General features: G+C 61.2%; 56 protein-coding genes (1 of these 56 only partly in view). 19 read left to right on the forward strand and 37 right to left on the reverse strand.

Translation table 11 applies throughout. From position 1 onward, the window contains the following. Positions 1–331: 331 nt before the first annotated feature. From HBR93_RS23490 to HBR93_RS23515, 6 genes are all read right to left on the reverse strand, one after another. A complete protein-coding gene (locus tag HBR93_RS23490) occupies positions 332–985 on the reverse strand; it encodes an HAD family hydrolase (protein ID WP_057440676.1) in 654 nt (217 codons plus the stop codon). 31 nt (positions 986–1016) lie between these two features. Beyond that, the gene (locus HBR93_RS23495; protein WP_057445233.1) at positions 1017–2006 is read right to left on the reverse strand and encodes an ABC transporter ATP-binding protein; all 990 of its coding nucleotides are present in this window, start codon (positions 2004–2006) and stop codon (positions 1017–1019) included. After that, positions 2003–2803: an ABC transporter permease gene (locus HBR93_RS23500; protein WP_057440678.1), complete on the reverse strand. Its 801-nt coding sequence runs from the start codon at positions 2801–2803 to the stop codon at positions 2003–2005. Before HBR93_RS23500 ends, HBR93_RS23495 begins: the two co-directional genes overlap by 4 nt. Then, complete coding sequence (locus tag HBR93_RS23505; protein ID WP_057959030.1) at positions 2790–3635, reverse strand: ABC transporter permease subunit; 846 nt, start codon at positions 3633–3635, stop codon at positions 2790–2792. The genes HBR93_RS23500 and HBR93_RS23505 overlap by 14 nt, the downstream gene beginning before the upstream one ends. Next, positions 3632–4438 (reverse strand): alkaline phosphatase family protein, encoded by an 807-nt coding sequence (locus HBR93_RS23510; RefSeq protein ID WP_169961198.1) that lies wholly within the window; start codon positions 4436–4438, stop codon positions 3632–3634. The genes HBR93_RS23505 and HBR93_RS23510 overlap by 4 nt, the downstream gene beginning before the upstream one ends. Before the next feature lie 158 nt (positions 4439–4596). Further along, positions 4597–5664 (reverse strand): ABC transporter substrate-binding protein, encoded by a 1068-nt coding sequence (locus HBR93_RS23515; protein WP_057440683.1) that lies wholly within the window; start codon positions 5662–5664, stop codon positions 4597–4599. 349 nt (positions 5665–6013) lie between these two features. On the opposite strand from HBR93_RS23515, the gene HBR93_RS23520 reads away from it, so the two are divergent. Next, complete coding sequence (locus tag HBR93_RS23520; RefSeq protein ID WP_057959032.1) at positions 6014–6727, forward strand: UTRA domain-containing protein; 714 nt, start codon at positions 6014–6016, stop codon at positions 6725–6727. Here the strand turns inward: HBR93_RS23520 and HBR93_RS23525 are convergent. The 7 genes from HBR93_RS23525 to minC form a co-directional block, all read right to left on the reverse strand. After that, complete coding sequence (locus tag HBR93_RS23525; RefSeq protein ID WP_169961199.1) at positions 6703–8880, reverse strand: mechanosensitive ion channel domain-containing protein; 2178 nt, start codon at positions 8878–8880, stop codon at positions 6703–6705. The two genes, HBR93_RS23520 and HBR93_RS23525, sit on opposite strands and share 25 nt — an antisense overlap. A 72-nt stretch (positions 8881–8952) precedes the next feature. Further along, the gene (locus HBR93_RS23530) at positions 8953–9129 is read right to left on the reverse strand and encodes a hypothetical protein (RefSeq protein WP_162947716.1); all 177 of its coding nucleotides are present in this window, start codon (positions 9127–9129) and stop codon (positions 8953–8955) included. Between the two features lie 293 nt (positions 9130–9422). Beyond that, the gene (locus tag HBR93_RS23535; protein WP_029300406.1) at positions 9423–10712 is read right to left on the reverse strand and encodes a M18 family aminopeptidase; all 1290 of its coding nucleotides are present in this window, start codon (positions 10710–10712) and stop codon (positions 9423–9425) included. A 135-nt stretch (positions 10713–10847) separates the two neighbouring features. Beyond that, complete coding sequence (locus HBR93_RS23540) at positions 10848–11483, reverse strand: RluA family pseudouridine synthase (protein ID WP_057440687.1); 636 nt, start codon at positions 11481–11483, stop codon at positions 10848–10850. A 96-nt stretch (positions 11484–11579) separates the two neighbouring features. Continuing rightward, entirely contained in the window at positions 11580–11834 is a 255-nt protein-coding gene (gene minE, locus HBR93_RS23545) for a cell division topological specificity factor MinE (protein ID WP_003175252.1), read from the reverse strand. 3 nt (positions 11835–11837) lie between these two features. Then, entirely contained in the window at positions 11838–12650 is an 813-nt protein-coding gene (minD, locus tag HBR93_RS23550) for a septum site-determining protein MinD (RefSeq protein WP_057440689.1), read from the reverse strand. 201 nt (positions 12651–12851) lie between these two features. Further along, a complete protein-coding gene (minC, locus tag HBR93_RS23555) occupies positions 12852–13589 on the reverse strand; it encodes a septum site-determining protein MinC (RefSeq protein ID WP_115127724.1) in 738 nt (245 codons plus the stop codon). Positions 13590–13706: 117 nt separating this feature from the next. On the opposite strand from minC, the gene HBR93_RS23560 reads away from it, so the two are divergent. Together HBR93_RS23560 and HBR93_RS23565 are read left to right on the forward strand one after the other, a co-directional pair. After that, the gene (locus HBR93_RS23560) at positions 13707–14639 is read left to right on the forward strand and encodes a lipid A biosynthesis lauroyl acyltransferase (RefSeq protein WP_169961200.1); all 933 of its coding nucleotides are present in this window, start codon (positions 13707–13709) and stop codon (positions 14637–14639) included. Between the two features lie 35 nt (positions 14640–14674). Next, positions 14675–15829 carry a patatin-like phospholipase family protein gene (locus tag HBR93_RS23565; protein WP_057440695.1) on the forward strand — a complete coding sequence of 385 codons (1155 nt, stop codon included), beginning with the start codon at positions 14675–14677 and terminating at the stop codon, positions 15827–15829. Between the two features lie 116 nt (positions 15830–15945). Here the strand turns inward: HBR93_RS23565 and HBR93_RS23570 are convergent, their stop codons facing one another. The 8 genes from HBR93_RS23570 to puuE form a co-directional block, all read right to left on the reverse strand. Next, positions 15946–16731, reverse strand: coding sequence for an outer membrane protein OmpK (locus HBR93_RS23570; RefSeq protein WP_057440698.1), 786 nt, complete (start codon positions 16729–16731; stop codon positions 15946–15948). Next, positions 16728–17123 carry a hypothetical protein gene (locus HBR93_RS23575; RefSeq protein ID WP_169961201.1) on the reverse strand — a complete coding sequence of 132 codons (396 nt, stop codon included), beginning with the start codon at positions 17121–17123 and terminating at the stop codon, positions 16728–16730. The genes HBR93_RS23570 and HBR93_RS23575 overlap by 4 nt, the downstream gene beginning before the upstream one ends. 44 nt (positions 17124–17167) lie before the next feature. Further along, entirely contained in the window at positions 17168–18514 is a 1347-nt protein-coding gene (locus tag HBR93_RS23580; RefSeq protein ID WP_169961202.1) for a nucleobase:cation symporter-2 family protein, read from the reverse strand. 136 nt (positions 18515–18650) lie between these two features. Further along, positions 18651–19949, reverse strand: coding sequence for a urate hydroxylase PuuD (locus HBR93_RS23585; RefSeq protein WP_057959037.1), 1299 nt, complete (start codon positions 19947–19949; stop codon positions 18651–18653). 51 nt (positions 19950–20000) lie between these two features. After that, positions 20001–20504, reverse strand: a complete 504-nt coding sequence (locus HBR93_RS23590) for an ureidoglycolate lyase (protein ID WP_057440701.1) — start codon at positions 20502–20504, stop codon at positions 20001–20003. Positions 20505–20649: 145 nt separating this feature from the next. Beyond that, positions 20650–21645, reverse strand: coding sequence for an allantoicase (alc, locus tag HBR93_RS23595; protein WP_057440703.1), 996 nt, complete (start codon positions 21643–21645; stop codon positions 20650–20652). A gap of 41 nt (positions 21646–21686) precedes the next feature. Beyond that, positions 21687–22202: a 2-oxo-4-hydroxy-4-carboxy-5-ureidoimidazoline decarboxylase gene (uraD, locus tag HBR93_RS23600; protein ID WP_169961203.1), complete on the reverse strand. Its 516-nt coding sequence runs from the start codon at positions 22200–22202 to the stop codon at positions 21687–21689. Beyond that, the gene (puuE, locus tag HBR93_RS23605) at positions 22199–23125 is read right to left on the reverse strand and encodes an allantoinase PuuE (protein WP_057440707.1); all 927 of its coding nucleotides are present in this window, start codon (positions 23123–23125) and stop codon (positions 22199–22201) included. Before puuE ends, uraD begins: the two co-directional genes overlap by 4 nt. Positions 23126–23543: 418 nt before the next feature. Between puuE and uraH the strand changes: the two genes are divergently transcribed. Then, positions 23544–23897, forward strand: a complete 354-nt coding sequence (gene uraH / locus HBR93_RS23610; RefSeq protein WP_057440709.1) for a hydroxyisourate hydrolase — start codon at positions 23544–23546, stop codon at positions 23895–23897. Between the two features lie 155 nt (positions 23898–24052). Here uraH and HBR93_RS23615 read toward each other — a convergent pair whose 3' ends face one another. From HBR93_RS23615 to HBR93_RS23625, 3 genes are all read right to left on the reverse strand, one after another. Next, positions 24053–24679, reverse strand: a complete 627-nt coding sequence (locus HBR93_RS23615; protein ID WP_057440711.1) for a LysE family translocator — start codon at positions 24677–24679, stop codon at positions 24053–24055. A gap of 63 nt (positions 24680–24742) precedes the next feature. Then, positions 24743–26074 carry an NCS2 family permease gene (locus HBR93_RS23620; RefSeq protein ID WP_178112265.1) on the reverse strand — a complete coding sequence of 444 codons (1332 nt, stop codon included), beginning with the start codon at positions 26072–26074 and terminating at the stop codon, positions 24743–24745. Positions 26075–26297: 223 nt separating this feature from the next. Beyond that, positions 26298–26729: a MarR family transcriptional regulator gene (locus HBR93_RS23625; protein ID WP_115127729.1), complete on the reverse strand. Its 432-nt coding sequence runs from the start codon at positions 26727–26729 to the stop codon at positions 26298–26300. A gap of 81 nt (positions 26730–26810) precedes the next feature. Between HBR93_RS23625 and HBR93_RS23630 the strand changes: the two genes are divergently transcribed. Both HBR93_RS23630 and HBR93_RS23635 read left to right on the forward strand, forming a co-directional pair. Next, positions 26811–27977 carry a PLP-dependent aminotransferase family protein gene (locus tag HBR93_RS23630; protein ID WP_169961204.1) on the forward strand — a complete coding sequence of 389 codons (1167 nt, stop codon included), beginning with the start codon at positions 26811–26813 and terminating at the stop codon, positions 27975–27977. A 10-nt stretch (positions 27978–27987) separates the two neighbouring features. Then, positions 27988–28590 carry a glutathione S-transferase family protein gene (locus tag HBR93_RS23635; protein ID WP_057440718.1) on the forward strand — a complete coding sequence of 201 codons (603 nt, stop codon included), beginning with the start codon at positions 27988–27990 and terminating at the stop codon, positions 28588–28590. Positions 28591–28711: 121 nt separating this feature from the next. On the opposite strand, the gene HBR93_RS23640 is transcribed toward HBR93_RS23635, so the two are convergent. The 5 genes from HBR93_RS23640 to HBR93_RS23660 form a co-directional block, all read right to left on the reverse strand. Beyond that, positions 28712–29083: a glutathione S-transferase N-terminal domain-containing protein gene (locus tag HBR93_RS23640; protein ID WP_057440721.1), complete on the reverse strand. Its 372-nt coding sequence runs from the start codon at positions 29081–29083 to the stop codon at positions 28712–28714. Positions 29084–29185: 102 nt separating this feature from the next. Then, positions 29186–29731, reverse strand: a complete 546-nt coding sequence (gene folE / locus HBR93_RS23645; protein WP_057440723.1) for a GTP cyclohydrolase I FolE — start codon at positions 29729–29731, stop codon at positions 29186–29188. A 67-nt stretch (positions 29732–29798) separates the two neighbouring features. Continuing rightward, complete coding sequence (locus HBR93_RS23650) at positions 29799–30356, reverse strand: Smr/MutS family protein (RefSeq protein ID WP_057440725.1); 558 nt, start codon at positions 30354–30356, stop codon at positions 29799–29801. A 76-nt stretch (positions 30357–30432) separates the two neighbouring features. Next, positions 30433–30753 (reverse strand): hypothetical protein, encoded by a 321-nt coding sequence (locus tag HBR93_RS23655; protein WP_057440727.1) that lies wholly within the window; start codon positions 30751–30753, stop codon positions 30433–30435. Between the two features lie 140 nt (positions 30754–30893). Then, the gene (locus HBR93_RS23660; RefSeq protein WP_057440730.1) at positions 30894–31484 is read right to left on the reverse strand and encodes a cysteine hydrolase family protein; all 591 of its coding nucleotides are present in this window, start codon (positions 31482–31484) and stop codon (positions 30894–30896) included. A 239-nt stretch (positions 31485–31723) separates the two neighbouring features. Between HBR93_RS23660 and prmB the strand changes: the two genes are divergently transcribed. Further along, positions 31724–32632, forward strand: coding sequence for a 50S ribosomal protein L3 N(5)-glutamine methyltransferase (gene prmB / locus HBR93_RS23665; protein ID WP_057440732.1), 909 nt, complete (start codon positions 31724–31726; stop codon positions 32630–32632). A gap of 137 nt (positions 32633–32769) precedes the next feature. Here the strand turns inward: prmB and HBR93_RS23670 are convergent, their stop codons facing one another. Both HBR93_RS23670 and HBR93_RS23675 read right to left on the reverse strand, forming a co-directional pair. Then, a complete protein-coding gene (locus tag HBR93_RS23670) occupies positions 32770–33573 on the reverse strand; it encodes a hypothetical protein (RefSeq protein WP_115127806.1) in 804 nt (267 codons plus the stop codon). Positions 33574–33673: 100 nt separating this feature from the next. Then, entirely contained in the window at positions 33674–34636 is a 963-nt protein-coding gene (locus HBR93_RS23675; protein WP_169961205.1) for an alpha/beta fold hydrolase, read from the reverse strand. Positions 34637–34778: 142 nt separating this feature from the next. Between HBR93_RS23675 and aroC the strand changes: the two genes are divergently transcribed. The 4 genes from aroC (at position 34779) to HBR93_RS23695 (ending at position 38145) form a co-directional block, all read left to right on the forward strand. Beyond that, positions 34779–35870 (forward strand): chorismate synthase, encoded by a 1092-nt coding sequence (gene aroC, locus HBR93_RS23680; protein ID WP_057440738.1) that lies wholly within the window; start codon positions 34779–34781, stop codon positions 35868–35870. 10 nt (positions 35871–35880) lie between these two features. Then, a complete protein-coding gene (locus HBR93_RS23685; protein ID WP_057440740.1) occupies positions 35881–37029 on the forward strand; it encodes an MFS transporter in 1149 nt (382 codons plus the stop codon). A 46-nt stretch (positions 37030–37075) separates the two neighbouring features. After that, the gene (locus HBR93_RS23690; protein ID WP_169961206.1) at positions 37076–37621 is read left to right on the forward strand and encodes an acireductone dioxygenase; all 546 of its coding nucleotides are present in this window, start codon (positions 37076–37078) and stop codon (positions 37619–37621) included. A 212-nt stretch (positions 37622–37833) separates the two neighbouring features. Further along, a complete protein-coding gene (locus HBR93_RS23695; RefSeq protein ID WP_081044200.1) occupies positions 37834–38145 on the forward strand; it encodes a helix-turn-helix transcriptional regulator in 312 nt (103 codons plus the stop codon). A gap of 52 nt (positions 38146–38197) precedes the next feature. On the opposite strand, the gene HBR93_RS23700 is transcribed toward HBR93_RS23695, so the two are convergent. Continuing rightward, positions 38198–38476, reverse strand: coding sequence for a DUF3509 domain-containing protein (locus HBR93_RS23700; protein WP_057440744.1), 279 nt, complete (start codon positions 38474–38476; stop codon positions 38198–38200). A gap of 350 nt (positions 38477–38826) precedes the next feature. Between HBR93_RS23700 and HBR93_RS23705 the strand changes: the two genes are divergently transcribed. The 5 genes from HBR93_RS23705 (at position 38827) to HBR93_RS23725 (ending at position 44590) form a co-directional block, all read left to right on the forward strand. Then, a complete protein-coding gene (locus HBR93_RS23705; protein ID WP_057440747.1) occupies positions 38827–40653 on the forward strand; it encodes a long-chain-acyl-CoA synthetase in 1827 nt (608 codons plus the stop codon). A 110-nt stretch (positions 40654–40763) separates the two neighbouring features. Continuing rightward, entirely contained in the window at positions 40764–41279 is a 516-nt protein-coding gene (locus HBR93_RS23710) for an ankyrin repeat domain-containing protein (protein ID WP_057440749.1), read from the forward strand. A gap of 41 nt (positions 41280–41320) precedes the next feature. After that, positions 41321–41851, forward strand: a complete 531-nt coding sequence (locus HBR93_RS23715) for a hypothetical protein (RefSeq protein WP_057440752.1) — start codon at positions 41321–41323, stop codon at positions 41849–41851. Between the two features lie 67 nt (positions 41852–41918). Next, positions 41919–42110: a PLDc N-terminal domain-containing protein gene (locus HBR93_RS23720; RefSeq protein ID WP_015885097.1), complete on the forward strand. Its 192-nt coding sequence runs from the start codon at positions 41919–41921 to the stop codon at positions 42108–42110. Between the two features lie 392 nt (positions 42111–42502). Beyond that, positions 42503–44590, forward strand: coding sequence for an LTA synthase family protein (locus HBR93_RS23725; protein ID WP_115127810.1), 2088 nt, complete (start codon positions 42503–42505; stop codon positions 44588–44590). A gap of 69 nt (positions 44591–44659) precedes the next feature. Here HBR93_RS23725 and HBR93_RS23730 read toward each other — a convergent pair whose 3' ends face one another. Beyond that, complete coding sequence (locus HBR93_RS23730; RefSeq protein ID WP_032863216.1) at positions 44660–44812, reverse strand: DUF3309 family protein; 153 nt, start codon at positions 44810–44812, stop codon at positions 44660–44662. 330 nt (positions 44813–45142) lie between these two features. Here HBR93_RS23730 and HBR93_RS23735 point away from each other — a divergent pair, with 330 nt between their 5' ends. Further along, positions 45143–45958: an SDR family oxidoreductase gene (locus HBR93_RS23735; RefSeq protein ID WP_057440755.1), complete on the forward strand. Its 816-nt coding sequence runs from the start codon at positions 45143–45145 to the stop codon at positions 45956–45958. 174 nt (positions 45959–46132) lie between these two features. Continuing rightward, positions 46133–46327: a carbon storage regulator CsrA gene (csrA, locus tag HBR93_RS23740; RefSeq protein WP_057440758.1), complete on the forward strand. Its 195-nt coding sequence runs from the start codon at positions 46133–46135 to the stop codon at positions 46325–46327. Here csrA and HBR93_RS23745 read toward each other — a convergent pair. The 4 genes from HBR93_RS23745 to HBR93_RS23760 form a co-directional block, all read right to left on the reverse strand. Further along, positions 46324–46551, reverse strand: a complete 228-nt coding sequence (locus tag HBR93_RS23745; RefSeq protein WP_003192759.1) for a YheU family protein — start codon at positions 46549–46551, stop codon at positions 46324–46326. The two genes, csrA and HBR93_RS23745, sit on opposite strands and share 4 nt — an antisense overlap. A 59-nt stretch (positions 46552–46610) precedes the next feature. Then, positions 46611–47795 carry an osmoprotectant NAGGN system M42 family peptidase gene (locus HBR93_RS23750; RefSeq protein WP_115127811.1) on the reverse strand — a complete coding sequence of 395 codons (1185 nt, stop codon included), beginning with the start codon at positions 47793–47795 and terminating at the stop codon, positions 46611–46613. A gap of 151 nt (positions 47796–47946) precedes the next feature. Beyond that, a complete protein-coding gene (gene ngg, locus HBR93_RS23755; RefSeq protein WP_169961207.1) occupies positions 47947–49692 on the reverse strand; it encodes an N-acetylglutaminylglutamine synthetase in 1746 nt (581 codons plus the stop codon). 3 nt (positions 49693–49695) lie between these two features. Continuing rightward, positions 49696–51468 (reverse strand): N-acetylglutaminylglutamine amidotransferase, encoded by a 1773-nt coding sequence (locus HBR93_RS23760; RefSeq protein ID WP_115127813.1) that lies wholly within the window; start codon positions 51466–51468, stop codon positions 49696–49698. A 309-nt stretch (positions 51469–51777) separates the two neighbouring features. Between HBR93_RS23760 and HBR93_RS23765 the strand changes: the two genes are divergently transcribed. Beyond that, on the forward strand, positions 51778–55812 hold the 5' portion of the coding sequence (locus tag HBR93_RS23765; protein WP_169961208.1) for an NEL-type E3 ubiquitin ligase domain-containing protein. Its footprint extends 786 nt past the window's final position; only the first 4035 of its 4821 coding nucleotides appear in the window; the start codon lies at positions 51778–51780; its stop codon lies off the right edge, out of view.

Raw genomic sequence — 55812 nt, forward strand, 5'->3', positions numbered from 1 at the left:
ATTTGGGGGGCCGCCGCGCTGGGCCATTCATGGCCCAGCGCGGCTAACCCGGCGTCCTGCCGGGTTACCCCCCAAATCAATATCGGATGACGGCCAGCGTGGTTTAACGGGGCGCCTAAGATCAAAAGCAAAGCGAGGCGGCCTGACAGCCGACCTGATCGTCGAGGCGTACGCGGACTCCTGTGGGAGCTGGCTTGCCTGCGATGGTCGTTAACGATGACAAATGAATACCTGACACCCCAGGTGTTCTTGCCGCAGCCATCGCGGTGATGCGGCGACCCGACAAGCCAGCTCCCATATTTGATTGGGTTTCAATGCCCAAAATGGGCCTTCAGGTCCACTGGTGGATCGGCCATCCGGCCTGTTCGGCGTGGGCCTGCAGCACCGGGTCCGGGTTCACCACCTGCGGGAAATCGACCTTGCTCAACAGCGGCAAGTCATTGCGCGAATCCGAATAGAAATACGCACCCTCCAGGCTTTCACCTTCCTGCTCCAGCCATTGCGTCAAGCGGGCGACCTTGCCTTCACGGTACGTCAGTACACCCACGGTCTTGCCGCTGTACACCCCGTGGGCCACGTCCAGTTCAATCCCCAGTACTTCATCAATGCCAATGCGTGCGGCAATCGGCGTGACCAGGTGCGTGCCCGAGGCCGAGATCACCAGGATCCGGTCCCCGTTCTGCCGGTGGCGGGCGATGGTCTTGGTGGCGTCGCTGTAGATCAGCGGCTCGATAATATCTTCCACCCACGGCTCGACCAGGTGCGCGACTTCTTCCGGGGTGCGCCCGATCATCGGTTCCAGGCTGAAGTCCATGAACTCTTCCATGGCCAGCTCGCCGCGGCTGTAGGCGGCCATCAGTTCGTTGTTCTTGCGCATGAACGAATCGGGGTCCACCCAGCCCAGGCGGCCCATTTGTTCGCTCCACAAGGTGGCGCAGTCGCCGTGGATCAGGGTGTCGTCCAGATCAAAAATTACCAAAGCCATCAGTCATGCTTCCTCAATAAACACTGCATCCTCAGGCTACCTCACACAGTGCGCTGGGATCGATGGAAAGTGCCAGGCGTTGCCCGTCTGGGTGCAGATCCTGGGCCGAGCGGTTGAGTACGTCCACCACCAATTCAACGCCCCGGGCTTCGACGCGATAGCGAATCACATTACCCAGCAGGCTGTGGCTGCGCACCAGAGCGTCCAGCTCACCGTTGCGGTTCAGTTCGATGGACTCGGGACGGATCGCAATACGGCTGCTGACCGGACGCTGCAATAGCTTGCTGGCCTGCTCGGCGTCCAGCAGGTTGTAGTTGCCGATAAAACCGGCGGCGAAGGCGTCCACGGGGGCGGTGTACAGGGTTTCAGCGTCGCCGCTCTGCACGATCTTGCCCTGGTTCATCAGGAAGATGCGGTCGGACATGACCAGGGCTTCTTCCTGGTCATGGGTCACAAAAATCGTGGTCAGCCCCAGTTCACGCTGGATCTGGCGGATCTGCTCGCGCAGGTGTTTGCGAATCCGCGCATCCAGTGCCGACAGCGGCTCATCGAGCAGCAGCAGGCGCGGGCGGGTGACCAGGGAGCGGGCGAGGGCGACGCGCTGGCATTGGCCGCCGGACATCTGGTGCGGATAGCGCCCGGCCAGGTCCTTGAGCTCGACCAGTTGCAGCACTTCCTGCACCCGCTGGTGGCTGTCATCGGCGTTGACCTTCTGCATACGCAGGCCGAAGGCGACGTTCTGTTCCACGGTCATGTTGGGGAACAGCGCGTAGCTCTGGAACACCATGCCGATATGGCGCTTCTGCGGGCTCAGCGGCACGATATCCTGGCCGTCCAGGAGGATCTGCCCACTGTCCACCGGCGTCAGCCCGGCGATGCAGCGCAGCAGCGTGGACTTGCCGCAACCGGACGGGCCAAGCAGGGTGACGAATTCGCCCTTGGCGATCTGGCAGTTGATATCACTGAACACCGGGGTGGCGGCGTAGCTTTTTTGCAGGTGCTGGACGCTGACGAAGCTCATTGGCTTTTGTCCTTGTTCAAGAAGTTGGCGGCCCAGGTGAGCAGCAGCACGAAAAGGAAATAGGAGATGACCACGGCGCTGGTGAAGTGGCCGCTGCTGTTACGCATGTTGTTGAGGTACACCTGCAAGGTCTCGTAGCGCGTACCGACAAGGATGTTGGCGAACACAAACTCGCCGAACAGGAACGAGAACGACAGCAGCAACGCCACCATCAAGCCCTTGCGCAGGTTCGGCAGCACCACCAGGATCGCCGCCTGCCAGGTGCTGGCGCCGAGCAGTTGGGCGGCGTCCATCAGGTCACGCAGGTTGATCGCCTGCAGGTTGTTGGTGATCGCGCGGTACATGAACGGCAGTGCCACGGTGAAGTAGCAGCCAATCAGGATCCACGGTGTGCCGACCATCGCCAGCGGCCCCGAGCCATACAGCTGTAACAGGCCCACCGAGGACACCACCGGCGGCACCGCGAAAGGCAGCAGGATCAGGATATTCATCAGCGCGTCGAGCCTGGGGAAGTGGTAGTGCACCACGAACAGCAGCGGCAGGATCAGCACCACCGACAGGATCAGTGCGCCGACACACACCAGCAGCGATTGGCCAAAGGCATGCAAAAAGCGCGGGTCGCTCCACAGCTGTACATACCATTCAAAGGTAAAACCGGCGGGCAGGATGGTGGCCGACCAACTGCTGGCAAGGGAGTACACCAGGGTGCCAATCAGCGGCAGCACCAGGATCGCGAACAGCAGGTACACCACCACGCGATGATAGAGGGCGACGGGGCTGGCTTCAGCGCGAGACATGGTAGCTCCTCTTGAGCAACAGTTGATGGACCACGGTGACCACGGTCATCAGCGCCACCAGGATGACGGCCAGGGCGCTGGCCATGTTCGGGTCCAGGGAAATATCGCCGGAGACCATCGCCGCAATGCGGATCGGCAGCACGTTGAAGTTGCCGGTGGTCAACGCATAGACCGTGGCATAGGCGCCCAGGGCATTGGCCACCAGGATCACGAAGGTGCCCAGCAACGCCGGCGTCAGCACCGGCAGGCCGATATGCCGCCAGTACTGCCAGCCATTGGCGCCCAGGAGTGCTGCGGACTCGCGCCAGTCTTCACGCAGGGCATCGAAGGCCGGGTACAGCAGCAACACGCCCAGGGGGATCTGGAAATAGGTGTACAGGATGATCAGGCCGGTCTTGGAGTACAGGTTGAAGTCCTGAATGATCCCGGCCTGCTTGAGCATGATGGTGATGCTGCCGTTGAACCCCAGCAGGATGATGAAGGCAAAGGCCAGGGGCACGCCGGAGAAGTTGCTGGTCATGTTGGCGAAGGCAGTGACGAAGTTGCGCAGCGGCGAATCCACCTTGCGCAACGAGTAACTGCCGAGCACGGCAATGATGATGCCGAAGACGCTGGAGTAGAAACTCAGCTCCAGGCTGTACTGGATCGCCTGCAAGTAGAACTTCGAGCTGAAGATCTTGCTGAAGTTGGCCAGGCCCCAGCCGAACTCTTCCGATTGCAGGCTGTTGACCATCACCCAGAACAGCGGCGCTATCTGGAACACGATAAAAAACAGGGCGAAAGGCACCAGGCACAAGGCGGCCAGCCACTTACCACGGATCACTGAACTCACTTCAACAGCTCCTGGCAGACAGGTTTGTCGTGGGCAACGCCAAGCAGGGCGCAGACGGTGCCGCAGATATCGGTTTGCCTGGGTTGGGCCTCGGGCTCGAGGCTGAAGGCATCACCGAACACAAACAGCGGCACTTCACGCTCTTCCGGCAGCAGGCCGTTGTGGGAGCGGTCGTTGTTCATGCCGTGGTCGGCGGTGACCAGCACCTGGTAGCCGGTGTCGAGCCAGCCTTGCAGGTAGTCGGCGAGGATGATGTCCGCCGAGCGGGCGCTGTTACGGTATTGCGCGGTGTCGAGGCCGTGCCTGTGGCCGGCGTCGTCGATGTTCATCGGGTGTACCAGCAAAAAGTTCGGCGCGTGCTTGAGGCGCAGGCTTTCGGCATCGGCAAACAGGTGAGCGTCGGGGTAATGATCGCTCCAGTAGAAGTGCCCGTGCTGGATTGCCAGCGCCAGGTCGTCGGTATGCCGGTCGCGGGCGGCGATAAACGGCGAGCGGTTATACAGCTCGCTGACCCAATGGTAGGCCGCCGCCGCAGTGGTCAAGCCGGCGTCGGTGGCGTAATGGAAAATGCTGCGCTGGTTGGACAGGCGCGAAACGTTGTTGTGGACAATGCCACTGTCGATCGGCGTTACGCCGGTCAGGATGCATTCGTAGAGCGGGCGTGAGAGGGCGGGCAATTCGCATTCCAGCTTGTACAGCGCTGCGCGCCCGGCGCCGACGTAGGCCTGGAGATGCCCCATGGCATGCCGGGCAACCTCGTAATTGAGGCCGTCGAGCACCACAAGGATGACGTTGTGCTTCATAGGGGCAGGGGCTCCGCGACAAATTGGGCTTGATTCGGTGGATCTTCCGGAAACGGATCAACTGTGGGAGCTGGCTTGCCTGCGATAACGGTGCATCAGCCGATACACGTGCTGAATGTCATACCGCTATCGCCGGCAAGCCAGCTCCCACCCAGGGCTTATTGCATGTTGATGATGACTTCTTCCTGCCACTTCTGCGGCAGCGCCTTGGAGGTCTTCTCCCAGGCATCGGCGTCCTTGATCGGAGTCACGCCTTTGTATTGCTCGTCAGGCAGCAGCTTGGCTTTCACTTCAGGTGGCAGGGTCAGGTGTTCGGCACGGATCGGCCGCGCATTGCCCTTGGCCAGGTTGATTTGCCCGGCATCACTGAAGATGTATTCGCGGGTCAGCTTGGCCGCGTTGGGGTGCTTGGCGTATTTGTTGATGATGGTGGTGTAGCCGGAAATCACCGAGCCATCCGAGGGGATCAGCACCACGTAGTCATCCGGGTTGGCCATCTTGGCCTTGTAGCTCAGGCCGTTGAAGTCCCAGACCACGCCCACTTCCACTTCGCCCTTTTCCATGGTGGCGATGGTCGGGTTGGCCAGGGAGATACGGCCCTGCTTGGCGATTTCGGCAAACATCAGCAGCGCCGGCTGGATGTTTTTCTCGTCACCACCGGTGGCCAGGGCGGCGGCCAGTACACCGTTGGCGGCCTGGGCGGCGGTGCTCACGTCACCAATCGAAACCTTGTATTTGCCGGTTTTCAGGTCAGACCACTTGGTCGGCACTTCGGAGCCGTGCAACAGCTTTTTGTTGACGATAAACGCAATGGTGCCGGTGTAGGCCAGGGCCCAGTTGCCGTCCTTGTCCTTGGCCCAATCCGGGATCTGTTCCCAGGTGCTTGGCTTGTAGGGTTGGGTCACGCCCTGCTTGACCGCAATCGGTCCGAAGGCTGCGCCCACGTCGCCGATATCGGCGCTGGCATTGTCTTTTTCTGCGGCGAACTTGGCGATTTCCTGGGCCGAGCTCATATCGGTGTCCATGTGCTTGAGGCCGTACTTGGCCGCCAGGTCTTCCCAGGTGCCTTTCCAGTTGGCCCAGTTATCGGGCATGCCGACGCTGTTCACAGCGCCTTCTGCCTTGGCGGCAGCTTCCAGGGTTTTCAAATCGGTGTCAGCGGCCATGGCGGCGGTGCACATGGCAATGGTCGAGCCTAACAGTGATGCCAGGAAAAGCTGTTTCATCCGAAGCTCCTTTGGGCGTTTTCAACGCTGCGATTTTTTGATGGCGCGGTGGGTTTGGTCTAGGTCAGCAATACACGAGCCAATTTAGGCGCGATGGATGACAGTTTTATGTCGGTGTCGTTTTTAAAGCGCCTGGGCAGGTACTTGCCGGGTAAGCGTAGACCAAGGCCAGGCCCCCGTAATTCTTGGACTTGGCCGATGTATTGCAGGGCGTGTGGGGCAGTGTCACGAGGCGCTGTCATCTGTCGGTCATGTGTGATGCCTAGGCTGGCATGCAACAGCCGCCGCTCATTCCAGGGGCATTTGGCGCACCCAAACAGTGCTGGCCTAGTCCAGATAGGTAACGTTGATGCGTGATGAGGCAACCAAAGCGGTGACAGCCATTGGCCTGGCGCTGCAAGAGCAGATCAGCCACGGTTTGTTGAGCCCGACGAGCAAACTGCCCGCCGAGCGCAAACTCAGTGAGTTGTTTAGTACCACCCGCATTACGGTGCGCGAGGCCTTGCTGCAACTGGAGGCCCAGGGCCAGATCTACCGCGAGGAGCGCCGTGGCTGGTTTGTCTCGCCGCCCCGGTTGGCCTACAACCTGATGCAGCGCAGCCACTTCCACGCCATGGTCAGCGCCCAGGGGCGAGTGCCTTCTACCGAAGTCATCTCGGCACGCCTGCAACCGGCTTCGGCCGCGGTCTGCGCGTGGCTGCAACTGCCGGCACTGTCCAGCGTGATCCAGATCTGCCGGCGGCGGCGTATTGATGGGCGGCTGGTGCTGTATGTGGAGCACTACCTCAACCCCCAGTATTTTCCGGGGATCCTGGCGTGTGACCTGAACGAGTCGATGACTGAGTTGTACGCCCGCAAGTACGACCTGCACTACGGTCGCGTGCGCTTTGAGATTGTGCCGACTTCTCTACAGGTAGAAGCGGCAGCCGCCTTGAAAGTCTCGGCGGGCAGCCCCGGGCTGCGGATCGCCCGGGTCAATTACGATCAGCATCAGCGCCTGATCGACTGCGATCTGGAGTTCTGGCGCCATGATGCGATTCATGTCGGGGTGGATGTGACCTGAGCTTCCTGCGGCCCACTCGCCGCCGTCACCACTTGCACGCTCAAGCGCGGCATCGCCAGGTCCATCCCGGCTTCATCGAGGTGGCGCTTGAGCGACAGGTTGAACGCCCGCGACACTTCCCACTGCTTGATCGGCGCGGTCTTGAAGCGCGCACGCAGGATGGCGTTGCCGGACTCGAAGCTTTCCACGCCCTGGAACTCCAGGGGCGACCAGATATTGCGGCGTTGCAGCGGGTCGGCGCGCATTTTCTGGCCGACGTCGCGCATCAGCTTGATCGCGGTGTCGATGTCCATGCTGGCTGGCACCGCTACGCGGAAAATCGCGTAGCCGAATTCCCGCGAGTAGTTCTTGATGCTCTTGATCTCGCTGAACGGGATGGTGTGGACGATGCCGTCGATATCGCGCAGGCGCACGGTACGGATGGTCAGGCCCTCGACGGTGCCAAGGTGGCCGCCGACATCCACATAGTCATCAATGGCCAGGGAGTCTTCGATGATGATGAACAGGCCGGTGATCAAGTCCGCCACCAGTGACTGCGCACCAAAACCGATGGCCAGGCCGATCACACCGGCACCGGCCAGCAGGGGCGTGACGTTCATGCCCATGTTCGCCAGGGCGACAATGGCGGCGATGATGAAGATGGTCACGAACAGCACGTTGCGGATCAACGGCATCATGGTCTGCGCCCGCGCATTGGCCAGGCCTTTGCGCGAGCGGGTAAGGGCGTGGTGGATCGCGGTGTCGCTGAGGATCCAGATCAGCCAGGCAAACAGCAGGGTACCGGCAAGGCCGAACAGCTTGACGCTGATTTCATGTCCGTCGCCTTCGGTAAAGCGGATCAGCGACCAGCCCCAGACCCGCAGGCCGAGTTCGATAAATACCAGCCACACCATCAGATGGGCCAGGGTGTAGACAAAGCTTTTCAGGCGCTCGGAATACAGCGCATGGCGCTTGTGCCCGCGCTGGGGCTTGAGGGCGTGGCGGCGCACCAGGCCGTTGATCACCATGCACAGCACGAGCAACACCGTGCACAGCAATGATTGGCGCAAGGCGGTGCTGGTGTCGCCGGCCGACACGAAGGTGGCAAACAGCGAAATGCCCACCAGCAGCAGCGCAGGCAAGTACCAGAAGGTGCCGATGATCTCGATCGTATCGCTCAATGCGCGGCGGGTCAGGCGCCGGGACAGTGGCTGGTTGCGGATCAGGTGGGCGATGGGCCGGCGGAAACGCAGGATAAACACGCCGGTGGACAGTGCCGCCAGGACATTGGCGACGGTCGCGGCGCTGTGGGCCAGGTGGGTACCCAGGGCTTCGGTCAGGCGCGGATCGCTCAAGGCCTCGCCGAAAGCGGCGAAGCTGCCGATCAGCCACAGTGGGCGAAACGCCTGGTGGCGCAGGATATACAGCGCCCGGTGACGGTGCGGGCCGTCAAGCACGGAAAAGGCGATGACGCAGATCGCCGAAAAACACGTGCCGACCACCAGCGCGTACGCCAGCACCATCGCCAGAGATTTGCCCAGGGAGGAGGGCAGGGCGTAGCTGAGGTAGACGGTGATCACCAGGGCAATCAGCCAGGGGCCGAGCTTGCGCAGGGCAAAGCGCAGCATGTCCCAGGTCTTGGGGTGTTGCGGCAATTCTTCACTGAGGCCAAAGCGCAGGCGCACCCGATGGCTGAGCCAGATCAGCGCGGCCGCGAGCAGGCTCCAGAGCATCAACACCACGGCAAAGCCAAAGATAATCGGCAGCCATTCGCTGGCGGGCAGCATCAGCGCGCCCAGCTCGGTCCTGGCCTGGGCGAATTCGACGGACCAGCGATTGAGTGGGCTGTCGGCGCCGGACAGCTGTTGCTCCAGGCTGGCCAGGGTGCCGCCGATCAGGCTCAGCACCCCTTGCTCGGCAGCCGGCTGGGCTTTTTTCGTGGCTTCGCGCAGCTTTTTCAGGTCGGCCAGCAGCTTGGTGCGCTGCTGGTCGTTTTCCAGGGTCTTGATCACCTCGTCCAAAGACTGCCCCAGCGGCACGTCGGCCTGTGGCTGGGCTTTGGTGGTGTTGCCCAGGATACCGGGCAGGCCGACCGCCTGGGCAGGGGCGATGGGCAACAGGATCAGCAGGCAAAGGAGCAGGCAGTGTGGCAGAGCAAACAGACGGGCAAGCACGAGGCGGTCAACCTTGAATACGATGGATCGCCCGAGTGTACGAGGGCGCTATGCCCAATGCGAGTGCATTTATTATTCGGCCAGTTTCGCCAGGATCCGATAGACGATGGTGGCGAGGATCAGCAGCATGCCGATCCACATGCCAAATACACCGAGGTTTTTGTCGCGGAAGTTGAAGCCAACGGCCAGCAGGATCATGCCCGTGAGGATGGGGATGAGCATGGCGTGGAAGGCGGACATCGGGATCATGGTGGGGACGGCCTTGTCGTTGAGGGATGAGTGTCAGTCTAGGCGGGATTGGCGCGGGGTGCCTTGATGTGTGTCAGATAGCGCCGCAGTGCGCTGGGAATCGCCATCGCGGGCAAGCCCTAATGCCGTTCAGTTAAGCGCAGATCCCCTGTGGGGGCGGGCTTGCTCGCGAAAGTGGTGGGTCAGTCAACATCAATGTTTGCTGGGCGGACGTCTTCGCGAGCAAGCCCGCTCTCACATTTGATCTTCGCTGCTTTGAGAACTGATCGGCATGAGGGCAAGCGCCGCCCCTTTCAGGGCAGGTCGCGACTTGCGTAGAACGCACTCAGCACCTTTACCAGGTGCGCCAAATCGTGGCTGCCGCACAACTCGCGGATCGAGTGCATGGCGAATGTCGGCAAGCCGATATCCACGGTGCGCACGCCCAGGTGGCTGGCGGTGATCGGGCCGATGGTCGAGCCACAGCCCATGTCACTGCGCACCACGAAGCTCTGCACCGGCACTTCTTCAGCCATGCACAGGTGGCGGAAGAACCCGGCGGTTTCGCTGTTGGTGGCGTAGCGCTGGTTGCTGTTGACCTTGATTACCGGGCCGGCATTGAGTTTCGGGCCATGGTTGGCGTCATGCTTGTCGGCATAGTTGGGGTGGATGCCGTGGGCATTGTCGGCAGACACCAACAGCGACTTCTGAATCGCCCGTACGAACTCATCACCTTCAGGCAGCAGGCGACGCAGGGTCTGTTCCAGCATCGGGCCGTCGGCACCGCAGGCCGAGCAGGAGCCGACTTCTTCGTGGTCGGTACACACCAGTACGCAGGTTTCGTCGGTCTCGCTGGTGAGCAGGGCTTGCAGGCCGGCATAGCACGACAGCAGGTTGTCCAGGCGGGCACCGGCGATAAAGTCGCCATGCAGGCCAATCACCGCTGCGCCCTGGGTGTCGTAGAAGCTCAACTCGTAGTCGAGCACCACATCAGCGTTCAGCCCATGTTCGCGGGCCAGTTGGTCGGTGAGCACGGCGCGGAAATCCACGCGCTCGTCACCGGCAAACTGCGCGAGGATCGGCGGCAGCTCGGTCTGGGCATTGATCGCCCAGCCCTGGTTGGCTTCACGGTTCAGGTGGATGGCCAGGTTGGGGATGATGGCAATCGGCAGTTTGAAGTCGATCAACTGGCTTTCGACCTTGCCGTCACGCCGGAACGTCACGCGGCCGGCGAGGGAAAGATCGCGGTCGAACCACGGTGCCAGCAGCGCACCGCCATAGACTTCCACACCCAACTGCCAGAAGCCCTGGCGTTGCAGTTCAGGTTGCGGCTTGACCCGCAGGCACGGGCTGTCGGTATGGGCGCCGACCAGGCGGATGCCGTCGTGCAGGGGCGACTGGCGGCCCATCTTGAAGGCGATGATCGAGGAGTCGTTGCGGGTCACGTAGTAGCGACCGTTGGCCTCGGTGGTCCACGTTTCGCGCTCGTCGAGGCGCTGGAAACCGGCAGCTTCCAGGCGCTGGGCGAGGGCCGCAGTGGCATGAAAGGGAGTGGGAGAGGCCTTGAGGAAGTCGATCAGGCCTTGATTCAACGCTTCGCGCATAAGTAGCTCCAGACAGCAATGCGCGGAGTTTACCGTATTGGCTCAGGATTTGGCTTGAAGCTACTTTCTTAAGTGCAACACAAGACCTCTGTGGGAGCAGGCACGCCAGCTCCCACAGAGGATCGGGTTACCACTTCAAAAAGGCGCAGGGCACTCGAAGCGCAGGCGCTCGCCGCTTTGCGGGTGGGTAAAGCTCAACATGCTCGCGTGCAGGCACAGGCGCGGCCAGGCGGCCAGGGCCTGTTCATGGGCATACAGGCCATCACCGAGCAGCGGGTGCCCGATGGACAGCATGTGTACCCGCAGTTGGTGCGAACGCCCGGTAATCGGCGTCAGCTCGACCCGGCACCAATCCCCGCAACGCTCCAGGACTTTCCAGAAGGTCAGCGCATGTTTGCCGAACTCATGGTCCACCACATGCCGCGGCTTGGTCGGCGGGTCATAGCGCAGCGGCAGGTCGATGCTGCCGCTGTCCAGTTCCGGCTGGCCCCAGCACAAGGCGGTGTAGGCCTTTTCTGTTTCGCGGTCGTGAAACTGGCGGGACAGTTCGCGGTGGGTGTCGGCATCCCTGGCCAGCAGGATGATTCCCGACGTTTCCCAGTCCAGGCGATGAACGATACGCGCCTCTGGGTAACCGTTTTCCTGCAGGCGGGTGATCAGGCAGTCCTTGTTGTCGTCGGCGCGACCTGGCACCGACAGCAGCAGGGTAGGCTTGTTCACCACCAGGACAGCGTCATCCTGGTGAAGGATATGGATATTGGACAACGGCATTAAACAGCCTCGTAACAAACGCCAACGGCGGCTCGGCCACCCGGTTCCCCAAAGGGGATCAAGGTGACGGAGCCGCCGTGGCGACCGCCTGTTCGATCAACGATCAGGCAGGGTGATATTGAGTTCCAGAATCGAGCAGCTGCCGTCGTTTTCCAGGGCGACATGCACGTCATCGTTGCCGATATTGACGTACTTGCGGATCACCTCGACCAGTTCCTTCTGCAAGGCTGGCAGGTAGTCCGGCGTGCTGCGTTGGCCGCGTTCGTGCGCCACGATGATCTGTAGACGCTCTTTCGCTACCGATGCGGTGCTTGGCTTTTTGTTGGCGCGAAAGAAGTCGAGAAATTTCATTGTTTAGTTGCCTCCAAACAGGCGCTCGAAGAATCCCTTCTTCGCGACATCGAGGAAGCGGTGTTCCACGGTTTTTCCTAACAGGCGGTCAACGGCATCGCTGTACGCCTGGCCGGCGTCGCTCTGGTCGTCGAGGATGACCGGTACGCCCTGGTTGGATGCTTTCAGCACCGCCTGGGATTCCGGGATCACACCCAGCAGAGCCACGGCCAGGATTTCCTTGACGTCTTCAACGCCGAGCATTTCGCCCTTGCTGACACGGTCAGGGTTGTAGCGGGTCAGCAGCAGGTGTTCCTTGATCGGGTCTTCGCCCTTCTCAGCGCGCCGGGATTTGCTGGCCAGCAGGCCCAGCATACGGTCCGAGTCACGTACCGAGGATACTTCCGGGTTGGTCACGACGATGGCTTCATCGGCGAAATACATCGCCAGGTGAGCACCGGTCTCGATACCAGCCGGGGAGTCGCAGACCACGTACTCAAAGGTTTCCTTGAGTTCCATCAGGACTTTTTCCACGCCTTCTTTGGTCAGCGCGTCTTTGTCGCGGGTCTGGCTGGCGGCCAGTACATACAGGTTCTCAAGGCGCTTGTCCTTGATCAGGGCCTGTTGCAGGTTGGCTTCGCCGTTGACCACGTTGACGAAGTCATACACCACGCGGCGTTCGCAGCCCATGATCAGGTCGAGGTTACGCAAACCGACGTCGAAGTCGACGATGACTGTCTTGTGGCCGCGCAGAGCGAGACCGGTACCGATAGCGGCGCTGGTGGTGGTCTTACCCACACCACCCTTGCCGGATGTAACCACGAGAATCTTGGCCAAGGTGTTTCACCCCTAAGGAAAAAGGACCTCTCAGTCCCTGAAAAACATCTCTTGAAACTCGCTGCAGGCGGACAGCCTTCGTAGGAAAAAGATGTGCCTCCCGTAAGGGAAACGCCAGCTTTCAATTATTCCTACACAAGTCTTGCCGGTTTCGCTGTGCTATCAGAGTCCAGAGATGCTTGGAAAATGCGGCAGTATCCGTTAAAGACGGATGATGTTCAACACATCGCCCGACAGGCTGACTTGTACCCCGGCCCCCCACAGCGGATCACGGCGCAAATCTTCCGAAACCTTGTACTGGCCGGCGATCGACACCAGCTCAGCGCTCAATTGCTGGCAGAAAATCCGTGCCTTGGTATCGCCCTTGACCCCAGCCAGTGCCCGACCGCGCATTGGGCCGTATACATGGATGTTGCCATCGGCGAGAAGTTCCGCGCCGGGACTGACCGGAGCGACCACCACCAGGTCGCCGCCCTGGGCGTAAATCTGCTGCCCACCGCGTACGGGAGAGGTGATGATCCTTGTAGGCTTGACCGTCGGCTCTGCCGGTTTTTCCGGTTTTTTCTTCACTTCAGCTTCTACCGGGTCGAGCACACGCTCGCGGGCACCGGACGGTGGCAATACTGGCAATTCAATAGCGATTGCCGCCGCGATGTCTTCAATGCGGTTGGCACGGATGGCCAGGGTGCGCAGGCCATGTTGGCGGCAAACGCGCATCAGCCCAGGCAGGTCAACCGCGCCCTGGCCGGCCGGCAATTTATCCAGGGCCAGCACCAGCGGCGCATTGTTGAAGAAATTCGGCGCCAGGGCGACCTTGGCGGCGAGCTGGCGGTCCAGGGCGTCAAGGTCGTTACGGGCCAGTTCCAGCACAGTAATGGCGAGCATGCTGCCCTTGAGCTGGAATACGGGATCTTGGTCTAGCGATTCAGTTTGGCTCATGGTCGGCAAAGCGGCTTGTCACGAAAAGTGTCGAGACTTATAACGAGAACAACCGCTAGCCGCAAGCCGGGTCGAACCGTTGTAGAATGCGCGGCCCTGTCTTTACCGGAATCTGTAATGGATCGCCCGCGTTTTCGAGCTGTATTTTTTCACCCGCGCTTCTGGCTGCTATGGCTGGGGCTCGGCCTGTTGTGGCTGATTACCCAACTGCCATACCGGGCGCTGCTGGGCATTGGTCGTGTACTGGGTGCGTTTATGTACCGGGTGGCCGGCGAACGTCGACGCATTGCCGCGCGAAACCTGGAACTGTGCTTCCCGCAGATGTCCGCGCAAGAGCGTAAACATTTGCTCAAGGAAAACTTTGCCTCCACCGGCATCGCCTTTTTCGAGATGGCCATGAGCTGGTGGTGGTCCAAACAGCGTCTGGCGCGCCTGGCCCATGTTGAAGGGCTGGAGCACCTCAAGCAGGCACAACTGGAAGGCAAGGGCGTGATCCTCATGGCCCTGCATTTCACCACCCTGGAGATCGGCGCGGCTTTGCTCGGCCAGAAGCACACCATCGACGGCATGTACCGCGAGCACGGCAACCCGTTGTTCGATTTTATCCAGCGCCGTGGCCGCGAGCGCCACAACCTCGACTCCCTGGCGGTAGAGCGTGAAGACGTGCGCGGCATGCTCAAGCTGCTGCGCGCCGGCCGGGCGATCTGGTACGCGCCGGACCAGGACTATGGCGCCAAGCAAAGCATTTTCGTGCCGTTGTTCGGCATCCAGGCCGCCACTGTCACCGCTACCAGCAAGTTTGCGCGCCTGGGCAAGGCGTTGGTGGTGCCCTTTACCCAGCAGCGCCTGGCCGATGGCAGCGGCTACCGCATGGTGATTCATCCGCCGTTGCGCGACTTCCCCGGTGAATCCGACGAAGTCGATTGCCAGCGCATCAACCAATGGGTGGAAACTGCGGTGCGCGAGTGCCCCGAGCAATACCTGTGGGCCCATCGCCGCTTCAAGAGCCGGCCACCGGGCGAACCGAAGTTGTACGAAAAGCGCCGCTGAACAAACGGATTGTCCCTCGCCCATGGAGTTATGCAATGCGCCCCACTGAACCGGTCACAGGCTTGATTCTTTCCGGCGGCGGGGCGCGTGCGGCGTATCAGGTCGGGGTGCTGGCGGCGATTGCCGAGTTGCTGCCTCCGGGGGCCGCCAATCCCTTCCCGGTGATTGTCGGCACCTCGGCCGGGGCGATCAACGCGGTGAGCCTGGCCAGTGGCGCCATGGACTTTACTGCCGCCATCGCGCGCCTCACCGCATTCTGGCAGGGCTTTCGCAGCCATCTGGTGCTGCGCAGCGACTGGCCGGGGGTGATTCACCAGGCCAGCCGTTTCCTCTCCCGCAGCCTGCTGGGCCTGGGCTCGCCGGTGCCAGTGGCGCTGCTCGACAGCTCGCCGTTGCGGGAGTTGCTGCAAGACAAGCTGCATTTTGAAGGTATCAATGAGGCGATCCGCCACAAGCACCTGCATGCCGTAGCGGTGACGGCGTTCGGCTATGAGTCGGGCCAGGCGGTGACGTTCTATCAGGGCGGCGGCACCATCGATGCCTGGCTGCGCCACCGGCGCATCGGCCTGCCCACGCAGTTGACGGTGGAGCACCTGCTGGCCAGTTCGGCGATCCCACTGCTGTTTGCGCCAGTCAAACTGGACCAGGAATATTTTGGCGATGGTGCCGTCCGGCAATCAGCGCCCATCAGTCCTGCGCTGCACCTGGGGGCCACCCGGGTGCTGGTGGTGGGGGTCAGTGGCAACCCGCGTTCCCCTGAACCTTCGGCGCCGCAGGAGCGCAGCTACACCGGCCAGCAGCCCACCCTGGCGCAGATTGGTGGGCATATGCTCAACAGCACCTTTATTGACAGCCTCGAGAGTGACATCGAGTTGCTGGAGCGTCTTAACCAGTTCAGCCATCTGCAACCGGCCAACAGCGCCGCGCGGGGGCTTTCACCGGTCGATGTGTTGGTGATTGCGCCCAGCCAGCCGATCGACGAAATAGCGGCCCGCCATCGCCAGGAACTGCCGGCGGCATTGCGGTTGTTCTTGCGTGGGCCAGGGGCGACCAAGACCAGCGGGGCAGGGGTGCTCAGCTATCTGTTGTTCGAGGCAGGGTATTGCAGCGAGTTGATCGAGTTGGGGCGGCGCGATGCATTGGCCAAGCGCGAGGAGTTGCAGCGGTTCCTGGGCCTGACCCCGAACTGAATCGGGGCGCGGGCTTGTGTGGGAGCGGGCTTGCCCGCGATGGCGGTGAATCAGCCAATACTTGGGCTGGCTGACACTCCGCTATCGCGGGCAAGCCCGCTCCCACAGGGGAGGCCTTAGAAGTGGTACTTGACCAACAGGCTGGCCGTGTCCTGGTTGGTCTCGAACGCGCCGCTGTCCTGGATCCCGTACTTGTTCTTCCAGTAGTCGTATTCAAAACCGACATACAACTGCTTGGCGCCCCAGTTCATGGCTTTGCCCAGGTCATACTTGACCTGCGGGTTGAAGTGCAAGTTGGCGTGGTAAGTACCACGGGCGTTCTTGTCGTTATCCACCACCCAGTCCATGAAGCCGTCGATCAGCACGTCGGAGTTGCCCACGGGAATGGTGTAAGACCATACCGGCGTGATCTGCCAGACACCATCACCCGGGCGATTGCCTTCGGTCTGGCGCTGGTAGAAGTTCAACTGGAAGTAGTCGAAGCCGGGGATGTTCAGGTCGAATGCCGGGCCTACCAGGTAGGACTCGTTGTCGCCTTCGCCGAACTCGTAAGTGAACGCCAGCAATACATCTTTGATTGGGCCGAAGGACAAGTCCTTATCCAGGATCTTGCCAAACGACAGCCGTGGGCTGAACTCGCCGTAGTAAGTATTGGGGCCGACGTTGCCGTCTTCCTTGCCGTTGTAAAAGATACGGTCGAGGAAGAAGAAGTTGTCGCCGTACTTCCACGCATCGGCGTGTTCAAAGGTGACGGTTTGCTGGATCTCTGGGTTGACCTTGAAGTTCTTGCCCCACAGGTAAGTCAGGCTGTTGTTCTGCCACTGCAGCAAGTCACCCGCCATTGCCTGGCCCCCGGCCAGCAGGGATCCGGCCAACATCAGGCTGTTCACGGTACGTTTCATTCGGTTGCTCCCGAGCTAAAGTTTTGTGGTTTTTCTTCTACGCAGGCGCTCTGGTGTGGCGCCTTTTGGTTCGCTGCAAAAATCGTCTGTTCGGTCAGCTTTAATGCTTTTAGCAAGAGCTGCGCCAAAGTGTTTGAAAAGCCAAAAAATCCCCGCCGGCTACATGGGATGCAGTCGGATACAGAGGACTTTTGCGCACTTTGGCAGCCAACATAAGGCCGGGATAAGTTGGCCTTTAAGTCAGCTTTTACATTCGCTGTTTTTTTTTGAGTCGATTCGAGCGGGCGCGGAGAATACTGGCTCCAGAGCCTGTGCTCAAGTGCGCTGTAAAAGAGCGCGGGGGGCGAGAATGGGGCACGGCGTGTGGTCGGCCCCAGGTCTAGGGTGTGCATGTGGATGTTCCCTGTTCGTTGTTATTTTTGTTGTAACGAAGGAATCAATGCGTATGGGCAACTGCGGGGCGTTCTGAGCCGCCCAGGATGTTGAACAGCACGTTCAGCGACAACGCGCTAAGCGTGGCCATGGCAATGCCGCTATGGGTAATCGGGCTCATCCACAACGGTAACTGGGCAAAGAACTCCGGGCGTACCACCGGGATCAGGCCCATGCCGATGCTGACCGCCACCAGCAACTGGTTGCGCCGGTCGGCAATGTCGGCTTCCTGGAGGATCTTGATCCCGGTTGCGGCCACCATGCCGAACATCGCGATGGCCGCGCCGCCCAGCACCGCAGGAGGAATCGAAGCCACCAAAAACGCCGCCTTGGGCAGCAGGCTGAGGACAATCAAAAAGGCCCCGGCCATGATCGTCACCGAGCGGCAACGCACCCCGGTCATCTGCACCAGGCCGATGTTCTGGGCGAAAGAAGAATGGGTGAAGGTATTGAAGAACCCGGCAAAGAACGACGCGCCGGCATCGCACAGCAGGCCGCGTCGCAGCATTTTCGGGGTGACTTCCTGGCCGGTGATCTTGCCCAGCGCGAGGAACATGCCGGTGGATTCGACGAAGATAATCACCACCACCAGGCACATCGACAGGATCGGTGCCAATTCGAATGTGGGCATGCCGAAGTGCAAGGGCGTGACCACTTGCACCCACGGCGCCTGCTCCAGGCCGCCGAGGTCGACCATGCCGAGCAGTCCGCACAAGGCGTAGCCCATGGCCATGCCGATCAGTACCGAGATATTGACCCAGAAGCCACGCATGAAACGGTTGATCAACAGAATGGTGGCCAGCACCAGGCCTGCGATGGCCAGGTAGATCGGCGAGCCGAACTGCACGGCGGTAGCACCACCGCCAGCCCAGTTCACCGCCACTGGAAACAACGAAAGACCGATGGCCGTGATCACCGTGCCGGTCACCAGCGGTGGGAAGAAGCGCACCACCTTGGACATGAATGGCGCGATGAGCATGCCAAAGAACCCGGCGGCGATGGTTGCGCCGAAGATCCCTTGCAGGCCGATGCCCGGCATGCCCGCCATGGCGACCATGCTGCCGACAGCGGCGAAACTGGCGCCCATCATCACCGGCATACGGATGCCCAGCGGGCCGATCCCGAAGGATTGGACCATGGTCGCGATCCCCGCCACCAGCAGGTCGGCGTTGATCAAAAAGGCGATTTCTTCACGACTCAAGCCCGCGGCTTGTCCGATGATCAGCGGCACGGCCACTGCGCCGCCGTACATCAGCAGTACATGTTGCAGGCCTACCAGGATCAGTTGCAAAAGGGGCAGCCGCACCATGGCGGGTGCGGCAGGAATCTGCGGCTCGGCTAACTCGGACATGCAACACCTCGGATCTTTTTTATTTTTGTGTTGTTTGGCAGTCAATTGCCAGGTGAAACCCAATCTTCAAAACACTGCACCTCTCAACTGTAGGAGCGGGCTTGCCAGCTCCTACAGTGTGATCTGCGCTGATCAGTTAATTGGTGCGTGCTCCTTGATTGATCCAACTACCAATCAACTCCCGCTCCTGCTGGGTCATCTGGGTGATGTTGCCCAGTGGCATGATCTGGCTGGCAACCGCCTGCGCCTGGATGCGCGCCGCCTGCTGCTGGATCTGCGCCGGGGTATCGAACATCACCCCGGCCGGCGCGGCACTGAACAGCGGGCTGGTGGGCTTGGCCGAATGGCACACGGTGCAGCGTTGTTCAATCACGCTGTGGACCTTGCCAAAGTCCGTCGAAGCCTGGGCCGGAGCCGGTTCGGCGGCCGGGGCTGGAGCGGCAGGGGCGGCTGGCTTGAGACCACCGCCCACTGCGGTTTCCGGCAACGGCTGATACTCGATGGCCGCTGGCGCCTTGGCCACATCCGGTGCAGTCGCCACAGGTTTTGGCCCGGTGACATAGGCTAGGCAGATCATCGCCAGGGCGCCGACCGGCAGGGTCCATGCGTATTTCTGGCTGTCATGACGGGTGTTGAAGTAGTGGCGCACCAACACCGCCGCCACCGCGATCCCGGCCAGGATCAACCAGTTGTACTGGCTGCCGTAGGTGCTCGGGAAGTGGTTGCTGATCATGATGAACAGCACGGGCAGGGTGAAGTAGTTGTTGTGTCGCGAACGCAGCAGGCCCTTGGCCGGCAGTGCCGGGTCTGGCGTGCGGTTTTCTGCAATCGCTGCCACCAGCGCACGCTGGGCCGGCATGATGATGCGGAACACGTTGCCGACCATGATGGTGCCGATGATCGCACCCACATGCAGGTATGCACCGCGACCGCTGAACACCTTGCTGAAGCCGTAGGCCGCGCCGATCAACAGGACGAACAGGATAAAACCGAGCAGGGCAGGGCGTTTGCCCAGGGCCGAGTCGCAAAGAAAGGAGTAGATGAACCAGCCAGCGAACAGTGAGCCAATGCCCAGCAACACGCCTTCGGTACCACTGAGGCTGCTGCCGGGGGCGAGCAGGTACAGCGTCGGGTTGAGGTAGAACACCACGCAGAGCAGCGCGACGCCCGACATCCAGGTGAAATAGGCTTCCCATTTAAACCAGTGCAGGTTGTCCGGCATGGTCGGTGGGGCCAGTTTGTATTTTTCCAGGTGGTAGATACCGCCACCGTGGATCGCCCATAAATCGCCAGCCAGGCCGCTTTTTGGGTTGACGCGGTTAAGGTTGTTTTCCAGCCATACAAAATAGAAAGACGCACCGATCCAGGCCACGCCAGTGATCATATGAACCCAGCGCACGCTCAGGTTCAGCCATTCCAACAGATGTGCTTCCACAGTCTTTACCTCTCGCCCGTCACCCTTGTTGTCGGGTGATCGGACCTTCTCTTATTGGTGGGGGGCAAGGATCAACCGCTCATCCTCTTTGAAAAAATGCTCATCGCAGTTATTGCCTGTGCCACTGCGATCAACCACCAGGAAGTCATCCCGCTTTTCGATCGTCAGCACCGGGTGGTGCCAGACGCCGCGATGGTAATTAATGCCCTGCCTGCCGTTGGTGACGAAGGCGCGGACCAAGCCTGATACAGGTGCATCGCCAATGGGCGCGACCACGATCAGAAAGGGGTTGCCGAGCAGCGGAATAAAGGCCTGGCTGCCCAGCGGGTGTCTTTCCAGCATGCACACGGTCAGCGGCATGTCCTGCGCGTCGGCGCGGAAGATGCTGATGATGGCGTGATCTTCTGGCGTGGCGGTTTCAACCGTCGCCAGTTTATGAAAGCGCATGGTCGAGCCGTTGTTGATCATGAAGTGATCGCTGCCATCGGTTTCGATAACGTCTCCGAAAGGGGCGAAGGCTTCTTTGGTCAAGGGTTCGATCATCAGTGTGCGCATGGCTGTCTTCTTATCCGAATGCTGTGTTGGATCGTTCCCACGCTCTGCGTGGGAACGCTGCCATGGACGCTCTGCGTCCGTTGTTTGTGACGCGTAGCGTCACGGGATGCATTCCCACGCGGAGCGTGGGAACGATCATCGGGTGTTACTTAGCGACCTTGCCGAACACCCGCAGGCGGCTCACGCCACCGTCCGGGAACACGTTGAGGCGGATGTGGGTGATCGGGCCCAGTGCCTTGATCTGCTCGGCGAAGGTGTGTTCGGCGTGCATTTCCAGCTTCTGTGCTGGCAGCAGTTCACGCCAGAACAGCGATTGGGTTTCGATCTGGCTGTCGGTACCGCCCTTGACGAACGCGCCCTGGATCGAGCACGTGTCCGGGTAGTTGCCCTTGAAGTGCAGGGTGTCGACCACTACTTTGTCGATCTCGCCGGCATGTCCCAGCGCGACGATTACCCAGTCATTGCCTGGCGTGCGACGGCGCGCGGTTTCCCAGCCATCGCCCATGTTGATGCCACGGCCCGGGTTGAGGATGTTGCCCATGCGCCCGAAGTGCTCGTCGGAACACGCCAGGGCACGCCCGCCATTGAGGGAGGAGGCCAGGTCCACTTGTTCGTTGTCGCCCACGGCCGACCAGTCGCGGAACGGAATGCCGTACACGCGCAGACGGGCCACGCCACCATCCGGGTAGATGTTGAAGCGCAGGTGGCTGAACGCCTGGTCGTTGTTGATCTCGTGGAAGTGATGGCTGTTGCCCTGCAACTCCACGGCAGACAGCACTTCGACCCACTGGGTGTTGTCATCGGGCTCGCCGGTAGCCAGGAAGCAGCCTTCCAGGGACGCCGATGGCGGGAAGTTGCCGGTGAAGAATGAAGTGTCGATGTCCACGCCCTTGATCGAACCCGGTACGCCCAGGCGGATCACTGCGCTGTCGAAGCCTTCGAAGCGCTTGCGGCGTGACTCCCAGCCGTCCATCCACTTGCCGTTATCATCGAAAACGCCCTCCTTCCATACGGCCGGGGTCGGCTGGAACAGTCGGTTGGCGTCGGCGAACCAGTCATCGGTCACCGAGATGATCTTGGTGCCCAGGCGGGCGTCGGCCAGGTTGACGAACTTTTCGAAAGGTACGGCGTAAGCTTTCATTCTTCTTGTCTGCCTTAGATAGAGTGGCTGGGGATGGTCGTTTAGAGGGTCAATAAACGGAACAACGCGATCTTGTTGATCTCTGCCAGCGCGCACTTGAACTCGGTGTCGACCGGGTTGTGGATGCGCGTTTCAAACGCGGCGAGGATCTGATGCCGGTTGCTGCCTTTTACCGCCATGATGAAGGGAAACTTGAACTTGGCCTTGTAGGCGTCGTTCAGCTCGGTGAAGCGAGAAAACTCTTCGGCCGTGCATTGGTGGATACCGGCGCCAGCTTGTTCATTCGTGCTGGCTTCGGTCAGTTGGCCCTGGACGGCAGCTTTGCCCGCCAGGTCCGGGTGAGCGTTGATCAGGGCCAGTTGCCTGGTGTGATCGGCGCTCAATAGGATATCGCTCATGCGCTGGTGCAGGGTTTCGATCTCGTCGATCGAGGCGTCCTGGCCCAGGTCGAAGGCCTTTTCGGCCACCCATGGCGAGTGTTCGTAGATATCGGCAAAGGCTGCGACGAATGCGTCACGGCCGAGGGCCGATGGTTTCAAGGTCTGGAAAGCAGTCATTTGGCGGCTCCCTGGAAAGGGTGGACGTCATGCCAGTGGCGGGCAATATCGACGCGGCGGGCGAACCACACCTGGTCATGGCCCTTGGCGTATTCGATAAAGCGCTTGAGTGCAGCAAGGCGCGCCGGGCGGCCGATCAGGCGGCAATGCAGGCCGATGGACAGCATCTTCGGCGCCTCTGCCCCTTCGGCATACAGCACGTCGAACGCGTCTTTGAGGTACTCGAAAAAGTCATCGCCCTTGTTGAACCCCTGGACCTGGGTAAAGCGCATGTCGTTGGTGTCCAGGGTGTAGGGGATCACCAGGTGCGGCTTGCCGGTGGGGTTGTTGGGTTCCCAGTAGGGCAGGTCGTCGTCATAGGTGTCGCAGTCATACAGAAAGCCACCTTCCTCCATCACCAGCCGCCGCGTATTGGGGCCGGTGCGCCCGGTGTACCAGCCCAGCGGGCGCTCGCCGGTCAGCTCGGTGAGGATGCGGATGGCCTCGAGCATGTGCTCACGCTCCTGGGCCTCGTCCATGTACTGGTAGTCGATCCAGCGGTAGCCGTGGCTGCAGATCTCATGGCCGGCGGCGACCATCGCGCGGATCACCTCGGGGTGGCGCTGGGCGGCCATGGCCACGGCGAAGATGGTCAGCGGAATGTCGAATTCCTTGAACAGCTTGAGGATGCGCCACACGCCGGCACGGCTGCCGTATTCGTACAGCGACTCCATGCTCATGTTGCGCGCGCCTTGCAGCGGTTGGGCCGAGACCATTTCCGAGAGGAAGGCTTCGGACTCTTTGTCGCCATGCAGGATATTGCGCTCACCGCCTTCTTCGTAATTGAGTACGAACGACAGGGCGATACGCGCCTTGCCAGGCCAGTGTGGGTGCGCAGGGTTACTGCCGTAACCGATCAGGTCGCGTGGGTAGTCAGCGCTCACTGCAGTCTTCCTTCTTGTTCGTGATCAAGGGTGTGGCGGCTGTTGCGTCACAGCGATGGGCTGATTGTATACAACTTAATGCTCACTTTGTAAGCCTGTATTTTTGCATTTTTTCCAGGCGGTCGCCTCGACCTATCCTTGCAAGAAACTTGCCCGACTGGTCAACTAAAATATGCAAATCTACGACGCAGCTTTACTGTAGGCCCTGGCTTGCCGACGATGGCCAACGTCGAGTGACGGCATTGCTGAGGGATACACCAGCACGGTCGACAAGCCTGCTGCTGCAGGGGGGAAGGGGATTTGTTGAATTTATTGTGTACAATTTTTTTGAAAAGTGTCTTAATCAGCCATCGCCGGCTTTTCAGTGCCCCGCAAAGGTGCGGCCGCTTATTAACTGATGACTTGGGAGCTCCGATCCATGGGACGACTGACCACACACGTACTGGACGCCGCGCACGGCTGCCCAGGCAGCGCCATCAAGGTTGAACTGTATCGCGTCGAAGGCGCCCAGCTGGAACTGGTCGCCAGCACCCTGACCAACAGCGATGGCCGTTGCGACGCCCCGTTGCTGCAAGGTGATGACTACCGCAGTGGCGTCTACCAGTTGCAGTTCAGTGCCGGGGATTACTACCGCGCCCGTGGTGTGCAATTGCCCCAGCCGGCGTTTCTCGATGTGGTGGTGCTGCGCTTTGGCATCAGCGCCGAACAGGATCACTACCATGTGCCCCTGCTGATTTCGCCCTACAGCTACTCCACCTATCGCGGTAGCTGAGTCGTCACCTGGCTTCACACCCCCAAATGCTCTTCGTTGGTTTCGCCCGCGCACACTGCGGGCTTTTTTTTGCCCGCAAAAAGGCGGGTCATGAGCCAATGCCAGCGAACCAGAGGAACCCTTGTGGGAGCTGTCGAGCCCCACAGGGTTGTGTGTTAGCCCCTGAGCAGCGACGCCGCCCCAGCGCTGCCAAACAGCCCGGCACTGAAGCGATTGAACCAGCTCTGGCCCTTGCCGGTGCGCAGGTAGCGCGCGGCGCCGTGGGCACCCAGGCCATAGGCCAGTTTGCACAGCAGGTCCAGCACGGTCCAGGTGGCGATCATGATCAGCAGTTGTGGCAGGAACGGTTGCTGGCTGCTGAGAAACTGCGGCAGGAAGGCGGCGAAAAACAGAATGTCCTTGGGGTTGCTGGCGCCCAGCACAAACGCCCGGCCAAACAGTGCACGAAAACGCGGCACAGGCGCTGCGTCCGGTACCACGGCGCCCTTGGACGGCAGGCGCGATTGCTGCCAGCTCTGCCAGGCGAGGTAGAACAAGTACAGCGCACCGACGATCTTCAGGGCGCTGAACAACTGCTCCGACGCCAGCAACAGCGCGCCCAGGCCCAGGGCCGAGGCGCTCAATAGGCAGATCGAGGCGAACACCCCGCCCAGAAACGCCGGATACGAACGGCGCAGGCCGTAGTTCAGGCTGTTGCTGATCATCAGCAGCGACAGCGGCCCCGGAATCAGGATCACGATCAAAGCAGCGCCGCTGAACAGCAGCCAGGTTTCCACGCTCATTACATTCCTCCATACATGCAAAAGCCCCACCCGGAGGTGAGGCGGTTTTCGCCAGCTTTCGCGTTACAGGAACACAAACTTGGCGATGAAAATCGCGCACAGCACCCACAGGCTGATGGAAATCTGTTTGTACTTGCCCGTGCCGGCCTTGAGCGCCACGTAGGTGATAAAGCCCAGGGCGATGCCGTCGGCGACCGAGAAGGTCAGGGGCATCATGATTGCCGTGACAATCGCCGGAATGCTGTCGGTGGCGTCGTCCCATTCGATATGGGCCATGCCGCTCATCATCAGCATCGCTACATAAATCAGCGCGCCGGCCGTGGCATACGCAGGAATCATGCCCGCCAGCGGGGCGAAAAACATCGCCGCCACAAACAGCACGCCCACGGTCACGGCCGTCAGCCCGGTGCGCCCACCGGCCGCCACACCCGCAGCGCTTTCCACGTAACTGGTGACCGGCGGCACACCGACCACCGCGCCAAACACGCTGGAGGCACTGTCGGCTTTCAAGGCCCGCGAGAGGTTTTCGATCTTGCCATCGGCCTTCACCAGGCCTGCACGCTGGGCGACGCCCATCAAGGTGCCGGCGGTGTCGAACATGTGTACAAACAGGAAGGCGAATACCACGCTGATCATGCTCACGTTGAACACGCCCATCACGTCCATCGCCATCCAGGTGGGCGCCAGGCTCGGCGGTGCGGCAACGATACCCTGGTACTGCACCAGCCCCAGGCCCCAGCCGGCCAGGGTGACGGCGATGATGCTGATCAGGATCGCGCCGAACACCCGGTGATAGCTGAGGATCGCGATCAGCAGGAAGCACACGGCCGCCAGCAGCGGCGCCGGCTCATGCAGGGAACCGAGCTTGATCAGGGTGGCGGGGCTGGCCACGATGATGCCGGCGGTTTTCAGGCCGATCACCCCCAGGAACAGACCCACCCCGGCGCCCATGGCATGGCGCAGGCTCACCGGGATGCTGTTGAGCAGCCATTCGCGGATGCGCGACAGTGTCAGGATCATGAACAGCACGCCGGAGATAAACACCGCACCCAGCGCGGTCTCCCAGGTGTAGCCCATGGTGCCGACCACGGTGTAGGTAAAAAACGCATTCAAGCCCATGCCCGGCGCCAGGCCGACCGGCCAGTTGGCGTACAGGCCCATCAACAGGCAACCGAGCGCGGCGGCGATACAGGTCGCGACAAAGGCGGCGCCGTGGTCGATGCCGGCGTCGGCCATGATGTTGGGGTTGACGAAAATGATGTAGGCCATGGTGATAAACGTGGTGAGGCCGGCGATCAGTTCGGTCTTCACTGTGGTGCCATGCAGGCTGAGTTTGAACAGGCGTTCCAGCCAACCCTGCTTTGTAGTCGCAAGATGCGGCGGACTGAGGTCCAGGGTCGGGGCGTCGGATTTATGGCTTTCCACAGCAAGTACTCCTCAAGAGTTTTATTGTTATTTCCAGCGCCGGACACATGAGTGGGGCAGCGGCGCTTTGAGGTACCAGCGGGCTTTGTTGACCAGTAGGTCAGGAACTCGCACGAAGCGAATTATGCTTTTGTATACAAATAAAGCAAATAATGTTTGCGATTATGTGTGCAAAAAAGATGAAAGGCCAATTTCAAGGCAGGGTCAGCGCCTTGTTCACCGCCAGCCAACCATTCACCGCGTCCTCGCCGGCTTCGGCAAAGGCGCGCTGCAGCAACTTGACTTGCTCGCGGCGCAGGGCGTGTTCGAAGCGCTGGCCTTCCTCGGTCAAGTGCAGCAGGCGCTTACGTTTGTCGGTGTCCGAGGCCACGCTGTCGACCAGGTGCATTTCCTGCAATTGGCGCAACGGCATATTCAGCGCCTGCTTGCTCACCCCCAGCAGTTCCAGCAGTTGTTTGACGCTCAAGGCCGGGTAGCGGGCGATAAAAAACACAATGCGCTGATGCACCCGGCTCAAGCCTCGGCGCTCCAGCATTTCATCGGCCTTGGCGGTAAAGGCCTGGTAGCCGAAGAAGAACGCTTCCATGGCGGCTTGCTGCGAGGTCTGGTTTTTAAGGTCAAGCATATTGACGTATCTACCTGGGTCGTCGTAATTTTGGTCAACCAGTTTGACGTATTTTTCCCAGGCTTTGCTACCGGTGACCCCATGGCTTTCTCAGAACGTGTTTCGCGCCTTAAAAGCTCCTTGATCCGTGAAATCCTCGCGGCGGCCCAGCGCCCGCAGGTCATGTCATTTGCCGGTGGCCTGCCAGCCGAAGCCATGCTGCCGGCGCTGGATTGGCAAGCTATGCCACCGGCCATGGGCCAGTACGGCATGAGTGAAGGCGAGCCGCAATTGCGCGAGTTGCTGGCGGCCGAAGCGCGGGCGCTGGGGGTGGCCTGCGATGCCAGCCAGGTCCTGGTGGTCAGCGGCTCGCAGCAAACCCTGGACCTGGCGGCCAAGCTGTATATCGACCAAGGCACGCAGATCCTGCTGGAGGGCCCGACCTACCTGGCGGCCCTGCAGATCTTCCAACTGTTCGGCGCCGATTGCCTGACCGTGGAACTGGAAGCCGATGGCCCGGACCTGACGGCACTGCGCAGCCGCCTGGAACGCCATCGCCCGGCGTTCATCTACCTGATCCCGACCTTCCAGAACCCCTCGGCGGTGCGCTACAGCGAAGCCAAGCGCGATGCGGTAGCGGCGCTGCTGGATGAGTTCGGCGTGACCCTGATCGAAGACGAGCCCTACCGCGAGCTGACCTTCGACGGCGGCAGTGCGCGGCCGATTGTCAGCCGGTTACGCAAGGCCAGTTGGATCTACACTAGCACCGTATCCAAGACCTTGCTCCCCGGTTTACGGGTCGGCTACCTGATCGCCAGCCCCGACCTGTTTCCCCACCTGCTCAAGCTCAAGCAGTCGGCGGACCTGCACACCAACCGCGTCGGCCAGTGGCAGGCCATGCAGTGGATCGGCACCGAGCGCTACCAGCAACACCTGGGGCAATTGCGCAGTTTTTACCGTGAGCGGCGCGATGGATTCCAGCTGGCACTGACGCGGCATTTCCAGGAACTGGCGGACTGGCAAGTGCCCCAGGGTGGATTATTCTTCTGGCTGACCTTGAAACAGCCCCTCGATACCCGCACTTTATTGGCACCAGCGCTCGACCAGGACGTGGCGTTCATGCCCGGTGAACCGTTCTTTTCCGAGCCGGACCAGCACCACGGGCACCTGCGGCTCAATTTCAGCCACATCGACCCGACGCGCCTGGACGAAGGTCTCAAGCGTCTCGCGGCGGTGATCCGTCAAGCACAGCTCGCGCAAGCGGCATAAGGGGAGCTTCATGTACAAGGTTTATGGCGATTACCGCTCGGGCAACTGCTACAAGGTCAAGTTGATGCTCAACCTGCTCGGCATCGCATACGAGTGGGTGAATGTCGATATTTTGAACGGCGACACCCAGACCGCCGAGTTCCTGGCGAAGAACCCCAACGGCAAGATCCCGGTCCTGGAGCTCGAAGACGGCACCTGCCTGTGGGAATCCAACGCCATCCTCAACTTCCTCGCCGACGGCAGCGAGTTCCTGCCCAGCGAACCGCGCCTGCGCACCCAGGTGTTGCAGTGGCAGTTTTTCGAGCAGTACAGCCATGAACCGTACATTGCCGTGGCGCGGTTTATCCAGCTTTACCTGGGGCTGCCGGAGGATCGGCTGGAGGAGTACAAGACCACCCATAAAGGCGGCTACAAGGCGCTGAGGGTCATGGAAAAACAGCTGCAAGCCACGCCATACCTGGTGGGCGACCAGTATTCGATCGCCGACATTGCGCTGTATGCCTACACCCATGTGGCCCATGAGGGTGGTTTTGACCTGAGCCCTTATCCGGCCGTACAAGCCTGGCTTGCGCGCGTGGCCAGCCATCCCCGGCATGTGCCGATGCTCGACTGATAGGCGTGACCTAAATGTGGGAGCGGGCTTGCCCGCGATGGCGGAGGGTCAGTTGTCGAATATTGACTGACACACCGCCATCGCGAGCAAGCCCGTTCCCACATTTGCACTGCGTTTTCTGTCAGATCGCGGCGAAGCGCTTGTCCAGGTAGTCGATGATCACCTTGGAGTCATACATCCAGGTGGTCTGGCCATTTTCTTCGATGCGCAGGCATGGCACCTTGATCTTGCCGCCTTGGGTAAGCAAAGCCTGGCGGTCTTGCTCGTTGTTCTTCGCATCCTTGAGCGCCACCGGCACATTCAGGCGGTGCAGGGTGCGGCGGGTTTTCACGCAGAACGGGCAGGCGTGGAATTGGTACAGGGTCAGGCCCTTGGCCGCTTCATTGACCTGTGCCTGTTGCTCGGCGGGGCGCTGCTTTTTACGCGGGCGGGTAAGTAAGTCGCCCGCGATGATGACGTGGCCGAGGCCCACTCGAAGTGCTTTGACGAACATGGCTGAAACCTCTTGCCCAGGACAGAAGGGGCCGCAGCTTACCTGATTTTTACAGGCGAAAAAAAACCGGCGATGAATGCCGGTTTTTTCTGACGCAGCCTGTTACTTGATCAGGCTGAGGAACTCGCTGCGGGTCGCCGCGTTTTCGCGGAACTCACCCAGCATCACCGAGGTGATCATCGACGAATTCTGTTTCTCCACACCGCGCATCATCATGCACATGTGCTTGGCCTCGATCACCACGGCAACGCCCAGGGCACCGGTCACCTGCTGGACCGCTTCGGCGATCTGGCGGCTGAGGTTTTCCTGGATCTGCAGGCGACGGGCATACATATCGACAATCCGCGCGACCTTCGACAGGCCCAGGACCTTGCCGCTAGGGATATAGGCGACATGGGCCTTGCCGATGAACGGCAGCAGGTGGTGTTCGCACAGCGAGTACAACTCGATGTCCTTGACCAGCACCATTTCGCTGTTATCGGAGCTGAACAGGGCACCGTTGGTGACCTCTTCCAGGGTTTGCTCGTAGCCGCGGCAAAGGTACTGCATGGCCTTGGCGGCACGTTTTGGCGTGTCGAGCAGGCCCTCGCGGGAAACGTCCTCGCCGATTTGGCCGAGGATCGCTGTGTAATTCTGTTCCAGGGACATGAAACTACCTGTGGGATTTTCGCAAAGTGCAAGGGTACGGTGGCCGGCAGATCGCTGCAAGCGTGGGTTACTCGTCACGCCCTTCGAGCATCGTGCGCTTGAGCATCACATACACCGCCCCGGCACCGCCATGGCGCGGTTGGCAGGAGGTGAAACCGAGCACTTGGGTGTGCTGGCGCAACCAGGTGTTGACGTGGCTTTTGATCATCGGGCGCTTGCCGTCCAGGCGCACGGCCTTGCCGTGGGTCACGCGCACGCAGCGGATTTCGAACTTGGTGGCTTCGGCCAGGAAGGCCCAGAGGGTTTCCCGGGCCTTTTCCACAGTCATGCCGTGCAGGTCGAGGCTGCCTTCGAAGGGAATCTGTCCGGCCTTGAGCTTGCGCACCTGGCTTTCCTGGACCCCGTCGCGGGACCACATCAACTCGTCCTCGGGGCCGACGTCAATCACGAACTGGTCCGACAGACCGTCCACCGTGGTGGCATCCGTACGCACCGTGGCCGCCTGGCGCAGTTTGGCGATCTGTGCGCGGTCGGTCTTGGGTTTGCCGGTGTCGGCGCGGTCGTGCTTGATCGGCTTGACACCGCGCAGCTCGTTTTTGAACAGGGAAAAATCGTCGTCTTGCATGTCAGCCTCCGCGAAGGGCGGGCAGTTTACCCAAATCGAGGCGGTTGATGCGGGACAAAACGCTATCAGTGTTCCCTCAATCGTGCTTTTTCATCAGGTGCGAGGCGATGTTCAGCGACAGCGGCTGGTGCATACGGCGCCGGCAACGGCGCCACCACCAAATTCCCAGCCACAGGATCAACAGCCCGCCGGCCAACAGCAGCGCCGCGCCGCCGGGGCTGGTATTGAGCTCGCCGAGCGCGGGCGAATGGCCCAGCAGCGCGGCTGCACCCGCCAACGAAAGCAGCAAGCCAAACAGCGCGAGCAACGCAGCAAACGCTACGCCCAGGCGCAGACGCCAGTTGCTCGGGCCCTTGGGGCGCAAGCGACGAGCGTCAAAACCATCGGATATCTTCATCCCGACCTTTCCTCCAGGGTATCGGCCCTTCGACCGGAAGATAAACAACTTGTTCCGGGCTGGGAGGCAATTGCGGTAAATGACAGGCTTTAGCGGATGAGCGGGGCCTGAGGTGGCCGCGCCGCTCATCAACAGGGCGATCAGATCAGATCTTGGGTCAAGGCGAGGGTGGCGAAGTTGTCGGCCATGATGGCCATTTCCGTTTGCTGCACATGTTCGGCGCTGAGGATGCCGCCCTTGTAAGGCAGGTCGCGGGTGGCGCAGGCGTCTTCCACCAGGGTGCAACGAAAGCCCAGGTTCTTCGCTGCGCGCACCGTGGTGCTGACGCTGGAGTGGCTCATGAAACCACAGACGATCAAGTCCAGGGAGCCCAGCTCCTGCAGGGTTTTTTCCAGCTGCGTGCCGTGGAAAGCGCTGGGCAGCAGCTTGCCGATGATGGTTTCGTCATCGTGCGGCTCCAGGCCGGGGATGAATTCGCCGCGCTCGCCCTGAGGGTCGAACAGGCCGCCGACGGTGCCCAGGTGACGGACATGCACGATCGGGCGCCCGGCCTTGCGGGCGGCAGCACTCAGTTGCTTGATGTTTTCCACGGCGGCGTCCATGCCCGACAGGGCGAGCGGGCCGCTCAAATATTCTTTCTGGGCATCGATGATCACAAGGGTCGCGTGGCTCAAATTGGCCGGTGCGTAACCGCGACCGCTGAGTTGAAACATCGTCTTTGGAACGGACATTCTGGGGCTCCTGTGAGTGGGGCTTTTGCGACATTGTCCTCTGGCTGAGCGGTTCTGTGAATCGCTACTAACGTAAGGTGCGCCGTTGTTGGCCTACAGCCATGTCAAGAGGGACAGCGGTATAGCAGAAAAACCTTGAATCAGGTTGAGTCTGACGCGCCGTCGCAGTTTTTCATACATCGTCCGTACAGCTTAAGGCTGTTAGAATTGCCAGTCGTTTTTTCCTGGAGCTTGCCCCCGTGATCACTTCCCGCCTGCGCACCTTGCGCGACCATATCCGTTGGGCTGTCAGCCGTTTCCATGGGGAAGACCTGTTTTTTGGCCATGGTACGGACAATGCCTGGGACGAAGCCCGGCAATTGGTACTGGGTGCACTGCACCTGCCTTGGGAAATTGCCGACAGCTACCTGGACTGCAACCTCGAAGAAGAAGAGATTTCCCACGTACAGCGTCTGCTGCATCGCCGTATCCACGAGCGCGTGCCCACGGCCTACCTGTTGAAAGAAGCCTGGTTCTGCGGCATGTCGTTTATCGTCGACGAGCGCGTGCTGATCCCGCGCTCACCGATTGGCGAGTTGATCGAAAACCGCTTTGAGCCCTGGCTGGCCCAGCCGCCGGCGCGCATCCTTGACCTGTGCACCGGCTCCGGTTGCATCGGCATCGCCTGCGCCTACGAGTTCCAGGAAGCCGAAGTGGTGCTGGGGGACTTGTCCTTCGAAGCACTGGAAGTGGCCAACCAGAACATCGAGCGCCATGGCGCCGACGAGCGCGTGTACACCGTGCAGGGGGACGGCTTCGACGGTTTGCCCGGCCAGCGTTTTGACCTGATTGTGTCCAACCCGCCGTATGTCGATGCCGAAGACTTTGCCGACATGCCCGATGAATACCAGCACGAACCCGAATTGGGCCTGGCCTGCGGTGACGATGGCTTGAACCTGGTGCGCCGGATGTTGGCCGAGGCGGCCGATCATCTGACCGAGAAGGGCTTGCTGATTGTCGAAGTGGGCAACAGCCAGGTGCACGTTGAAGCGCTGTACCCGGAAGTGGATTTTGCCTGGCTGGAATTCCAGAACGGCGGGCATGGCGTATTCATGCTGACGGCGGAGCAGTGCCGGGCCCATCAGGCGGTGTTTGCCTCTCGCGTCTGATCAGGCGGAACTGAATGTGGGAGCGGGCTTGCTCGCGAAAGCGATGGATCAGTCAATACATGTACCGACTGATCCGCTGCTTTCGCGAGCAAGCCCGCTCCCACATTTGATTTGTATTGTTCAGTGAAATCGAGTGGTCAGCGATGCGTCGCAATCCAGATCAATAATCCCGCCTGGAACACGGTAAACGCCACCAGGCAGGTGATGGTGAAGCGCAAGCCGCTGTCCTCGCGCTTGAACTTGATGACCTTTTCTTCCTCGTGGCGCAGCTTCACTTCCTGCTCGGCCAGGTTTTGTTCGGCCTGTTGCAGCATTTGCGCCGCTTCGAGGATTTCCACGAACTGCACTTTCTCGGTGTTCCAGCTGTCCAGCACTTCGCTGACCTTGCCCGGCTGCACATGGCCTTTCAGGTGCTGGACATCGGCATAGGCCACATCAAAACCCTGGATCCGCAAAAAGTGGTCGCGACGCAGGCGCGTGGCTTCGTTCAGCGCGTCCTTGTTCGCCAGGTCGACGCCGTCGACGCGATAGTGCGACCACTTCTTTTTTGCCCACGCAGCGCCCTGGGCTACCAGGAAGCGGCCAAGGCCTCGGTTCGCGGGTTCGATTTCCAGGCTGTTGCTTGGGCCGAAGTGCACGCGGTGGGTGGCATGATCGACCCACACATCCAGGTGATTCTGTTCGCGCCGCACCCGTTGGGCAGGCAACTGGATGACCATGCGCAGCAGGCTGTGGTCCTTGTTGTTGCGCTCGGCGTAGCCAAACTGCACAAAGCGCAAGGGACGGGCGCCGGTTGCGCGATCGGTGGCCAAGGGCGCCAGGCGCAGCATTTTGAAGTGTTCGGCCTCAACCTCTGCCCACGGCAGCGCAGCCGCAGCCGCCGCTTCGGTGTCGGCGGTGGTTTCGGCGGGAGGTTGTGGTACTGCTTCGGTGTTCGTCATTCGGCGCGATCCTGTCCAAGCCCAGCTAGTCGACAGGCTTTTTGCTGTCGACCTTGTGCTTATCGGCCGTTCTTTCCAGGACTGGAGGGTAAATAGTGGGTTATCGGTGGCGAAGTCCGTCGATAAAGCTAACCAGACGCCTACCCAGCGCATCGGCGAGGGGCAATTGTGGATTGTTGTAGGAGCTCAACTGCTGCTTCACATCGTTGGGCACGATGCGCATGACGTGGTTCATGCCGGGAATCACCGCCAGTTCGGCGTCGGGTTTGGCCTGCTTGAGCTTCTGGGCATCGGCGACCCCTACTTGCAGGTCGGTGGTGCCCTGGACAATCAGGGCCGGCATTGTCAGGCGGGCGAACGCCGCTGCGGGGTCCGCACGAAACAGGCTGATCAGGTACGGCTGCACGCTGGGACGGAAAATACCCTGCAGCGGGCCCGGCACATCAGCATCCACCTGGCCGGCCTTTAGCCGGTCGAGGATCTGATTGCTGCGCAGCAGCAGGGCCGGCGGCAGGTGATCCGCCAATTGCTGGCGAATCACCTGGTCCACCGGGCGGGCGCTGCCGGACAGGGAAATCACCCCGTCGGGGTTGAGTTCAGGGGCGGCGAGGGCAGCCACCAATGCGCCTTCACTGTGCCCCAGCACCACCAGGGGCCCGAAGCGCGGATCGGCCTTGAGCGATTTGCCCCAGGCCACGGCGTCGGCCACATAGGCGTCTAGCGTCAGGTCGCGCTCGTCTGGCGTGGCCTTGAGGCTGGCGGCCACGCCGCGTTTGTCGTAGCGCACGCTGGCAATGTTATGGCGCGCCAGCACCCAGGCCAGGCGCTTGAGGCTGTCATTGCGCGCGCCTTCGGCACTGTTGCCGTTGCGGTCGGTGGGGCCGGAGCCTGCAATGATCAGCACTACAGGCACGGGTTTGTCGGATTGGGGCAGCAGTAATGAGCCAAACAGCTCGCCGCTGCCGGTGTCCAGGCTGATGGGCCGTTGCAGTACGACAGGGCTGGCGGCGTGGGCGACGCTACAGAACAGGGTGAGGGTAAACAGCAAAACTCGCAGCATCATCGCGCCATCATGAGGAAGGTGCCGGTTGGACCAACGTCTACCGGGAAGGTTTCGAGGATGAACTACTGGGTGAGCCTGCGTATACTGGCGCGCTTAGTTATCACGGTTGAGTTGATTCAACTGATTTCACGGAGCGCTCTGCATGTCCGGCAATACCTACGGCAAGCTGTTCACTGTCACCACCGCGGGCGAAAGCCATGGTCCGGCGTTGGTCGCCATTGTCGACGGCTGCCCGCCCGGCCTTGAGCTGTCCCTGGACGACCTGCAGCGCGACCTCGACCGCCGCAAGCCCGGCACCAGCCGCCACACCACCCAGCGCCAGGAGCCCGACGAAGTCGAGATCCTCTCCGGCGTGTTCGAGGGTCGCACTACCGGTTGCGCCATCGGCCTGCTGATCCGCAACACTGACCAGAAGTCCAAGGACTACTCGGCGATCAAGGATCTGTTCCGCCCGGCCCACGCCGACTACACCTACCACCATAAATACGGCGAGCGCGACTACCGTGGCGGTGGCCGCAGTTCGGCGCGGGAAACCGCGATGCGCGTGGCCGCCGGAGCCATTGCCAAGAAGTACCTGGCAACCCAGGGCATCCTGATTCGTGGCTACATGAGCCAACTGGGCCCGATCGAAATCCCGTTCAAGACCTGGGACAGCGTGCAAGACAACGCTTTCTTCAGCCCCGACCCGGACAAGGTGCCGGAACTGGAAGCCTATATGGACCAGTTGCGCCGCGACCAGGATTCGGTGGGCGCGAAAATCACGGTGGTCGCCGAAGGGGTGATGCCGGGCCTGGGCGAGCCGATTTTCGACCGCCTGGACGCCGAACTGGCCCACGCGCTGATGAGCATCAACGCGGTCAAGGGCGTGGAAATCGGCGCCGGCTTCGCCTGTGTCGCCCAGCGCGGCACCGAGCACCGCGATGAGCTGACCCCCGAAGGTTTTGTCAGCAACAATGCGGGTGGCATTCTCGGCGGTATCTCGTCCGGCCAGCCGATTGTGGCGCACCTGGCACTCAAGCCGACCTCGAGCATCACCACGCCGGGGCGTTCGATTGATGTGCATGGCAACCCGGTGGATGTGATTACCAAGGGCCGCCATGACCCTTGCGTCGGCATCCGCGCCACGCCGATTGCCGAAGCAATGATGGCCATTGTGCTGATGGATCATCTGCTGCGGCACCGTGGGCAGAATGCCGATGTGCGCGTGACTACTCCGGTGCTGGGCCAGCTGTGACGGTCTGACCGTGACAGCGCTCCCGTACTGGCGACTTTCCAGCTTCTATCTGTTCTATTTCGCCCTGCTGGGGGCGACGGCGCCGTTCCTGGCGCTGTACTTCCATCATCTGGGGTTCTCCAGCGCGCGCATTGGCGAGTTGGTCGCAATCCCGATGCTGATGCGCTGCGTGGCCCCCAATATCTGGGGCTGGCTGGGTGACTACACCGGGCGGCGCCTGGCCATTGTGCGGTTTGGCGCGGTGTGCACGCTGCTCAGTTTTTCGCTGATCTTTGTCAGCCAGAGCTATGCCTGGCTGGCATTGGTGATGGCCCTGCACGCGTTCTTCTGGCATGCGGTGCTGCCGCAGTTCGAGGTCATCACCCTGGCGCACCTGCAAGGTCAGACCTCGCGCTACAGCCAGGTCCGCTTATGGGGCTCCGTCGGGTTTATCCTTGCCGTCGTCGCCCTGGGGCGCCTGTTCGAGGCCCTGAGCCTGGACATCTACCCGGTGGCGATCGTGTTGATCATGGCCGGCATCATCGGTGCCAGTTGGTGGGTGCCCAATGCCCAGCCGGCTGCCACCGGTGGTCGCGGTGCCGGCGACGGCTTCCTGCGGCAACTGCGCAGCCCTGGCGTGCTGGCGTTTTACGCCTGTGTCGCGTTGATGCAAATGAGCCACGGCCCGTACTACACCTTCCTCACCCTGCACCTGGAAAACCTCGGTTACAGCCGCGGTGTGATCGGCCTGCTGTGGGCCTTGGGTGTGGTGGCGGAGGTGTTGATGTTCATGGCCATGAGCCGGATTCTCACGCGCTTCTCGGTGCGCCGGGTGCTGGTGGCCAGTTTCCTGTTGGCCGCGTTACGCTGGCTGTTGCTGGGGTCATTCGCCGAATTCCTGTGGGTGCTGTTGCTCGCCCAGGTGCTGCATGCCGCGACCTTTGGCAGCTTTCATGCGGCGGCCATTCAATTTGTGCAGCGCAGCTTCGGTGCGCGCCAGCAAGGCCAGGGCCAGGCCTTGTATGCGGCGCTGGCCGGCACCGGCGGCGCGCTCGGCGCCTTGTATTCCGGGTACAGCTGGAACCAGTTGGGGCCGACCCTGACCTTCAGTATCGCCAGCCTCGCGGCCCTGGCCGCCGCGTTGATCATGGCGCTGCGCTTGCCCGAGGAGCAGCCGTGAGCCCGGCCCATCATCTGCAGACTCTTACCGCCCGAGGACCCCTTTTATGAGCATTCTTTGCGTTTATCACCTTTCTACCCCGGACACCCCGAACAAGGTCTTGACCCACGCTGACGATATTGCCTCGACCCTGGCCGAGCAGGGCGTGGGCTTCGAACGCTGGCAGGCCAGCACCCGTGTCGAGGCCGGCGCCAGTGCCGCCGAAGTGACGGCGGCGTACCAAGCGCAAATTGACAGCTGGATGACGGCACAGGGCTACGCGCAGGTGCAAGTGTTGAGCGTGAACCGCGAGCACCCGCAAAAGGTTGCCCTTGCCGCAGGTTTGCGCGATGAGCATTACCACGGGGCTGATGAGATCCGCTTGTTCGCCGCCGGCCGTGGTTTGCTCGGCCTGCATATCGGCGACTATGTCTACACGGTGCTCTGCGAAAAACACGACCTGCTGCGCATACCGGCCGGCATGCCACGCTGGTTTGACCTGGGGGAGGAGCCGCGTGTGGTCGCGATCAGTCTGTTCCAGACGGCGTCCGGGGCTGAGGCGCAAGTGACCGGCAGCGGGATCGCCCAAGGTTTCCCGGGGCTGGATGATTGACCTTAGTTCACTATCCGCAAACTTATTCAATATGCTCAAGTTGGATAAGTTTGTGGGAATGGACTCTATAGTTTGTAAGTTCCAGCTATTTGTCTGAGGGTCGATGTGTTAACCCTTGGCTTTATGTAACTCTCCCGTCGCTGTGTACCTATCTGTCAATAGGAGTTGTCCGAATATTGACAGTGCAAACCACTACGAAAGAGAGAGGCAGCATGAGCAGTCCAGAGGAGCCCACCCCATCCGTACCTGGGCCGGCGGTCAGTGTGGCAACAGATGTTTGTGAGCAGGCGTGCGACGACAGGGCAGGCGACGCACAGTCGTTGCCGGATAAGCCACTGACGGCCAAGGAGTTGGAAATACTGCGCTGGGCCACGGAGGGCAAGACAGTGTGGGAAATCAGCCGGATTCGCTGTGTCTCACAGGCCACGGTGAAGTTTCACCTGCGCAATATCTACGGCAAGTTGCACGTCAATAACCGGGTCCAGGCGGTGAGTGAAGCGATCAGGCGCGGGTTGTGCGGATAAAAAAGGGCCGTGAAGCGCAACGGCTTCACGGCCCTGGGAAACGCAGTGGTACTTATGCCGAATGGTAGGTCGGCAGGGCAAAGCGGTGCTGGCTTTGCAACATCGAAATCTGCGGCAACTCGCTGGCTTGTTCTGCCAGGTCGCGGCGGATAGCGCTGATGACCCAGGTCAGTTGGTCGGCAGTGTGCAGCTGCTGGTACGAGATCGAGCGTTTGATCTGCTTGCCCTCGGTGTTGCGCAGGGTCAGCAGGATCCCACCGTCAGGGCGCGCCTGGGTGGTGACGTCGTAGGCGGAGAATACAGAAGCGAATTTATCTTGGATCAGGCTCATGTCTATCGGCTCCATTGGCTCGTGTTGTGCGGCATGGAGTGATAGGTGCAGTGATTGTGCCAGTATCGCGATTTATATAAAAACGATATAAATCAATAGCTTGAGAAAAATCGAACTTTTCACTTTCGTGCAATATGCATGAATGGCCATCGTGCATCCTGCATTTTGCGCTATTGGGCGATGACGAACGGTATCGTGCGTCACCGGTGCCTGGGATACAAAACATTGCAAATCCCGCGTGTACAGCCAAGGAATGGCTGGCGTATTTTCCTGCAAGGCATTCAGGAATGGTCCTACACCGCATGAAGGCCCGTGGACCCTACGAATAATAAGAAAAAGGACTTCTGTGCATGAGCAATTCCCATAGCGAGATGATTACCCTCGGCATGATGTTGCGTAAGGTGCCGACCATTGTCCGGGCCCTGCCACGGTTGGTGCGCGGTATCCGTGTCGCCAATATCACTGATCCCGACCAGCCGTGCGGCCTGGGCTGGACCTTCGAACAGGCCACCCAGCGCAACCCCGAAGGCGCCGCGCTGTTGTTTGGCGACCAGGTGCTCAGCTACCGCCAGGCCAACCAGCACGCCAATCGCATCGCCCATCATCTGCAGGCCCAAGGCATTGGCAAGGGTGATGTGGTCGCGCTGTTTATTGAAAACCGTCCCGAACTGCTGTTGACCGTGCTGGCGGTGGCCAAGGTCGGCGGCATCTGCGCCATGCTCAATACCGCGCAGACCCAGGCGGTGCTGGTGCATAGCCTGACCCTGGTCAACCCGGTGGCAATTGTGGTCGGCGCCGAACTGGTCGACGCCTACGACGCGGTACGTGAGCAGGTGGCGATTGATCCGCAGCGCACCTGGTATGTCGCCGATCAACAGGTGGCGCCTGTGCCCCAGGGCTATATCGACCTGATGGCCGCCAGCGCAGACTGTTCCACGGATAACCCGGCCAGCAGCCAACAAATCTACTTCAACGACCCGTGCTTCTATATCTACACCTCCGGCACCACCGGTTTGCCCAAGGCCGGTATCTTCAAGCATGGGCGCTGGATGAAATCCTCGGCCAGCTTCGGCACCATCGCTCTGGATATGGGGCCGGAGGACGTCGTCTATTGCACTCTGCCGCTGTACCACGCCACCGGGCTCTGTGTGTGTTGGGGTTCGGCGATTGCCGGCGCGTCGGGGTTTGCCATCCGCCGCAAGTTCAGCGCCAGCCAGTTCTGGGACGATGTGCGCAAATTCAACGCGACCACCCTGGGCTATGTCGGCGAATTATGCCGCTACCTGATGGACCAGCCGCCCAGCGAACGCGACCGCGACAACCGAGTGGTGAAGATGATCGGCAACGGCTTGCGTCCGGGAGTGTGGGGGCCGTTCAAGGAGCGTTTTGGTGTGGGGCATATCTGCGAGTTGTACGCCGCCAGTGACGGCAATATCGGCTTCACCAACGTGCTGAATTTCGACAACACCATCGGCTTTTCCCTGATGCACTGGGCGCTGGTGGACTACGCCCACGACACTTGCGAGCCGATCCGTGGCAGCAATGGTTTTATGCGTGAAGTGCAGAAGGGCGGCCAGGGCCTGCTGCTGGCCAGGATCGACGACAAGGCGCCGTTCGATGGCTACACCGACCCGGAAAAAAACCGCAAGGTGGTCTTGAGCGACGTGTTCGAAAAGGGCGACCGCTACTTCAACACCGGCGATCTGTTGCGCAGCATTGGCTTTGGCCATGCGCAGTTCGTGGACCGTCTGGGCGACACCTATCGCTGGAAGGGCGAGAACGTCTCCACCACCGAGGTGGAAAACATCTTTATGCAGCACCCGCAGATCACCGAGGCGGTGGCCTACGGCGTGGAAATCGCCAACACCAATGGCCGCGCCGGGATGGCGGCGATTACCCCGTCCGAATCCCTGGCCACCCTGGATATGCAGGCGTTGCTGCAATTCGCCCAGAGCCAGATGCCGGCCTATGCGGTGCCGCTGTTCCTGCGGGTCAAGGTGAAGATGGAAACCACTGGCACCTTTAAGTACCAGAAGGTCCGCCTTAAGGAAGAGGCCTTCGACCCGCACAAGGTGGGGGACGATCCGCTCTACGCCTGGTTACCGGGCAGCGATACCTATGTGCCAGTGACCGTGCAGGTGCTGGCGGATATCCAGAGTGGAAAATATCGCTACTAGGGCGGCTCGATAGAACCTGGCTATTGTGGCTTTCGGCAAAAAAGGGGTGACAGGCGCGGCGCTGCTCGGGAAACTGACGGCCTTACGCCACACCCCACAGGGAGCCGCAGATGTCTGATCAAGCCAAACAAATGACCGAAGAAGAAGCCGCCGAATTTGCCGAGCAGGTCTTCGACGTGGCCCGCCGCGGTGATGCCGCCATGCTGGCTGCGCTGCTGGCCAAGGGCTTGCCGGTGAATCTGCGCAATCACAATGGCGATACCTTGTTGATGTTGTCCGCCTATCACGGGCACGCTGAGGCGGTGAAAGTGCTGCTGGAGTTCAAGGCCGATCCGCAGATCGCCAACGACAAGAACCAACTGCCGATTGCCGGTGCCGCGTTCAAGGGCAACCTGGCGGTGGTCAAGGCGTTGATTGAAGGCGGCACCCCGGTTGACGGCGCCTCTGCCGATGGCCGCACGGCGCTGATGATGGCGGCGATGTTCAACCGCACCGAAATGGTCGAGTACCTGATCAGTGTGGGGGCCAACCCCAAGGCCACGGATGCCCAGGGGGTAACGGCCCTGGTGGCGGCCCAGACCATGGGGGCAGCGGATACGACGGCGCAGTTGCAAAAACTGGTGTAGGCTTTGCGCCCTCAAAATCAGCCTCGCCACAGGATTCGCCCATGAACACCGCGCTCGTCGAACTCATCACTAAAATCAGTTCCGGTTGCCTGGGCGACGCCGAGATCGTGCGGATCGCCGATGAGGCCAGCCAGGCCTACGCCGATGCCGATGGGTTCCTGGCGGCCAACCCTGATATCAACTACGACGACACCTTCCCCATCCCGCTGGGCGAGTGGATTGTGGTCGGCAGCCTGCCGGAAACGGTGCTGTTCCAGGCCGACACCTACCAGGACCTGTTCGCCCAGATCGTCGCCTCCTTTGGTCCCGACGTTGCGTTCAACCTCAAGCCCAAGCAGTTGGCCAAGACCGAGGCGCTGACGGCCCTTAATCGCATCCAGATCCAGCTCGGCGCCATGAACCCGGAAAACGGCGGCTACACCCTGATGAATTTCAGCCAGTTGCTCGATGACGAAATCCAGGCCGTGCTGGTCTATGGCAATGACGTGCCACGGGTGCTGGAATTGTGTGCCGAAGTCGGGATCAAGGGCGAACCGTCCCTGGAAGCCCTGCGCATTGCCGTCCACGTCTGAAATAAAACGGAACCCTGGCCAGGGCTGGCTATCCTAAACAGGCAAGCCCTCACTTAGGAGCGACACCATGGGTTCCACATTTAATGGTCTGATCGGGTTGATCATCCTGGCACTGGATATCTGGGCGATCATCAACGTGTTCAAAAGCGGCGCCAGCACCGGGGCCAAAGTGTTGTGGATCCTGTTGATCCTGCTGTTGCCGGTATTGGGCCTGATTATCTGGGCCATCGCCGGGCCACGGGGCAACGTGCGGCTCTGATCCTCTGCGGGCACAAGCATATAAATAATGTGGGAGCGCGCTTACCCGCGACAGCGGTGTATCAGTACCAGATTGATTGGCTGACACACCGCTATCGCGAGCAGGCTCGCTCCCACATTTGTTTGCGGCGTGTTCTGTAGATTTTTGTGTCTAGATATTCGCTGCACAAAATTTTCACACTTCATCCAAGACAATTCCCTCGCTTATTTTCCTGCCAAGGCCCGTCTGTGCCGCCAGGAGCGCTGTGCAATGAGTAATCAATAGCGTTGCCGACGTTGATCGGGCACCATCTGCCCACCGCGTAATACCCTGGACCCTGAGCCTTTATTGGCCGGGGCAGGACGCCGCTGCATTCTTTCGCCACTTAAACTTCCAATGGGTCCTCAAACAACATGGCAAACCCGGACGCCCTGAATCAGCAGCGAGCTTCTACTCGTCTGCTGCAACCGACCGTCAAGTCCCACCTGGCCTACACGCTGCTTTGCGCCCTGGTCATGATGGTGATGCTCTCCCTGCTGCGCCTGGGACTGTTGGTATACAACAGCGACATGATGCTCGACACCCCGGCCTCGACCTTCCTTGAAGCGTTCGTCAATGGCCTGCGCCTGGACTTGCGCCTGGTGGTGTACCTGAGCATCCCGCTGATCCTGGCCCTGTTCAGCGTGCGCGCCATGGCCGCCCGTGGGTTCTTCCGGTTGTGGCTGACCGTGGTCTCCAGCATCGCGCTGTTCCTTGGCCTGATGGAGATGGACTTCTACCGCGAGTTCCACCAGCGCCTTAACGGCCTGGTCTTCCAGTACGTCAAGGAAGACCCGAAAACCGTGATGAGCATGCTCTGGTACGGTTTCCCGGTGGTGCGCTACCTGCTGGGCTGGGCCGTCGGTACCTTTATCCTGAGCATCGCCTTCAAGGGCGCCGACCGTGCGACGCGCCCCCGTGGCCCGTTCAGCGGTGGCACCGTCGGCACCCGCCAGGTCGCGCCGTGGTACAGCCGCATCGCGGTGTTCGTGGTGTGCCTGCTGATTGCCGTGGTCGCCGCGCGTGGCACCCTGCGCCAGGGTCCGCCACTGCGTTGGGGTGACGTGTACACCACCGACTCGAACTTCGCCAACCACCTCGGCCTCAACGGTACGTTGTCGCTGATCGGTGCAGCCAAGGCGCGCTTCTCCGAGCACCGTGAGAACGTCTGGAAAGCCACCCTGGAGCAGCCACTGGCGACCCAGACCGTGCGTGACATGCTGGTGCTGCCTGACGAAAAACTGGTGGATACCGACACTGCCGCCGTGCGCCGTGACTTCACGCCGCCGGCCGAGAAGACCCTGCCGATCAAGAACGTCGTGGTGATCCTGATGGAAAGCTTCGCCGGTCACTCGGTGGGCGCCCTGGGCAGTGGCGGCAAAATCACGCCGTACTTCGACGAGTTGACCAAGGAAGGCCTGCTGTTCGACCGTTTCTTCTCCAATGGTACCCATACCCACCAGGGCATGTTCGCCACCATGGCCTGCTTCCCGAACCTGCCAGGCTTCGAATACCTGATGCAGACCCCGGAAGGCAGCCACAAGCTGTCGGGCTTGCCGCAGTTGCTCAGCGCCCGTGATTTTGACGACGTGTATGTCTACAACGGCGACTTCGCCTGGGACAACCAGTCGGGCTTCTTCAGCAACCAGGGCATGACCAACTTCATTGGCCGCAATGACTTCGTCGACCCGGTGTTCTCCGATCCTACCTGGGGCGTGTCCGACCAGGACATGTTCGACCGGGGCCTGCAGGAGCTGAAGGCGCGCGAAGGCGGCAAGCCGTTCTACGCCCTGCTGCAAACCCTGTCCAACCACACGCCGTACGCCTTGCCGACGCCGTTGCCGGTCGAGCCGGTGACTGATCGTGGCCGTCTCAACGAGCATTTGACGGCCATGCGCTACTCCGACTGGGCCCTGGGCCAGTTCTTCGAGAAGGCCCGTAAGGAGCCGTACTTCAAGGACACCCTGTTTGTGATCGTCGGCGACCATGGTTTCGGTAACGAGCAACAGATCACCGAAATGGACCTGGGGCGCTTCAACGTGCCGCTGCTGCTGATCGCACCGGGCGTGCAGGACAAGTTCGGCGTGCGTGACCACACCGTGGGCACGCAGATCGACATCGTGCCGACCATCATGGGCCGCCTGGGCGGTGAAACCCGCCACCAGTGCTGGGGCCGCGACCTGCTCAACTTGCCGGAAGGCGACAAGGGCTTTGGCGTGATCAAGCCCTCGGGCAGCGACCAGACCGTGGCGTTGCTCACTGCCGACCGTGTGTTGGTACTGCCCAAGGAAATGCCACCGAAACTGTGGCAATACGAACTGGGCGCCAACCCGACCGGCAAGGTAATTCCCGAGTCGGCGGATGAGGCGCAACTCAAGCAGAAACTTGAGTCGTTCCTGCAAACCGCGACCAAGAGCCTGCTGGATAACACCGCAGGCGTGGTAGACGGCAAGCCGGACTAATCGCCCGGCAATAAAAAAGAGGCCTTCTTCAAGGCCTCTTTTTTTTGCATCTTTTTTAACGCTGGGGGGTTATATCTTGCCCAGCAACAACAGAATCAACAGCACCACCAGCACCGTACCGAGAATACCCGACGGCCCATAACCCCAGTTACGCGAGTGCGGGAATACCGGCAGGCCGCCGACCAGCAGGAGGATCAGAACAATGATAAGAATGAGGCTCATAGTTTGTTTTCCTTATTCGTCTTCTGAAAAGACCTGATTGTTAATTGTCAGAGCCGCACCTTTAAAACGGCCGCCTTAATCAATCCGACTCCTGCACTTTGCAGAAAATTCCCTGTTTTTTTAATCCGATTTGGCCGCTGGCTTATTTCGTTTTTAATTGTTGTGTTGTTGCGCACTTAGTTTAAAAAGATTGAACTTACCCCACGCCCCGGCATCCGACCGGGCCTTTGGTTTGCCCCGGGCATTCAGCAACTTGATGGTGCATGGGGCGGTGAATAACCTTCGCTACACTGGCGCGTACTTCTTCCCTGAATCACAAGGCTACTTCCTATGCAAAATCGCATGATGATCACTGGCGCCGGATCCGGCCTGGGTCGCGAAATCGCTCTGCGCTGGGCCCGCGAGGGCTGGCAGCTGGCCTTGTCGGATGTCAGCGAGCCGGGCTTGCAGGAAACCCTCGCGCGGGTGCGCCAGGCCGGTGGCGACGGGTTTATCCAGCGCTGTGACGTGCGTGACTACAGCCAGCTCACCGCCTTTGCCCAGGCCTGCGAGGTCAAGCTGGGCGGCATCGACGTGATCGTCAACAACGCCGGGGTCGCCTCCGGTGGGTTCTTCAGCGAGCTGTCCCTGGAGGATTGGGACTGGCAGATCGCAATCAACCTGATGGGGGTGGTCAAGGGCTGCAAGGCCTTCCTGCCGCTGCTGGAAAAGAGCAAGGGCCGGATCATCAACATCGCCTCCATGGCGGCCCTGATGCAAGGCCCGGCCATGAGTAACTACAACGTGGCCAAGGCCGGTGTGGTGGCGCTTTCGGAAAGCCTGCTGGTGGAGCTCAAGCAGCAGGAAGTCGGGGTGCACGTGGTGTGCCCGTCGTTCTTCCAGACTAACCTGCTGGACTCGTTCCGCGGCCCCACCCCGGCGATGAAGGCCCAGGTCGGCAAACTGTTGGAAAGCTCGCCGATCAGTGCGGCAGACATTGCCGATTACATCTACCAGCGTGTGGCCGCCGGTGAGTTCATGATCCTGCCCCACGAACAGGGACGCATGGCCTGGGCGCTGAAACAGAAAAACCCGCAATTGCTGTATGACGAGATGACCAGCATGTCGGAAAAAATGCGCGCCAAGGCACAGTCGGTCAAAGGCTGAGGGATATAAACAATGCGTTTATATTTTTGCGCTCCTACTGGGCTGTTTGATATTCGTCTGTCAGTAAATCCAACTCTGGGTTGTAGGGCGGATCTGTTTATCTGGCAGGTCATTGATGGCTCGTAGGGGAGGGCGCATGGTCGCGGTCCGGTAACTTTCCAAAGGACACACGCCATGCTGGTACTTAGCCGCGCGGTAGGCGAAATCATTTCCATCGGCGATCACATCACCCTGCGGATCCTGGAGGTCAACAGCCTCCAGGTGAAACTCGGTGTGCAAGCGCCCGCAGGGGTCAATGTGCACCGGGCGGAGGTCTACGAAAAGATCCGCCGCCTGCAGGGGCAGGCGGTGGCGGTGCCCAACCCTTAGTCGAACAGGTGCTTGGGCACGTCGTGCTTGAGCATCAACTGGCACTGCTCGCTTTCAGGGTCGAAAACAATCAGCGCCTGACCCTTGGTCAACGCCTGGCGCACGCGCAGTACCCGGGTTTCCAGGGGCGTGTCGTCGCCGTTGTCGGTGCCGTCGCGGGTCACGAAGTCTTCAATGAGGCGGGTCAGGGTGTCGACTTCAAGTGCATCGTAGGGAATCAGCATACAAGCCTCAAATGGTGGATCCCGGCGATCCTACTGTGCCGGGATCATAGTTGCCAGCCTCAGGATTTCTGTCCGACCAGGCTGTCCACCGAGGGCACGCGGGTGTCGCTCTCCATTTGTGTTTCATGTTCCAGTTGATGACTGAAGCGGTCCAGGGAGCCCTGGGCCGGTTGCGCATCGCTGGCAAATACCGGCGGGCTGAGGATGTAGGCGCCCAGCAGGCGGCTCAAGGCCGCCAGGCTGTCGATATGGGTGCGCTCGTAACCATGGGTCGCATCGCAGCCAAATGCGAGCAACGCGGTGCGGATATCGTGGCCGGCGGTGACCGCCGAGTGCGCGTCGCTGAAGTAATAGCGAAACAGGTCACGGCGTACTGGCAGGTCGTTTTCCGCCGCCAGGTGCAGCAGGTGCCGGGACAGGTGATAGTCGTAAGGGCCGCCGGAGTCCTGCATCGCCACGCTCACTGCATGTTCGCTGGAGTGCTGGCCGGGGGCGACCGGGGCAATGTCGATGCCGACGAATTCGCTGACATCCCAGGGTAGGGCCGCCGCCGCGCCGCTGCCGGTTTCTTCAGTGATAGTGAACAGCGGATGACAGTCGATCAGCAACGGTTCGCCGCTGTCGACGATGGCCTTGAGCGCCGCCAGCAAGGCCGCGACCCCGGCTTTGTCGTCCAGGTGGCGGGCGCTGATATGGCCGCTTTCGGTGAATTCCGGCAGCGGGTCGAACGCCACGAAGTCACCGACGCTGATCCCCAGGGAGTCGCAATCGGCGCGGGTGGCGCAGTAGGCGTCCAGGCGCAGTTCGATATGGTCCCAACTGATCGGCATTTCATCCACGGCGGTGTTGAAGGCATGCCCGGAGGCCATCAGCGGCAGCACGCTGCCACGGATCACGCCATTATCGGTGAACAGGCTGACGCGGCTGCCTTCGGCAAAGCGGCTGGACCAGCAACCCACCGGGGCCAGGGTCAGGCGGCCATTGTCCTTGATCGCCCGTACGGCGGCGCCAATGGTGTCCAGGTGCGCGGAGACGGCACGGTCCGGGCTGTTTTTCTGGCCCTTGAGGGTGGCGCGGATCGTACCGCGGCGGGTCATTTCAAACGGGATGCCCAGTTCTTCCAGGCGTTCGGCGACGTAGCGCACGATGGTGTCGGTAAAACCGGTGGGGCTGGGGATGGCGAGCATTTCCAGCAGCACTTTTTGCAGGTAGTTGAGATCCGGTTCGGGGATGGTTCGGGTCATGGAAACTCCTGATGAGTTGAGGGCATCGATGGTTTCGATGAGGGGCTTGGGGATTTGTTGGCCGGGCTGGCCTCATCGCAGGCAAGCCAGCTCACAGCAACCTGTGGGAGCGGGCTTGCCCGCGATGAGGCCCGTCCAGTCAGCTCATGTCTCAAGCCGTGGTTTGACTGTGGGGGAACAACAAATCCACAAACCGTTCTGCCGTGGGCTGTGGTTCATGGTTGGCCAGGCCGGCCCGTTCATTGGCTTCGATAAATACGTACTCCGGCTGGTCAGCGGCCGGCACCATCAAGTCGAGGCCGACCACCGGAATATCCAGGGCACGTGCCGCACGCACGGCAGCATCCACCAGCGTCGGATGCAGAATCGCCGTGACATCTTCCAGGCAGCCCCCAGTGTGCAGGTTGGCAGTGCGCCGTACCGCCAGCACTTCACCCGAAGGCAGGATGCTGTCGTAGTCATATCCTGCCGCCTTCAGGGTGCGCAGGGTTTCGTCATCCATCGGGATCTTGCTCTCGCCGTCTGTGGCCGCCTGGCGGCGTCGGCTCTGCACTTCGATCAAGGCGCCGACGCTGTGCTTGCCGTCGCCGATCACCTGCGCCGGGCGCCGGATCGCGGCAGCCACCACTTCAAAACCAATCACCAGGATGCGCAGGTCCAGGCCCTCGTGGAAACTCTCCAGCAAAACCCGGGAGTCGAACTGGCGCGCCGCTTCGATGGCGCCTTGCACTTCTTCGATGGTCTGCAAATCCACGGCCACGCCCTGGCCCTGTTCTCCGTCCAGCGGCTTGACCACGATGCGCTGGTGTTCGTCGAGAAACTCCAGGTTGTCGTCGGCGCTGGCTGCCAGTTGTTGCGCTGGCAATTTCAAGCCGGCGGCGCTCAAGACCTTGTGGGTCAGGCTCTTGTCCTGGCACAGGCTCATGCTGATCGCACTGGTCAGGTCGCTCAATGACTCCCGGCAGCGCACCCGGCGCCCGCCATGGCTGAGGGTGAACAGCCCGGCTGCGGCATCGTCCACCTGCACATCAATACCGCGCCGGTGCGCCTCTTCGACAATGATCCGTGCATAGGGATTGAACCCCGCCTGCGGCCCCGGCCCAAGGAACAGCGGCTGGTTGATACCGTTCTTGCGCTTGATGGCAAAGGTGGTGAGGGCGCGAAAACCGAGCTTGGCGTACAGGCTCTTGGCCTGGCGATTGTCGTGCAGCACCGACAGGTCCAGGTAACTAAGGCCCCGGCTCATAAAGTGCTCGATCAGGTGGCGCACCAGCACTTCGCCGACGCCGGGCCGCGAGCATTGCGGGTCGACGGCCAGGCACCAGAGGCTGCTGCCGTGTTCCGGGTCATGGAAGGCTTTATGGTGATTGAGGCCCATGACGCTGCCGATTATCGCGCCGCTGTCTTCATCCTCGGCCAGCCAGTACACCGGGCCGCCTTGATGGCGCGGGGTCAACAGGTTGGCATCCACCGGCAACATGCCGCGCCCCTGGTACAGGCGATTGACTGCCTGCCAGTCGGCTTCGCTCTGTACCCGGCGAATGCGAAAGCCACGGAACACCCGGGTGGCCGGCCGGTAGTCGGTGAACCACAGGCGCAAGGTATCGGAGGGGTCGAGGAACAACTGTTGCGGATCAATCCCGAGGATCTGCTGGGGCGCGGCCACATACAGGGCGATATCCCGTTCCCCGGGCTGCTCGTTGAGCAGCTCCAGGGCCAGGCTCGCCGGGTCGGGGAAGGTATGGCCAATCAATAAGCGGCCCCATCCGCAATGCACGGCGATGGGCTGGGCGCTTGGTTCGCTGCCGTCTTCGGCCAGGCGCGCTTGCAGGCGCTCGTAGGACGGCGCCTGGCCGCGCAGCAGGCGTTGGCTGTAGGCCGTGGCGTGAGGTTTCATCAATCAGATTCCTTGTTCGCTGAGCCACAGGTTCAGCGCCGCCAATTGCCACAGCTTGGAGCCGCGCAGCGGGGTCAATTGCCCTTGGGGGTCAGTGAGCAGACGGTCGAGCATCGCCGGGTTGAACAGACCACGATCCTGGCTCGGGTCCAGCAACAGGTCACGCACCCAGTTCAGGGTGTCGCCCTGCAAATGCTTGAGGCCGGGCACCGGGAAGTAGCCTTTCTTACGGTCGATCACCGCACTGGGGATCACCCGGCGCGCAGCTTCCTTGAGCACTTGCTTGCCACCGTCCGGCAGCTTGAATTGGCCCGGCACCCGCGCCGACAACTCCACCAGGCGGTAGTCGAGAAACGGCGTGCGCGCTTCCAGGCCCCAGGCCATGGTCATGTTATCCACACGCTTGACCGGGTCGTCCACCAGCATCACCGTGCTGTCCAGGCGCAGGGCCTTATCCACAGCCGCCTCGGCGCCGGGCTGGGCGAAATGCTCGCGCACAAAGTCGCCGGCGGCGTCATTGGCGGTCAGCCATTGCGGGGCGACGGTGGCCGCGTAGTCGTCGTAGCTGCGGTCGAAGAAGGCCTCGCGATAGGCCGCATACGGGTCGCTGGCGCCGTCCACTTGCGGGTACCAGTGGTAACCGGCGAACAGCTCATCGGCGCCCTGGCCGCTTTGCACCACCTTGCAATGCTTGGCCACTTCCCGCGACAGTAAATAGAAGGCAATGCAGTCATGGCTGACCATTGGCTCGCTCATGGCGCGGAACGCGGCCGGCAGTTGCTCGATGATTTCGCTTTCGGCGATACGCAGTTGGTGGTGCCGCGTGCCGTAGTGCTTGGCGATCAGGTCGGAGTACTGGAACTCATCGCCACGCTCGCCGCCGGCATCTTCAAAGCCGATGGAGAAGGTCGACAGATCCTGTACGCCGACTTCGCGCAACAGGCCCACCAGCATGCTCGAATCCACACCGCCCGACAGCAGCACGCCGACATCCACCGCCGCGCGTTGGCGAATCGCCACGGCTTCGCGGGTGCTGTCGAGCACGCGGTCGGTCCAGTCTTCCAGGGTCAGGTGTTTTTCATCGTCATGGGGGCCGTAGGGCAGGGTCCACCAGGTTTTCTGCTCGGTCTTACCGTTGGCCTCGATCCGCATCCAGGTGGCCGGCGGCAGCTTTTCGATGCCCGCCAACAAGGTGCGCGGTGCCGGCACCACGGCGTGGAAATTCAGGTAGTGATTGAGCGCCACCGGGTCGAGGATCGGGTTGATATCGCCGCCCTTGAGCAACGCCGGCAACGCCGAGGCAAAGCGCAAGCGCTGGCCGGTGCGCGACAGGTACAACGGCTTGACGCCCAGGCGGTCGCGGGCGATGAACAGGCGCTGGCTGTCGCGCTCCCAGATGGCAAAGGCAAACATGCCGTTGAGCTTGGGCAGCAAGGCTTCGCCCCAGGCGTGATAGCCCTTGAGCAGCACTTCGGTGTCACCGCCGGAATAGAAGGCGTAGCCCAGGGCTTCAAGCTCGGTGCGCAGTTCCGGGAAGTTGTAGATCGCGCCGTTGAACGCCAGGGACAGGCCCAGTTGGGCGTCGACCATCGGTTGGGCCGAGCCGTCCGACAGGTCCATGATTTTCAGGCGACGATGGCCCAGGGCAATCGGCCCTTGGGCATGGAAGCCCCACGCGTCAGGTCCGCGTGGGGCCAGGTGATGGGTGATTCGCTCCACCGCTGCCAGGTCGGCAGGTTGATGATCGAAACGCAGTTCTCCAGCTAATCCGCACATAAAGTCCTTACCGGTTTTTCCGTTGGGGAGGGGGTAAAAGGCACGCGCCAAAACGGCGGGTACCCAAGGACTGACCCGAGGCTATACCTGGAGTTTTAGATCAATAAGTTATATGGCAAACGGCCGCTCCCCCGCGCACGCCGTTCTGCGGCCCGTGGGGCGCGGGGCAAAGTGGAGGTAATTAGGTCTGGCTCGGATGCAAATAGTGGCGCGTTTCCAAGGGCAACCCCCCAGCTATTTGAACCCTTCTGCGGTGCAGGGGAGCTTATGGTGATGCGTCATGTTCAACGCGATTAAGGACCGTTGCGAATGACGCAAACAGCAAAGCTGAGCCAGGCTGTGCAGCCTGTGACCTCGGACGAATTGATGAAGGCGCTGCTGGACAGCACCGGCGACCTGGATAAAGCGCAGGTCTTGCATGACACGTTGCCCGCCTGGCTGGTCAAGGCCGACCCCCAGGCACTCCAGGCCATAGAGCAGGCGTATGCCGACAGCGAGCGGCCCAAGGCAAACCTGCAACGGCTGCTGAGCCGTCTGACCCCCCTGGGCACGTTCTGTGCCGAACGCCTCACGGCGTTTCTGGCCGCCAAAGGCCACACCCAGCTGGATATCGAGAACGACTCGCTGGAGCTCCCCAGGCGTACCTTCAGGGGAGTCAATCCGGACCTGGGCGGCATGCTGGTGCAGACCGTTACTCTGGAGAAACACAGCCTGCTGCAAGCGGCGATGCAGAATTTTTCCCAGGCCGGGGCCGAACCGGGAGGCATACCGATCAATGCCGTGGTCCGCGTTGGGGCTAAGCGCAGGGTTGCGCAAGATATCAGCGCCCAGACATTTATCGGCTACTGCCGCGAGCTGAATCTGGGGGAGGCCTATCAAACCCATGTGCGCGAGGTGTTCAACCTGACGGACCCGGACGGCGGCTATAGCCCGGCGGTGAGGACGATGGGTCAGTCCCGGTGCATGGATATGCTGATCGACCTGCAGATCGCCTATGCCAAAGGCGATATTGATCAACCGACCCGTGAGCTGTTGCTGGGCCTGGTCAAGGCGGACATGCCCGCCAGCAGCACCCGGCAACGGTGGTTCAACAACCAACCGCTGACCTGGCAAGGCTTGAACATCGACGGGGCGTGCCTGTGGGGCGTGCTGGTGTTTTCCGGCGCCTCCCCCGATGGGTTTTCCAACGGCCCGATCGTGGTGTACATGCCCAATGAGCCCGTGCGGCCGTGGTACCGCTACGTGTCCCTGGAGCAGTTCAAGCTTTACCTCAGCCTCAAGCTCCACGTGAGTCGTTACCGACACTTCTTCATGGGCTACCTGGACGAGTCCGAGCGTTTCGGTTTTTTTCAGCGGTTTGAGCAGTACAACCTCCTGGTGCGCGTAGAACCGCTACCTGTAACGGATAATTTTTCGACGTTCTTTTTTAATGCCGGTGTCGGCAAAATCCAGATTGATGCCCGTGTGCTCGCCGTTCCCAATGCCCAGGCCGATGACGACGCACGCCGCCAGCGCACCCAGGATTACCTGGATGCGGGCTTGACGGTACTCAACGTCGCCGCGTTTGTGGTGCCGGTACTGGGCCAGTTGATGACGGGCGTGGCGGTCGGGCAACTGCTTGGGGAAGTGTTCGAAGGGGTGGATGACTGGGTACACCAGGACAAACTCGGTGCCCTTCGGCACCTGACGAACATTGCTGAGAACCTCGCGGCCATGGCGTTGTTCGCGGCGGGTGCAAAAGTGGCCGGCCGGCTCTGGAGAACCACGCCGCCGGCTTCGGGGTTTTACGAACGGTTCGAGGCGGTGCGCATGCCGGATAGAACCACGCGCTTGTGGCGCAGCCGCACCGAGCCGTACCGCCACACCGTCTCGCTCGAAGGGACGGTTGCCAGTCCCCGTGGGGTCTACCAGGCTCACGGCCAGTCCTACGTCAATGTCGACGGTTCGACCTACTCGGTTGTCTTTGACTCCGGTACCGGCCGCTGGCGGGCCCGACATCCGCTGCGTGATTCAGCGTATCGACCGCCCCTGGTCCACAACTACCAGGGCGGTTGGCAGTTCTCGTTCGAACAACCGCAAGAATGGCAGAACCCGGACTATGTCCTGGGCCGACTGGACCCCAGCCTCGGTACCCTTCCAGCCGGGCATCTACGGGATATCGCCGCCATCACTGACGCGACCTTGCCCCGCCTGCAGCAAATAGCCAGGCAAAACCTGCCATTGCCGGAGCGCTTGCGCGAACGTGCGCTGCGCTTCAGGCAGAATCAGGAGGTTCGCGACCTGATCTGGCAGATGGAGCATCAGGCACCGCTCGACGCGGCGACCACGCGTGTGCAGATGCTGGCCCTGCCGCTGATGGAAGGCTGGCCCCAGGGGCGGTTTTTCGAACTGCTGGACGAGCAGGGGTACCTGCTGGAGCGTCACCCCGACACCGCGCCTTTCGACTACGAAGACCTGAGCATCCACATCACCACGGGGCATCTGAAACACGGGCAAGTCCTGTCCAGCCTACTGGAGGCCCTCGACCCCGAGGAGACCGCGCGCCTGCTCGGCGGCACCTTCCCCCCCGAAGAGGCGCAAGAGGTGCTGGCGCGGCGGCTGACCGCTTCACTCAAGGACAATCATCAGGCGGTTTACGAAAGGCTGCGTGCCGATGTCGACTTTCCCGACCAGACCGATCACGGCGTGCTCAAGCATCGCTATCCGCAACTGCCCATTCGGCTTGCCTGGGAAATCATGACCCAGGCCTCCACGGCCGAGCGTTGGCGGCTGCGCGATACCGGGCGGGTGCCTTTGCGGATCGCCCAATGGGTGCGGGAGACCCTGGAAATACTTAACGAAGACGATGCCCTGAGCGGTCTGTACCTGCCGGAACTGGCCACCGACGCCACTCGGCGTATAGCGCTGGGGTTACTGCCGCGGGTTCCGGGCTGGCCCGAAGATGTGTTGCTGCAAATACGCCAGGAGAGCTTGGACGGTAGTGTCATGGGGCAGGTGGGCAACGCATCTGCCGCCACCACTCGCACGCTGGTCCAGTCGAACCTGGGGTGGCGCGCCTACAACGGACAAGGTGCGCCGCTGGGGCCGATGGCCGAGGGCCCGGAGGGGTTCTATGAGGCGTTGCTTAACAGTTTGCCCCCCGCTGAGCTCGACCAGCTGCAGTTGCCCGCGAGCGGCAGGGCCAGCCATTTGCGCAATAGCCTGATTGGCAAGGCCCAGGATGAGCGGCGCCGGATTAGCCGTTATCTATGGCCGGAACGGCCGGTGCCCGAAGATCCTCCTGTGTCGTGCGTGCAAGCAATGCCCGTGGAGCCGCCGCGACAGCCCGCCGGCCTGGTGCGCAAGGTCCGCAAGCTCTACCCCTTGTTTGATGAGCGGCGCATAGCGACCTTTTTGCAGGACTTGGGTCTCGATCCGCTGTCCCGGGCCAACGCCGTGCGTGCTCTTGAGCAGCAATATGAAGCACTGCATCGAACGCTCAAGGTGTGGGCCAGGGAGGGGGGCGGGCAGGGGCGCTCGGACGTTGCCCTGCGGGACTACCGCCTGGCCCGTCACCAGGCCGTCCAGCTCATCGAGCGCAGTTGGCAATATGCCTCGCTGATCCCGGATGAGTCCCATCGGCAAGTCCCGAATCTTTCCCTCGATGGCATGGTGATCGGGGCATTGCCCACCCTGCCGCCCGAAGTCCAGTTCGAGCATGTTCGCCAGTTGTCGTTAAGGAACATGGGGCTCAACGATGATGTTGGTTATTTCCTCAAGCATTTCAAAGGCTTGAATACTCTGGAGTTGACGGACAACCAGGTGACACGACTGCCGGAAGTGCTGCAGCAGATGAAGCACCTTCGTCGGCTGTACCTGGCCAATAACCAACTGCAACTGACGGAATATACGCGTACCAAACTCGGTGACCTGCGAGGGTTGACGGTATTGGACCTGAGCAACAACCCCCTGGTAGACCCGCCGCTGGTCAGCAACATGTTTGAGTTGCGTCACCTGGTCTTGCGCAATTGCCGGCTTCAGCGCTTGCCCTCCGGCTTTATGCGTCTGCCTTATCTGGAGCACCTGGACCTGCGGGAAAATGATCTCGCCACCTTGCCGCAGTGGTTGTTCGAGGTGCCACGCCAGCACGCTGAAATCATCAACCTGCGCCATAACCCGCTGGACTCCCCCAGCCGCCTGCTGTTGCAGAACTACCGGGACACCCTTGGCGTGGGCATGGGCTTTATGGAGGACGATATCGCCCGGCTCAATGAGCAGACCGCCCGGGACTTATGGTTGGGGGATGAGCGCGTGGCGCGTTACGCCGAGCGGGTCGAGACCTGGACGGGACTCAAGGATGAGCTG

It is taken from the genome of Pseudomonas sp. WS 5411 (genome assembly GCF_012985595.1).
In the GTDB taxonomy this organism is placed as follows: domain Bacteria; phylum Pseudomonadota; class Gammaproteobacteria; order Pseudomonadales; family Pseudomonadaceae; genus Aquipseudomonas; species Aquipseudomonas shahriarae.

Coding starts and splice junctions, on each gene's coding strand:
- HBR93_RS23675 (WP_169961205.1), bottom strand. CDS start 34,636: ATGATGCTGCGAGTTTTGCTGTTTACCCTCACCCTGTTCTGTAGCGTC.
- HBR93_RS23710 (WP_057440749.1), top strand. CDS start 40,764: ATGTCTGATCAAGCCAAACAAATGACCGAAGAAGAAGCCGCCGAATTT.
- HBR93_RS23720 (WP_015885097.1), top strand. CDS start 41,919: ATGGGTTCCACATTTAATGGTCTGATCGGGTTGATCATCCTGGCACTG.
- folE (WP_057440723.1), bottom strand. CDS start 29,731: ATGTCCCTGGAACAGAATTACACAGCGATCCTCGGCCAAATCGGCGAG.
- HBR93_RS23590 (WP_057440701.1), bottom strand. CDS start 20,504: ATGCGCACACTGATGATCGAACCCTTGACCAAAGAAGCCTTCGCCCCT.
- HBR93_RS23650 (WP_057440725.1), bottom strand. CDS start 30,356: ATGCAAGACGACGATTTTTCCCTGTTCAAAAACGAGCTGCGCGGTGTC.
- HBR93_RS23660 (WP_057440730.1), bottom strand. CDS start 31,484: ATGTCCGTTCCAAAGACGATGTTTCAACTCAGCGGTCGCGGTTACGCA.
- HBR93_RS23490 (WP_057440676.1), bottom strand. CDS start 985: ATGGCTTTGGTAATTTTTGATCTGGACGACACCCTGATCCACGGCGAC.
- alc (WP_057440703.1), bottom strand. CDS start 21,645: ATGAAAGCTTACGCCGTACCTTTCGAAAAGTTCGTCAACCTGGCCGAC.
- uraD (WP_169961203.1), bottom strand. CDS start 22,202: ATGACTGCTTTCCAGACCTTGAAACCATCGGCCCTCGGCCGTGACGCA.
- HBR93_RS23700 (WP_057440744.1), bottom strand. CDS start 38,476: ATGAGCCTGATCCAAGATAAATTCGCTTCTGTATTCTCCGCCTACGAC.
- HBR93_RS23565 (WP_057440695.1), top strand. CDS start 14,675: ATGCGCCCCACTGAACCGGTCACAGGCTTGATTCTTTCCGGCGGCGGG.
- HBR93_RS23730 (WP_032863216.1), bottom strand. CDS start 44,812: ATGAGCCTCATTCTTATCATTGTTCTGATCCTCCTGCTGGTCGGCGGC.
- csrA (WP_057440758.1), top strand. CDS start 46,133: ATGCTGGTACTTAGCCGCGCGGTAGGCGAAATCATTTCCATCGGCGAT.
- HBR93_RS23540 (WP_057440687.1), bottom strand. CDS start 11,483: ATGCCGTTGTCCAATATCCATATCCTTCACCAGGATGACGCTGTCCTG.
- HBR93_RS23615 (WP_057440711.1), bottom strand. CDS start 24,679: ATGAGCGTGGAAACCTGGCTGCTGTTCAGCGGCGCTGCTTTGATCGTG.
- HBR93_RS23690 (WP_169961206.1), top strand. CDS start 37,076: ATGAGCATTCTTTGCGTTTATCACCTTTCTACCCCGGACACCCCGAAC.
- ngg (WP_169961207.1), bottom strand. CDS start 49,692: ATGAAACCTCACGCCACGGCCTACAGCCAACGCCTGCTGCGCGGCCAG.
- HBR93_RS23520 (WP_057959032.1), top strand. CDS start 6,014: ATGCGTGATGAGGCAACCAAAGCGGTGACAGCCATTGGCCTGGCGCTG.
- HBR93_RS23530 (WP_162947716.1), bottom strand. CDS start 9,129: ATGATCCCGATGTCCGCCTTCCACGCCATGCTCATCCCCATCCTCACG.
- HBR93_RS23735 (WP_057440755.1), top strand. CDS start 45,143: ATGCAAAATCGCATGATGATCACTGGCGCCGGATCCGGCCTGGGTCGC.
- HBR93_RS23705 (WP_057440747.1), top strand. CDS start 38,827: ATGAGCAATTCCCATAGCGAGATGATTACCCTCGGCATGATGTTGCGT.
- HBR93_RS23580 (WP_169961202.1), bottom strand. CDS start 18,514: ATGTCCGAGTTAGCCGAGCCGCAGATTCCTGCCGCACCCGCCATGGTG.
- HBR93_RS23515 (WP_057440683.1), bottom strand. CDS start 5,664: ATGAAACAGCTTTTCCTGGCATCACTGTTAGGCTCGACCATTGCCATG.
- uraH (WP_057440709.1), top strand. CDS start 23,544: ATGGGACGACTGACCACACACGTACTGGACGCCGCGCACGGCTGCCCA.
- HBR93_RS23750 (WP_115127811.1), bottom strand. CDS start 47,795: ATGACCCGAACCATCCCCGAACCGGATCTCAACTACCTGCAAAAAGTG.
- HBR93_RS23535 (WP_029300406.1), bottom strand. CDS start 10,712: ATGCGCGAAGCGTTGAATCAAGGCCTGATCGACTTCCTCAAGGCCTCT.
- HBR93_RS23655 (WP_057440727.1), bottom strand. CDS start 30,753: ATGAAGATATCCGATGGTTTTGACGCTCGTCGCTTGCGCCCCAAGGGC.
- HBR93_RS23640 (WP_057440721.1), bottom strand. CDS start 29,083: ATGTTCGTCAAAGCACTTCGAGTGGGCCTCGGCCACGTCATCATCGCG.
- HBR93_RS23625 (WP_115127729.1), bottom strand. CDS start 26,729: ATGCTTGACCTTAAAAACCAGACCTCGCAGCAAGCCGCCATGGAAGCG.
- HBR93_RS23570 (WP_057440698.1), bottom strand. CDS start 16,731: ATGAAACGTACCGTGAACAGCCTGATGTTGGCCGGATCCCTGCTGGCC.
- HBR93_RS23670 (WP_115127806.1), bottom strand. CDS start 33,573: ATGACGAACACCGAAGCAGTACCACAACCTCCCGCCGAAACCACCGCC.
- minC (WP_115127724.1), bottom strand. CDS start 13,589: ATGAGCCAAACTGAATCGCTAGACCAAGATCCCGTATTCCAGCTCAAG.
- HBR93_RS23495 (WP_057445233.1), bottom strand. CDS start 2,006: ATGAGCTTCGTCAGCGTCCAGCACCTGCAAAAAAGCTACGCCGCCACC.
- HBR93_RS23695 (WP_081044200.1), top strand. CDS start 37,834: ATGAGCAGTCCAGAGGAGCCCACCCCATCCGTACCTGGGCCGGCGGTC.
- HBR93_RS23760 (WP_115127813.1), bottom strand. CDS start 51,468: ATGTGCGGATTAGCTGGAGAACTGCGTTTCGATCATCAACCTGCCGAC.
- HBR93_RS23575 (WP_169961201.1), bottom strand. CDS start 17,123: ATGCACACCCTAGACCTGGGGCCGACCACACGCCGTGCCCCATTCTCG.
- aroC (WP_057440738.1), top strand. CDS start 34,779: ATGTCCGGCAATACCTACGGCAAGCTGTTCACTGTCACCACCGCGGGC.
- minE (WP_003175252.1), bottom strand. CDS start 11,834: ATGAAATTTCTCGACTTCTTTCGCGCCAACAAAAAGCCAAGCACCGCA.
- HBR93_RS23745 (WP_003192759.1), bottom strand. CDS start 46,551: ATGCTGATTCCCTACGATGCACTTGAAGTCGACACCCTGACCCGCCTC.
- HBR93_RS23510 (WP_169961198.1), bottom strand. CDS start 4,438: ATGAAGCACAACGTCATCCTTGTGGTGCTCGACGGCCTCAATTACGAG.
- HBR93_RS23635 (WP_057440718.1), top strand. CDS start 27,988: ATGTACAAGGTTTATGGCGATTACCGCTCGGGCAACTGCTACAAGGTC.
- HBR93_RS23630 (WP_169961204.1), top strand. CDS start 26,811: ATGGCTTTCTCAGAACGTGTTTCGCGCCTTAAAAGCTCCTTGATCCGT.
- HBR93_RS23500 (WP_057440678.1), bottom strand. CDS start 2,803: ATGTCTCGCGCTGAAGCCAGCCCCGTCGCCCTCTATCATCGCGTGGTG.
- HBR93_RS23560 (WP_169961200.1), top strand. CDS start 13,707: ATGGATCGCCCGCGTTTTCGAGCTGTATTTTTTCACCCGCGCTTCTGG.
- HBR93_RS23715 (WP_057440752.1), top strand. CDS start 41,321: ATGAACACCGCGCTCGTCGAACTCATCACTAAAATCAGTTCCGGTTGC.
- HBR93_RS23725 (WP_115127810.1), top strand. CDS start 42,503: ATGGCAAACCCGGACGCCCTGAATCAGCAGCGAGCTTCTACTCGTCTG.